General features: G+C 64.8%; 39 protein-coding genes (2 of these 39 only partly in view). 21 read left to right on the top strand and 18 right to left on the bottom strand.

Going from position 1 to position 57,671, the window contains the following annotated elements; genetic code table 11:
• Together mfd and QQM37_RS08960 are read left to right on the top strand one after the other, a co-directional pair.
• Positions 1–3,221, top strand: partial view of a transcription-repair coupling factor gene (mfd, locus tag QQM37_RS08965; RefSeq protein WP_285726658.1) — the 3' portion only. 436 nt of this gene lie to the left of the window's left edge; 3,221 of the gene's 3,657 nt are visible here — the last part of the coding sequence; its start codon lies off the left edge, out of view; the stop codon is at positions 3,219–3,221.
• Positions 3,222–3,256: 35 nt separating this feature from the next.
• The gene (locus QQM37_RS08960; protein ID WP_285726656.1) at positions 3,257–4,522 is read left to right on the top strand and encodes an MFS transporter; all 1,266 of its coding nucleotides are present in this window, start codon (positions 3,257–3,259) and stop codon (positions 4,520–4,522) included.
• A 12-nt stretch (positions 4,523–4,534) separates the two neighbouring features.
• Here the strand turns inward: QQM37_RS08960 and QQM37_RS08955 are convergent, their stop codons facing one another.
• From QQM37_RS08955 to QQM37_RS08940, 4 genes are all read right to left on the bottom strand, one after another.
• The gene (locus QQM37_RS08955) at positions 4,535–4,789 is read right to left on the bottom strand and encodes a hypothetical protein (protein ID WP_285726654.1); all 255 of its coding nucleotides are present in this window, start codon (positions 4,787–4,789) and stop codon (positions 4,535–4,537) included.
• A 55-nt stretch (positions 4,790–4,844) separates the two neighbouring features.
• Positions 4,845–5,555: a deoxyribose-phosphate aldolase gene (deoC, locus tag QQM37_RS08950; RefSeq protein ID WP_285726652.1), complete on the bottom strand. Its 711-nt coding sequence runs from the start codon at positions 5,553–5,555 to the stop codon at positions 4,845–4,847.
• A 61-nt stretch (positions 5,556–5,616) separates the two neighbouring features.
• A complete protein-coding gene (locus QQM37_RS08945; protein WP_285726650.1) occupies positions 5,617–7,446 on the bottom strand; it encodes a phospho-sugar mutase in 1,830 nt (609 codons plus the stop codon).
• 137 nt (positions 7,447–7,583) lie between these two features.
• On the bottom strand, positions 7,584–8,393 hold the full coding sequence (locus tag QQM37_RS08940) for a purine-nucleoside phosphorylase (protein ID WP_285726757.1): 810 nt from the start codon (positions 8,391–8,393) through the stop codon (positions 7,584–7,586).
• Positions 8,394–8,512: 119 nt separating this feature from the next.
• Between QQM37_RS08940 and QQM37_RS08935 the strand changes: the two genes are divergently transcribed.
• Both QQM37_RS08935 and QQM37_RS08930 read left to right on the top strand, forming a co-directional pair.
• Positions 8,513–9,934, top strand: a complete 1,422-nt coding sequence (locus QQM37_RS08935; RefSeq protein WP_285726648.1) for an NAD(P)H-quinone dehydrogenase — start codon at positions 8,513–8,515, stop codon at positions 9,932–9,934.
• 166 nt (positions 9,935–10,100) lie between these two features.
• The gene (locus QQM37_RS08930) at positions 10,101–11,498 is read left to right on the top strand and encodes an MFS transporter (protein WP_285726646.1); all 1,398 of its coding nucleotides are present in this window, start codon (positions 10,101–10,103) and stop codon (positions 11,496–11,498) included.
• 94 nt (positions 11,499–11,592) lie between these two features.
• On the opposite strand, the gene QQM37_RS08925 is transcribed toward QQM37_RS08930, so the two are convergent.
• The 14 genes from QQM37_RS08925 to QQM37_RS08860 form a co-directional block, all read right to left on the bottom strand.
• Complete coding sequence (locus QQM37_RS08925) at positions 11,593–13,395, bottom strand: acetyl/propionyl/methylcrotonyl-CoA carboxylase subunit alpha (protein ID WP_285726755.1); 1,803 nt, start codon at positions 13,393–13,395, stop codon at positions 11,593–11,595.
• A gap of 112 nt (positions 13,396–13,507) precedes the next feature.
• Positions 13,508–13,921, bottom strand: a complete 414-nt coding sequence (locus QQM37_RS08920) for a DUF779 domain-containing protein (RefSeq protein WP_285726644.1) — start codon at positions 13,919–13,921, stop codon at positions 13,508–13,510.
• A gap of 108 nt (positions 13,922–14,029) precedes the next feature.
• Positions 14,030–15,553: an acetaldehyde dehydrogenase ExaC gene (gene exaC / locus QQM37_RS08915; protein ID WP_285726642.1), complete on the bottom strand. Its 1,524-nt coding sequence runs from the start codon at positions 15,551–15,553 to the stop codon at positions 14,030–14,032.
• Between the two features lie 185 nt (positions 15,554–15,738).
• Positions 15,739–17,076, bottom strand: coding sequence for a GAF domain-containing protein (locus tag QQM37_RS08910; protein WP_285726641.1), 1,338 nt, complete (start codon positions 17,074–17,076; stop codon positions 15,739–15,741).
• Positions 17,077–17,164: 88 nt separating this feature from the next.
• The gene (locus tag QQM37_RS08905; protein ID WP_285726639.1) at positions 17,165–17,794 is read right to left on the bottom strand and encodes a Maf family protein; all 630 of its coding nucleotides are present in this window, start codon (positions 17,792–17,794) and stop codon (positions 17,165–17,167) included.
• Positions 17,791–18,219, bottom strand: coding sequence for a YbjQ family protein (locus tag QQM37_RS08900; protein WP_285726637.1), 429 nt, complete (start codon positions 18,217–18,219; stop codon positions 17,791–17,793). Before QQM37_RS08900 ends, QQM37_RS08905 begins: the two co-directional genes overlap by 4 nt.
• Before the next feature lie 196 nt (positions 18,220–18,415).
• Positions 18,416–19,870, bottom strand: coding sequence for a dicarboxylate/amino acid:cation symporter (locus QQM37_RS08895; RefSeq protein ID WP_285726635.1), 1,455 nt, complete (start codon positions 19,868–19,870; stop codon positions 18,416–18,418).
• Positions 19,871–19,978: 108 nt separating this feature from the next.
• Positions 19,979–21,673: a DUF885 domain-containing protein gene (locus tag QQM37_RS08890; protein WP_285726634.1), complete on the bottom strand. Its 1,695-nt coding sequence runs from the start codon at positions 21,671–21,673 to the stop codon at positions 19,979–19,981.
• A 124-nt stretch (positions 21,674–21,797) separates the two neighbouring features.
• On the bottom strand, positions 21,798–22,262 hold the full coding sequence (locus QQM37_RS08885) for a hypothetical protein (protein WP_285726632.1): 465 nt from the start codon (positions 22,260–22,262) through the stop codon (positions 21,798–21,800).
• A 7-nt stretch (positions 22,263–22,269) separates the two neighbouring features.
• Positions 22,270–23,499 (bottom strand): ABC transporter permease, encoded by a 1,230-nt coding sequence (locus tag QQM37_RS08880; protein WP_285726630.1) that lies wholly within the window; start codon positions 23,497–23,499, stop codon positions 22,270–22,272.
• A complete protein-coding gene (locus QQM37_RS08875) occupies positions 23,496–24,275 on the bottom strand; it encodes an ABC transporter ATP-binding protein (protein WP_285726628.1) in 780 nt (259 codons plus the stop codon). Before QQM37_RS08875 ends, QQM37_RS08880 begins: the two co-directional genes overlap by 4 nt.
• Positions 24,250–25,752, bottom strand: coding sequence for an efflux RND transporter periplasmic adaptor subunit (locus QQM37_RS08870; protein WP_285726626.1), 1,503 nt, complete (start codon positions 25,750–25,752; stop codon positions 24,250–24,252). The genes QQM37_RS08875 and QQM37_RS08870 overlap by 26 nt, the downstream gene beginning before the upstream one ends.
• Before the next feature lie 138 nt (positions 25,753–25,890).
• On the bottom strand, positions 25,891–26,175 hold the full coding sequence (locus QQM37_RS08865) for an acyl-CoA carboxylase subunit epsilon (RefSeq protein ID WP_285726624.1): 285 nt from the start codon (positions 26,173–26,175) through the stop codon (positions 25,891–25,893).
• Between the two features lie 53 nt (positions 26,176–26,228).
• Positions 26,229–27,812 (bottom strand): acyl-CoA carboxylase subunit beta, encoded by a 1,584-nt coding sequence (locus tag QQM37_RS08860; protein WP_285726622.1) that lies wholly within the window; start codon positions 27,810–27,812, stop codon positions 26,229–26,231.
• Between the two features lie 241 nt (positions 27,813–28,053).
• On the opposite strand from QQM37_RS08860, the gene QQM37_RS08855 reads away from it, so the two are divergent.
• The 17 genes from QQM37_RS08855 to QQM37_RS08775 form a co-directional block, all read left to right on the top strand.
• A complete protein-coding gene (locus tag QQM37_RS08855) occupies positions 28,054–28,944 on the top strand; it encodes a biotin--[acetyl-CoA-carboxylase] ligase (RefSeq protein ID WP_285726620.1) in 891 nt (296 codons plus the stop codon).
• A complete protein-coding gene (locus QQM37_RS08850; protein ID WP_285726618.1) occupies positions 28,922–29,533 on the top strand; it encodes a PH domain-containing protein in 612 nt (203 codons plus the stop codon). Before QQM37_RS08855 ends, QQM37_RS08850 begins: the two co-directional genes overlap by 23 nt.
• Positions 29,520–30,632 carry an adenylate/guanylate cyclase domain-containing protein gene (locus QQM37_RS08845; RefSeq protein WP_285726616.1) on the top strand — a complete coding sequence of 371 codons (1,113 nt, stop codon included), beginning with the start codon at positions 29,520–29,522 and terminating at the stop codon, positions 30,630–30,632. The genes QQM37_RS08850 and QQM37_RS08845 overlap by 14 nt, the downstream gene beginning before the upstream one ends.
• 230 nt (positions 30,633–30,862) lie before the next feature.
• Complete coding sequence (locus QQM37_RS08840) at positions 30,863–36,967, top strand: Ig-like domain-containing protein (RefSeq protein ID WP_285726614.1); 6,105 nt, start codon at positions 30,863–30,865, stop codon at positions 36,965–36,967.
• 52 nt (positions 36,968–37,019) lie between these two features.
• On the top strand, positions 37,020–37,985 hold the full coding sequence (locus tag QQM37_RS08835; RefSeq protein WP_285726612.1) for an AAA family ATPase: 966 nt from the start codon (positions 37,020–37,022) through the stop codon (positions 37,983–37,985).
• Positions 37,986–37,992: 7 nt separating this feature from the next.
• On the top strand, positions 37,993–39,324 hold the full coding sequence (locus QQM37_RS08830; protein ID WP_285726610.1) for a DUF58 domain-containing protein: 1,332 nt from the start codon (positions 37,993–37,995) through the stop codon (positions 39,322–39,324).
• Complete coding sequence (locus QQM37_RS08825; protein WP_285726607.1) at positions 39,321–41,774, top strand: transglutaminase-like domain-containing protein; 2,454 nt, start codon at positions 39,321–39,323, stop codon at positions 41,772–41,774. Before QQM37_RS08830 ends, QQM37_RS08825 begins: the two co-directional genes overlap by 4 nt.
• Positions 41,771–43,441, top strand: a complete 1,671-nt coding sequence (locus tag QQM37_RS08820; protein WP_285726606.1) for an RDD family protein — start codon at positions 41,771–41,773, stop codon at positions 43,439–43,441. The genes QQM37_RS08825 and QQM37_RS08820 overlap by 4 nt, the downstream gene beginning before the upstream one ends.
• Complete coding sequence (locus QQM37_RS08815; protein WP_420030144.1) at positions 43,438–44,556, top strand: PP2C family protein-serine/threonine phosphatase; 1,119 nt, start codon at positions 43,438–43,440, stop codon at positions 44,554–44,556. The genes QQM37_RS08820 and QQM37_RS08815 overlap by 4 nt, the downstream gene beginning before the upstream one ends.
• The gene (locus tag QQM37_RS08810) at positions 44,534–46,114 is read left to right on the top strand and encodes an FHA domain-containing protein (protein WP_285726604.1); all 1,581 of its coding nucleotides are present in this window, start codon (positions 44,534–44,536) and stop codon (positions 46,112–46,114) included. The genes QQM37_RS08815 and QQM37_RS08810 overlap by 23 nt, the downstream gene beginning before the upstream one ends.
• Positions 46,111–47,913: a serine/threonine-protein kinase gene (locus QQM37_RS08805; RefSeq protein WP_285726602.1), complete on the top strand. Its 1,803-nt coding sequence runs from the start codon at positions 46,111–46,113 to the stop codon at positions 47,911–47,913. The genes QQM37_RS08810 and QQM37_RS08805 overlap by 4 nt, the downstream gene beginning before the upstream one ends.
• Before the next feature lie 51 nt (positions 47,914–47,964).
• Positions 47,965–48,669, top strand: a complete 705-nt coding sequence (locus QQM37_RS08800) for an FHA domain-containing protein (RefSeq protein ID WP_285726600.1) — start codon at positions 47,965–47,967, stop codon at positions 48,667–48,669.
• A gap of 11 nt (positions 48,670–48,680) precedes the next feature.
• Complete coding sequence (locus tag QQM37_RS08795; protein WP_285726598.1) at positions 48,681–53,123, top strand: FtsK/SpoIIIE domain-containing protein; 4,443 nt, start codon at positions 48,681–48,683, stop codon at positions 53,121–53,123.
• A gap of 161 nt (positions 53,124–53,284) precedes the next feature.
• A complete protein-coding gene (locus QQM37_RS08790) occupies positions 53,285–53,557 on the top strand; it encodes a hypothetical protein (protein ID WP_285726596.1) in 273 nt (90 codons plus the stop codon).
• Between the two features lie 180 nt (positions 53,558–53,737).
• Complete coding sequence (ligA, locus tag QQM37_RS08785; protein WP_285726594.1) at positions 53,738–56,059, top strand: NAD-dependent DNA ligase LigA; 2,322 nt, start codon at positions 53,738–53,740, stop codon at positions 56,057–56,059.
• On the top strand, positions 56,052–56,900 hold the full coding sequence (locus QQM37_RS08780) for an inositol monophosphatase family protein (RefSeq protein ID WP_285726593.1): 849 nt from the start codon (positions 56,052–56,054) through the stop codon (positions 56,898–56,900). The genes ligA and QQM37_RS08780 overlap by 8 nt, the downstream gene beginning before the upstream one ends.
• On the top strand, positions 56,897–57,671 hold the 5' portion of the coding sequence (locus QQM37_RS08775) for an AAA family ATPase (RefSeq protein ID WP_285726590.1). The gene runs 398 nt beyond the window's last position; the window shows 775 of its 1,173 coding nt (coding positions 1–775); its start codon is at positions 56,897–56,899; its stop codon lies beyond the right edge, outside the window. The genes QQM37_RS08780 and QQM37_RS08775 overlap by 4 nt, the downstream gene beginning before the upstream one ends.

The raw sequence follows: 57,671 nt of genomic DNA, 5'->3' as shown, positions 1-57,671 counted from the left end.
TCGCGCCGGTGCGCGCCGTGGTTCAGCCCGTGGTCGCAGGCCTGGGCGACGTGGAGCCGGTGGAACTGAGGGTGGGGGACATTGCGCCGTTCGACGAGGTGGTCCGCCGGCTCGCAGCGGCCGCCTATGCGCGTGTGGACATGGTCACGCATCGAGGCGAATTCGCGGTCCGCGGCGGGATTATCGATGTTTTCCCGCCGACCGATGACCACCCGGTGCGCATTGAATTCTTCGGCGATGAGGTTGAATCCATGCGTTGGTTTGCCGTGGCGGACCAGCGCACCATCACCTCGGTCAGCGGCACGGTGACCCACCCCAGCCAACTCTTTGCCCCACCCTGCCGCGAGTTGCTGATCACCCCTGAGGTGCAGTCGCGGGCCGCCCGGCTCAAGGACTCCTTCCCGGCCGCGGCGGGGATGCTGGAGAAGATCGCCGGTGGCATTGCGGTGGAAGGCATGGAATCGCTGACCCCCGTGCTGGTCGAATCTGTGGTCCCGGTGGTGGCCGAGTTCCCGCCCGGCTCGATCGCCATCGTGCTGGAGCCGGAGCGCGTCCGTGGGCGTGCCCACGACCTTGAGGCGACCAATGAGGAGTTCCTGGAGGCGGCCTGGTCCACAGCGTCCGATGGCGGCGTGGCCCCTCTGGATGTCTCGCAGACTCTGGACGTCTCCCGGGCCTTGGCCTCAGCGAACTTTGCCTCGCTGGCTGAAAGCCGGACCTCCGCACTGCGTTCCGGGCTCAGCTGGTGGTCGATCTCCGCACTGGGCCTCCATAGCGATATGGGCCAGGAAACGGAACCGGAGCTGGATGTTCTGGCGATCCCGGCCCGGGAGCCACGCGGCTATCAGGGCAATGTGGCGGAGATGCTGGAGTTCGTCGGAAGCCGGGTGGCCGATCAGTGGCGCATCGTGGTGGTGACTGATGGCCCCGGCCCCGCGCAGCGTCTCGCTGAGCTGTTCCATGATGCGGATATTCCGGCGGCGCGGGTCGATTCGCTGGATGAGCCGGCGCAACCGGGCATCATCGAGGTGACCACCGCTGCCGCCGGGCACGGATTCGTGCTGGACGGGCTGAAACTGGGCCTGCTCACCGAAGCCGATCTGCTGGGCAGGGCCACCGCCGCCGGCACCAAAGATATGCGCAAGATGCCGTCCAAACGGCGCAATGCGGTGGACCCGCTGCAGCTGCGCGCCGGCGACTTTGTGGTGCACGAGCAGCACGGCATCGGCCGGTTCGTGGAGCTGATCCAGCGCAAAGTGGTGGGAACGGATGGCAACCGTGAGTACCTGGTGCTGGAATACGCGCCCGCAAAGCGTGGCGCCCCTGGGGATAAACTCTTCGTCCCGACCGATCAGCTGGATCAGATCACCGCTTACGTCGGTGGCGATGCTCCGGTGCTGAGCAAGATGGGTGGCTCCGACTGGGCGGCGACGAAGACCAAGGCACGCAAGGCGGTCAAGGAGATCGCGGGCGAACTGATTCGTCTCTACTCCGCCCGGATGGCCTCCAAGGGTCATGCGTTTGCGGCGGACACTCCCTGGCAGCGCGAACTGGAAGAGGCGTTTCCCTATGTCGAAACACCGGATCAGCTGACCACCATCAATGAAGTCAAGGCGGATATGGAGCGGGAGATCCCGATGGATCGCCTGGTCTCGGGTGATGTCGGCTACGGCAAGACCGAGATCGCCGTCCGGGCCGCCTTCAAGGCGGTGCAGGATGGCAAACAGGTCGCGGTCCTGGTGCCGACCACTCTGCTCGCCCAACAGCACTACGAGACGTTCACCGAGCGGTTCTCTGGCTTCCCGGTGCGGGTCAGGCCGCTATCCCGCTTCCAGGGGACCAAGGAATCCAAGGAAACCGCAGAGGGGGTGCGGAACGGCACGGTGGACGTGGTCATCGGCACCCACCGGTTGTTGTCCAAGGAATTCGGGTTCAAGGACCTGGGCCTGGTGATCGTGGATGAGGAACAGCGCTTCGGTGTGGAGCACAAAGAGCAGCTGAAAAAGATGCGCACCAATGTGGATGTGCTGGCGATGAGCGCCACCCCGATCCCACGTACCCTGGAGATGTCGCTCACCGGCATCCGGGAGACTTCCACCCTGGCCACTCCGCCGGAGGAACGCCACCCGGTGCTCACCTACGTCGGTCCCTATACCGATAAGCAGACCTCGGCCGCCATCCGACGCGAACTGATGCGCGAGGGTCAGGTGTTCTTCGTGCACAACCGGGTGTCCTCGATCGAGCGGATCGCCGCCCATGTGCAGCAGCTGGTGCCGGAGGCCCGCATTGCGGTGGCGCACGGGCAGATGAGCGAAGCCCGGCTGGAACAGATCATTGTGGACTTCTGGGAGAAGCGTTTCGATGTGCTGGTCTGCACCACCATCATTGAGACCGGCCTGGATATCTCCAACGCCAATACGCTGATTGTCGATGGCGCTGATAAGTATGGCCTCTCCCAGTTGCACCAGCTGCGTGGCCGGGTGGGCCGTGGCAGGGAACGGGCCTACGCCTACTTCCTGTACCCCGCGGAGAAGCCGCTGGGTGAGGTGGCGCTGGAGCGGCTCAAGGCGGTCGCCGCGCACAACGAGCTCGGGGCTGGCATGCAGCTGGCCATGAAGGACCTGGAAATCCGGGGTGCCGGAAACCTGCTCGGTGGCGAGCAGTCCGGACATATCGCCGGGGTGGGCTTTGATCTCTACATTCGCCTGGTCGGCGAGGCGGTGGCCGACTTCCGGGGTGAGGCCGAGGAGAAGGTCGCCGATATGAAGATCGAGCTGCCGGTCAACGCGCATCTGCCCCACGACTATGTGCCGGGGGAGCGGCTGCGCCTGGAGGCTTACCGCAAGCTGGCTGCCGCGCTGACTCCGCAGGCGATCGATGAGGTGCTGGAAGAGCTCATCGACCGCTATGGTGAGCCGCCGGCGCCGGTGCAGAACCTGGTCGCGGTGGCTCGGTTCCGCGTTGCGGCCCGCGAAGTGGGTCTGAGCGATGTCGCGGTGCAGGGGAACTTTGTGAAGTTCGCTCCGGCAGATCTGCCCGAATCACGGCAGATGCGTCTGCAACGGATGTACCCCGGATCCCAGATCAAACCTGCGTTGAGCGCGATTCTGATTCCGAAACCGAAAACAGCCCGGGTGGGGGGTCGTGATCTGGTGGACACTCAGATTCTCGAGTGGGCCCAGCAGGTGCTGATCGCGATCTTCAGCGATTCCCCGGTGTAGCGATAACTCCATGAGAAGCGGTTATCATCGATCAAGTGTCTACTCTCGGTGAATTGATCGCTCCGCGCCGCATGGGCATGAACTTCCGGTGGCTCATTGCGGCGTCCTGGACCGGCAATATTGGTGACGGTGTGGCCCTGGCTGCCGCACCGCTGCTCATTGCTTCGATGACATCATCGCCCCTGCTGGTCTCCGCGGGTGCCATGATGCAATACCTGCCCTGGCTGCTCTTCGGCCTGCATGCCGGTGCGGTGGCGGACCGCTTTGACCGCCGTCATCTGGTCATGCTTGGCAACTCCCTGCGCGGCCTGGTCGTCCTGGCACTGTGCGTCTTCCTGCTTACCGGGCAGGCAACCATCGTGGTGGTCCTTGTGGCGACCTTGCTCTATGGCGTGGCTGAGGTCTTCGTGAACTCGGCCAACAACACCCTGCTCCCCATGCTGGTGCGTTCGGAGAATCTGGGCATCGGCAATGCCCGGCTGCAATTCGGGTACCTCGTCGCCAACCAGCTGGGCGGGCCGCCGCTGGGTGCCCTCCTCTTCGCCATCGGCGCCTTCTGGCCGTTCCTGGTTCAGGTGCTTTGTGTGCTCCTGGCGGTGGTGCTCATTTCGCGGATCTCCGCCACGCCACTGCCACCGCGCAGTATCGACGAGAATCATCCCCGCGCTGCCGTGCACACGGATATTGCCGAGGGAATCCGCTGGCTGCTGCGCAATCCTCCGGTGCGCACCCTGGTGATCATCATCCTCTCCTTCAACGTCACCTGGGCGGCACCGTGGAGCATTCTGGTCCTTTATGCCACCGAGCACCTGCACATGGGGCCGGTGGGCTATGCAGCGCTCACGACGGCGTCGGCCCTGGGCGGGATGGCCGCGACCTTCTCCTTCGGCTGGCTGGAGAAACGGGTCGCCTTCGCCGTGTTGATGCGAGTATGCCTCTCGCTGGAAGTCCTGATGCATCTGTCGATGGCGTTGGTGACCACCGGTTGGGTGGCGCTGGCCATCATGGTGGTCTTTGGCGCGTACGCCTTCATCTGGGGCACCATCTCCACCACCGTGCGTCAGCGCCTGGTTCCCCTGGACCTGCAAGGGCGAATCGGCTCGGTGAACATGGTGGGCGTGTTCGGCGGCATGGTGATCGGACAGGCGCTGGGCGGCCTCATTGCACAGACCTGGGGGCTCACGGCCCCCTGGTGGTTTGCCTTCGTGGGGTCCGGGCTGACACTCCTGCTGATCTGGCGCCCGATCCGGAACATAGCAGCAGCGCCCTCCGTTCTGGGGGAGGGCGCTGCTAAACCTTAGTGCAGTCTGAGGTTAGAAGTTGCCGTTGGGCTTGCGGTGGTCCGTCTTCACCATGGCCTTGGCTCCCGAATCGCTGCGGCCCATCAGAGTCTGCGGGATCCAGAAGGCCAGGAAGATCAGGCCCAGACCCAGCGCAAACGGCCAGACCTGGTTCAGGCTGCCCCAGGTGAAGCAGAAGATCCCCGCCAGGAACAGGATCATGAAGATCGCAAAAATGAAAGCGCTCTGGACCGTGCTGTTCTCATGCTGCGGCTGGTTCGATGCCATGGGGTGATCCTCCGGTATTCGTGGCGTCAATTCTGGACCTCAGTCTATCCGGTGCTCAGTAGCTGCTGGTGCCCTGGCCGCCGGTCACAATGGCAATACCGGAGCTGGCACCGATCCGGCTGGCACCGGCCGCGATCATCGCCTCGGCATCCTCACGCGTGCGGACTCCGCCGGAGGCCTTGACGCCCAGGTCAGGGCCCACCGTGGCCCGCATCAGGGCGACGTCTGCCGTGGTCGCGCCGGGCCCGTTGAAACCGGTGGAGGTCTTGACGTAGTCCGCGCCGGATTCCACGGCGGCTTTGCAGGCCAGCACCTTCTGCTCATCAGTCAGCAGAGCGGTCTCGATGATGACCTTGAGAATGGCCCCACCGGTATGAGCAGCCTCCGCCACTGCTGAAATATCCGAGACCAGCGCCTCATAGTCGTTGGCCCGAGCCGCTGCGATATTGATCACCATATCGATCTCATCGGCACCGTCCAGGGTGGCTCCGCGGGTCTCATAGACCTTCACATCGCTGGGCGTTGCGCCGAGCGGGAAGCCCACCACGGAGCAGGTCAGAACCGGGGAGTCCCGTAGCGCATTGTGTACCGTCTTGACCCACACCGGGTTGACGCAGACGGAGGCGAATCCATACTGGATGGCTTCCGCGCAGACGGCCAGGACGTCCTGCTCCGAGGCCTCCGGTTTGAGGAGGGTGTGGTCGATGTAGCCCGCCAGAGACGCCGGAGTCGCAGAGGCTGCGGCAGGATCGTGAGTGTCGGTCATGAGGTTCCTTCTGGCTGGTCGGTGGTTCGTGAGGGTTGTTCGCTGGGGGAAGCAGGTTCGGTCAGAGTCCAAGGGCCTCACGCACATCGGCCAGGACGGCGTTGAGTACTGTCCGGGCCTTGCGGCGAGCTTCGGGAAGTGCGGCGGCGGAATCCACCGGAACGATGGCTTCGAGGTAACACTTGAGCTTGGGCTCGGTGCCGCTGGGGCGCACGATGACGCGCACATCCTCGCGATTGATGTACAGCATGCCGTCGGTCGGTGGCAGACCGTGGGAGCCCAGCGAGAGATCCTGCACGGTGTCCACCGGGGAACCCGCCAGACTGACCGGCGGATGGTCCCGGACCCGGTCCATCATGGCCTGAAGCAGTTCAATATCGGCCACCCGGATGCTGAGCTGATCGGTCACATGCAGTCCGTGCACCACGGCCAGCTCATCGAGTCGGTCAAAGAGGGTCTTTCCCTCTGCTTTCAGGGCTGCGGCGAGCTCCGCCAGCAGCAGTGCGGCAGAGATCCCGTCCTTGTCCCGGACCAGGGCAGGGGCCACGCAGTAGCCCAGTGCCTCCTCATACCCGAAGCTGAGCCCGGGAACGCGGGCAATCCACTTGAAACCGGTCAGGGTCTGTTCATGCCGGAATCCTTCGGCAGCGGCGATCTTACCCAGCAGCCGGGAGGAGACGATGGAATTGGCGAATACGCCGTGGCCGGTGGCTGCGTCGATGGGAGCGGGGCTCGCTTCGGCAGGTTCTTCGACCTCCGGTGCCAGGCGGTCTGCCAGATGCGAGCCGAGCAGGGCTCCGACCTCGTCTCCGCGCAACATCCGCCACTGGGCGGTGACCGGGTCCTGAGCAGCGATCGCCAGCCGGTCGGCATCGGGGTCATTGGCGATCACGAGATCTGCGCCTTCTACCTGTGCCTGGTCCAGAGCCAGGTCGAGGGCGCCGGGTTCTTCAGGATTGGGGAAGATCACCGTGGGAAAATTGGGGTCCGGAAGCTCCTGAGCGGCTACCTGACTGACGGAGTCGAAACCACCGGCGCGCAGCACAGCCTCAGCGGTGGCACCACCCACCCCGTGCATCGCGGTCAGCACGATCTTCAGATCCCGGTGTGGGAACCGCTCCGCTTCCAGCAACTCGACCAGACCCGTCCGGTAGGCGGCAATCACCTCGGCAGGTACGGGGTTCCACCCTTCGGTGGCCAGCGGGATGGTGTTGACGGGGCCGACGGCATCGATCAGCGCGGCGATCTGGGCGTCATAAGGCGGCACAATCTGTGCCCCGCGGCCGGACTGGTCATTCTCACCCAGCGCACGACCGCCCAGATACACCTTGTAGCCGTTGTCCTGGGCTGGATTGTGGCTGGCAGTCACCATCACACCGCCATCGCAGCCCAGAGCACGGACGGCGAAGGCCAGCAGAGGTGTGGGCAGCGCCGACGGCATCAGAAAGGTCTCCAGGCCAGACGCCACAAAGATTGCGGCACTTTCCCGGGCGAAGGCTTCGGAGTTGTGCCGGGCGTCGTAACCGACGACGATGCGCGCTCTGGCGTCTCCGGCCTGGCTGGAAAGGGCCTGGCTGCTTGAGTGCTGGGCGATCGACTGGTGCAGGAAGCGAGCAAAACCTGCGGCGGCGCGGCGCACCACCACCCGGTTCATCCGATTGGGTCCTGGCCCCAGAGCCGCTCTCAACCCGGCGGTGCCGAACTGAAGGGAACCGGCAAAGGCATCCTGGACTTCCTGGCGTGCCCGCTCGATCAGTTCCCGGTCCTCGGGAGTGTCGGGCAGAGCGGCCGCTTCCAACAGCCCAGCCAACTCGGCCGCCGTAGCGGGGTCAGGATCGGCTGCGGCCCAGGCCTGCGCACGCTCAAGGGTCAGGGGATCGAGAGAACTCATGCGTTCCAACCTATCGTCTCTGCGCCGGTGCTGAAGGGATGTACTGAAGGAATTACTGAAGGAATAAGGGATAAACACGGTCCGGAAGGATTCGTGGGAATAGCTCATCAGGGCGCCGCCGGGGCAGCGCCCGCGGATCAGAGTTTGCTGATGATGTCCGCCAGCAGGCGGGAGATGCGCGGCCCGGCTGCGGCACCTGCTTCCAGGACTTCCTGGTGGCTCAGTGGGGTCGGGGAGATCCCAGCGGCCAGGTTGGTCACCAGGGAGATGCCGAAAACCTCCATCCCGGCGTGGCGGCCTGCAATGGCTTCCAACGCGGTGGACATACCCACCAGATCGGCACCGATCCGCTTGGCGTACTGTACCTCGGCAGGAGTCTCGTAGTGCGGGCCGGTGAACTGGGCGTAGACACCCTCCGCGAGAGAGGGGTCGACCGTCCGGGCGATATCCCGCAGCCGTGAGGAATAGAGATCCGTCAGGTCTACGAAGGTGGCGCCTTCCAACGGAGATGCCGCGGTGAGGTTGATGTGATCGCTGATCAGCACGGGGGTCCCCGGGGTCCAGCCCGGGTTGAGGCCACCGCAGCCGTTGGTCAGGACCAGGGTCCGGGCTCCGGCGGCAGCCGCCGTTCGCACGCCGTGCACCACGGCGCGGACGCCCTTGCCTTCGTAGAAGTGAGTGCGGGCGCCCAGCACCAGCGCTCGCTTGCCTTCGCTGGTCAGAATGGAGCGGATGGTCCCGACATGTCCCTGCACAGCGGGAGCGGAGAAACCGGGGAGCTCGGTGGCCTGCAGGGTGGCGGTGGTTTCACCGATCAGATCAGCCGCCTCACCCCATCCGGAGCCCAGCACGAGTGCCACATCGTGGCGTTCGACGCCGGTCCGCTCGGCGATGAGTGCGGCAGCCTCCTGCGCCAGTGCGAAAGGGTTTGCGGAAGGATCGGCCACAGGCGAGGATCCGGGGGCTGCGGTCCCTGCAGCATCGAAAGTAGTCACCCGCACAATCTACCCGCTGAACGCCCGCTTGGCTTGGTCTGCCGGATGGGCGAGAATGGAACACTGTGACTATGCAGAGCCAGTTCAGCCAGCCTTCCCTTGCGATTCTGGGCGGGGGACCGGGCGGATATGAGGCAGCCATGGTCGCTGCCTCTCTGGGGGCTGCGGTCACCCTGATTGAGCAGAAGGGGCTCGGCGGGTCGGCGGTGCTGACCGACGTCGTCCCCTCGAAAACGCTCATCGCCACCGCCGACGTGATGAACCGCTTTGAATCGGCCACTGACCTGGGGGTGCGGTTCGATGTGGACGGCGGGGACTGCCGACCGGTCATGCGGGCCGACCTCGAGGCGGTCAATGCCCGCCTGATGCATCTGGCTCACGAACAGTCCGAGGACATCAAGCGTGGGCTGGTGAAGGCCGGAGTGCGCCTGATCGAGGGCACCGGCACTCTGGTGGATCAGCACACCATCTCTGTCCAGACAAAGGACGGTGTGGAAAATGTCCGGGCTGAGGCAATCCTGCTGGCCGTGGGCGCTCACCCGCGGGAACTGCCGACGGCGCGTCCGGACGGCGAGCGGATCTTCAACTGGACGCAGATCTATCATCTGACGGAAGTTCCCGAGGAACTGATCGTGGTGGGTTCCGGGGTCACCGGCGCTGAATTTGCCTCCGCGTATAACGGTCTTGGCTCCAAGGTCACCTTGATTTCCTCCCGTGATCAGGTGCTGCCCGGCGAAGACTCTGATGCCGCCGAGGTGCTTGAGCATGTCTTTGAACGACGCGGCATGACGGTGTTGTCCCGTTCCCGGGCCGAATCGGTGGAGCGGATCACCGATGAGCGTGGCGAAGGGGTGCTGGTTACCCTCTCCGACGGGCGTCAGGTGCGCGGCAGCCATTGTCTGGTCTGCGTCGGCTCGATTCCGAACACGGCCGGAATCGGCCTCGAAGAGGCCGGTGTTGCGCTGACCGAATCCGGTCATATCCGGGTCGATGGCGTCTCCCGGACCAGCGTGCCGACCATCTATGCGGCGGGGGACTGCACCGGCGTGCTGGCTCTGGCCTCGGTGGCAGCGATGCAGGGACGCATCGCCGTGGCGCACCTGCTGGGCGACGGTCTGCGTCCGCTCAAGCTCAAAGTGGTGTCCTCCAATATTTTCACTTCCCCGGAGATTGCCTCGGTGGGTGTTTCTGAAGCGGATCTGGAGTCGGGGCGGTACCAGGGTGACGTGATCAAACTTCCCCTGCAGACCAACGCCCGCGCCAAAATGCGTAACAGCACCGATGGCTTCGTCAAGATCATCGCCCGTAAGGGCTCCGGCACGGTGATCGGCGGAGTCGTCGTCGGTGCCAATGCCTCCGAGCTGATCTTCCCGATTGCGCTCGCGGTGACTCAGAAGATGAATGTGGACGATGTTTCCTCTACCTTCACGGTGTACCCCTCGCTTTCCGGATCGATCGCGGAGGCGGCCCGTCGGTTGCACGTGCATCAGTAGCGGTTCAAGAGTCATCCATATGTTGGACACTCCGTCCGTAGCGTGGACAGAGTGGGCGGCTCGAGGGCTACGATGTCAGGACCACTAAGACCTTGCGGTCACGCGGTCCCGGGGGCTTGGTGCCTCGGCGGCGGGAGCACGGATGCCGCAGCGAGGAGAACCTCTTATGTCCACCGTCAACGCGGAGACACCCCCAGTGAATACCCGTGGCCGGGTCATCGTCGCGAGCCTGATCGGCACCTCGATCGAGTTTTACGACTTTTATGTCTACGCCACGGCCGCAGTTCTGGTTTTTCCCAAGCTCTTCTTCCCTTCAGCGGATGACGTCACCCAGCTGTTGAGCTCCTTCGCCGTTTTCGGCGTGGCCTTCGTGGCGCGTCCACTCGGCTCGATCCTCTTCGGCCACTTCGGTGACCGGATCGGACGCAAGGGCACGCTGATCGCCTCGCTGCTCACCATGGGCATCGCGACCTTCCTGATCGGCTGCCTGCCTACTGCTCAGGTTCCGGGGTGGACCTTCCTGGCACCGGCACTGCTGGTGGTGCTGCGTTTTGCCCAGGGTCTTGCCCTCGGCGGGGAATGGAGCGGTGCGGCACTGCTGGCCACTGAAAACGCGCCGAAGAACAAGCGCGCCATCTACGGCACCTTCCCTCAGCTGGGAGCGCCCATCGGCTTCATCATCGCCAATACGCTGTTCCTGGTCATGAACCTGACATTGAGCGCCGAGGCCTTCAGCTCCTGGGGCTGGCGCATTCCGTTCCTGGCCAGCGCTGTGATGGTCGTCATCGGCCTGTACGTCCGGCTCAAGCTGGTGGAAACCCCCGCTTTCCAGAAGGTGGTGGAGCAGGGCCAGGTCTCCCGTCTTCCCCTGGCCCGGGTCTTCAAAACCAGCTGGCTGCAGCTCATCCTGGGTACCTTCATCATGCTGGCCACTTACGTGCTCTTCTATCTGATGACCACCTTCACCCTGACCTTCGGCACCACCGTATCCAGCCTGGACGCAGCGAAAGCAGCGGCGACGAAGGCCGGCAAGCCGATGACGCAAGGCGCTATCGATGCCTTCGTCCCGGGCCTGGGCTACAGTCGCAACGACTTCCTGCTGATGCTCATCGTCGGCGTTGTCTTCTTCGGCATCTTCACTCTGGTCGCCGGTCCGCTGGCTGAACGCTACGGGCGTCGTAAGTCGCTCATCGTGATCACTCTGGGCATTCTGATCTTCGGGCTGGTCTTTGCCCCGCTGGCCACCGGCGGCTTTGTCGGGGTGATGTTGTGGCTGATCATCGGCTTCACGCTGATGGGCCTGACCTTCGGGCCGATGGGCGCCTTCCTGCCGGAGCTCTTCCCCACGAATGTGCGCTACACGGGATCCGCTGTGGCCTATAACGTCTCCAGCATCCTGGGCGCTGCGGTGGCACCGTTTATCGCGGTGGCACTGTGGCAGGCGGCCAAGGGCAGCACCTGGCTGGTGGGCATCTACCTGAGCTCCATGGCAGTGCTCACGCTGATCTCGCTGTTCCTGTCCAAGGAGACCAAGGACACGGACCTCGTGGAGCAGTCCGTCTGATCGCTTGCCTCTGATTAATCATCGAGTGCCGCGTCATGTGCCGAATTCCCGGGAATTCGGCACATGACGCGGCACTCGATGGTTCTGCTGGGGACTAGTCCTCGATCGTGGCGATGACGGCACCTGCGGACACGGTGTCACCGGCGACGGCGTTCAGCCCGCGGACGGTGCCAGAGCGGTGCGCGGTGAGCGGCTGCTCCATCTTCATGGCCTCCAGCACCACCATCAGATCGCCCTCGGCCACGGTGTCGCCGTCGGCAACGGCCACCTTGACGATGGTTCCCTGCATGGGTGAGGTCAGTGCTTCGCTGTCCGCGGCTGCCGAGGAGGCGCCACCGCGGCTGCTCCGCCCGGGTTTTTTCGCCTTGGCTTTGGCGGTTCCGGTACGCACAGCACCCAGGGCGGCGGGGAGCACCACCTCCAGCCGCTTACCACCCACCTCCACGGTGACCCGCTGACGCTCCGCGCCCTCGTCGTCCGCCTCGGCGATGCCGGACGGGGCGAAGGCCGGCAGATCGTTGACAAACTCGGTTTCGATCCAGCGGGTGTGCACCCGGAACGGCTCACCGTCGACGGGCGCGAAGTCGGCATCTGCGACGACGGCGCGGTGGAAGGGCAGCACTGTTGGCATCCCGAGGATGTCCATCTCGGCCAGAGCGCGGCGCGAGCGTTCCAGCGCCTGCTGACGGCTGGAGCCCGTCACGATGAGCTTGGCCAGCATGGAATCGAAGTTGCCACCGATCACCTCGCCGGATTCGATGCCGGAATCCACCCGGACCCCGGGGCCGGTGGGCAGCTTGAGGGTCTCCACCGTGCCCGGGGCCGGCATGAAATTGCGGCCAGGGTCTTCACCGTTGATCCGGAACTCGAAGGAGTGCCCACGAACCTGGGGGTCGTCGTAGCCGAGGGCTTCACCACGTGCCAGCCGGAACTGCTCGCGCACCAGGTCTAAGCCGGTGACCTCCTCGGAGACCGGATGCTCCACCTGCAGGCGGGTGTTGACCTCCAGGAAGGAGATGACCCCGTCCTGGCCGACCAGGAACTCACAGGTGCCAGCTCCCTGGTACCCGGCCTCACGCAGAATCGCTTTGGACGCCTCGTAGAGGCGGGCATTCTGCTCGGCGCTCAGGAACGGGGCCGGAGCTTCTTCGACCAGCTTCTGATTGCGGCGCTGCAGGGAGCAGTCTCGGGTGGAGACCACGACGACGTTGCCCTGGGCGTCCGCCAGGCACTGGGTCTCCACATGCCGTGGGGAATCCAGGAACCGCTCCACGAAGCACTCGCCGCGTCCGAACGCTGCGGTGGCCTCGCGGACAGCGGATTCGTAGGCTTCCGCGATATCCGCCTCATCGCGAACCACCTTGATGCCACGTCCGCCACCGCCATAAGCCGCCTTGATAGCAAGCGGCAGGCCATGAGCCTGGGCGAAATCGATGACTTCCTGCGTGCTGCTGACCGGGTCCTTAGTTCCGGGAACCAGCGGGGCGCCGACCTTTTCAGCAATATGGCGGGCCTGGACCTTATCGCCCAGAGTGGCGATGGCAGCAGGGGAGGGGCCGATCCAGGTCAGACCGGCATCAATGACCTTCTGGGCGAACTCGGCATTCTCGGAGAGGAATCCGTAGCCCGGGTGCACCGCATCAGCGCCGGAACGGGCAGCCGCATCCAGGATCTTGTCCATTACCAGATACGACTCGGCGGCCGTGTTTCCGCCCAGAGCCCAGGCCTCATCGGCGAGCCGCACATGCAGGGCCTCCCGGTCCGGATCTGCATAGACCGCAACTGAGGCGATTCCTTCGTCCCGGGCAGCCCGGATCACCCGTACCGCGATCTCGCCCCGATTGGCGATCAGAACTTTGGTAATGGGGTGCTTGGCCTGGGATTCAGTCACGGGCATAGTCATGGGCACACAGACTCCTTCTTTCCTCACGGAGCCTAGCGCTTTGTGGAGGTTCTCGCTGAGAAGCCGGGCCTAATCCGCGCAAAATGCGTCAGATTTTGTAGAGATGCTACAAAATCTGCCCGAAGCCCTCCACCAGCCGGGATCGAATCAGGAATCTCACGCCCTCGGGTGCCTCCAGTGAGAAGCCGGAGCCACGCCCGGGGACAACATCCACCGTGAGATGGGTGTGGCTCCAGTAGTTGAACTGTTCAGCAGACATCCAGAAATCCAGCGGTGGGTCACCGGGCACTATCTCGAACCGGCCCAACAGTACATCTGCCGCTGAGGTCACGAACTCCCCGGCGGGGAAACACATCGGGGAGGACCCGTCACAACAGCCGCCAGACTGGTGGAACATCAGCGTCCCGTGCCGTGCCCACAAGCTGCGGATGAGCTCCAGCGCCGCGGGGGTCAGAGCCACCCGGGAGGCGGTCTCGCCATCAATCGTCACCTCTGCGTGACAGGCTTGTTCCATATCCATGGGGATCTCTCCGAGAAGGGGTCTGGCCGCGGCCCGTTGGGGGAGGGCCGCGGCCAGACCAGGGGATGCCGGCACAGGGGGGTATGCCGGCACAGCGGTGGCAACCGTTTAGAAGAAGCCGAGCTTGTTCTGGTCATAACTGACCAGCAGGTTCTTGGTCTGTTGGTAGTGATCGAGCATCATGGCGTGATTTTCGCGCCCGATGCCGGAGGACTTGTACCCGCCGAAGGCCGCCCCAGCGGGGTAGGCATGGTAGTTGTTCACCCAGACCCGGCCAGCCTGGAGGTCGCGACCCGCCCGGTACGCGGTGTTTCCATCCCGGCTCCACACCCCGGCACCGAGGCCGTAGAGCGTGTCATTGGCGATTCTCAGGGCGTCATCGTAATCACTGAACCGGGTCACGGAGACCACCGGGCCGAAGATCTCCTCCTGGAAAATCCGCATTGAGTTCTGGCCTTCGAAGATGGTGGGTGCCACGTAGAACCCGCCGGACAGGTCACCGCCGAGGTCCACCCGCTCGCCGCCGGTGAGTAGCCGCGCGCCCTCCTGCTGGCCAATGTCGATGTAGGAGAGGATCTTCTCCAGCTGATCATTCGAGGCCTGGGCGCCCACCTGGGTGTCGGTGTCCAGGGGGTTGCCCTGGATGATTGCCGTGGTGCGGGGCAGCGCATCGGCCAGGAAGGAATCATAGATCGACTCCTGGATCAGAGCACGGGAGGGGCAGGTGCAGACCTCACCCTGGTTGAAGGCATACAGCGTGAAGCCCTCCAACGCCTTGTCGTAGAACGCATCCTGAGTCTGGGCAACATCTTCGAAGAAGATATTGGGGCTCTTGCCGCCCAGCTCCAGGGTGACCGGAATCAGGTTGTTCGCGGCGTACTGGCTGATCAGCCGACCCGTAGTGGTCTCACCCGTGAAGGCGATCTTGCGGATCCGCGGGCTGGACGCCAGTGGTTTCCCGGCCTCCACCCCGAAGCCATTGACGATATTGAGCACGCCCGGAGGCAGAAGGTCGCCGATCAGCTCTGCCAGGAGCAGAATCGAGGCAGGGGTCTGCTCCGCGGGTTTGAGCACCACGGCATTGCCTGCCGCGAGTGCCGGGGCAAGTTTCCAGGCGGCCATCAGAAGGGGGAAATTCCAGGGGATGATCTGGCCGACGACGCCGAGCGGCTCGTGATAGTGGTAGGCCGTGGTGTTCTCGTCCAGCTGGCTCAGATGCCCCTCCTGGGCACGCACCGCCGCGGCAAAATACCGGAAGTGGTCGGCAGCGAGCGGCATATCCGCGTTGAGCGTCTCTCGGATCGGTTTGCCGTTGTCCCAGGTCTCGGCGACGGCGAGCAGTTCCAGATTGGCCTCAATGACGTCGGCGATGGCGTTCAGCGCCGCCGCCCGCTCAGCGACCGAGGTCTTGCCCCAGGCTGGCGCGGCGCGATGGGCGGCATCGAGCGCTAACTCGATGTCCTCCGCAGTGCTGCGTGCGATCTCGGTGAAGGCCCGCCCGGTCACCGGGGTGACATTCTCAAAGTACTGGCCCTGAACCGGTGGGATCCATTCCCCGCCGATCCAGTTCTCATACCGGTTCTTGAAGGTGACTTTCGCTCCGGGCTGACCCGGCTGTGCATACACAGTCACGACGATTCTCCTCGACTCTGACAGACCGGGCGGTGCCGCTCCATGAATTTCCATGGGTGCTGCACTGTGCACCGAATCAGGGACTACTTTGTCCCTGACCCCACGCTAGGACCGCTGACGTTGCAGTGAGGTTGCATGCCCGTCCACGGGCCGTCCGGCGCTGCCGGCCTGATCAGGTGCTGAGTTCAGCTGCTGAGCTCTGCGTCGAGAAGCTCCAGGCGGGCGACAACGGAGGCCCGGCGCGGGGAGCGGGCGGGTAACAGGCCCAGCAGAAGGCGCCAGGCCGCAGTGTCCCGGGCGACTTCCGGAAGCTCCAGATACCTGGTGAGCACCTCGGCGCTGGCCTCATTGAGCATCGCCTCCCGCAATTGTGCGCTGAGCTGATTGCGCAACTCGATGAGAGCGGGGGACTGGGAATGCGGAACAGCCTGTCCGCGGTAGATGCCCAGCGCCAGGCGATGGGCGCCCCGGTCCAGGTAACTGCGCACCTGCTCGGCGTCCAGTACCAGGGCGCCGGGTAGGCGATAGGGCCTGGAGCCGGGAACCATGCCGCCGGCCGCCTCAAGAATCCTGCGCAGGCGCAGCATCTCAGCCCGTACGGTGGCCAGTGCGGCCTGCTCAGGATAGATCGCAGCCGCCAGCTCCGCCGCGCTGAGGCCCTGAGGATGCATGGCAAGAAGAGCCAGCAGTTCGGTGTGGCGCTCGCTGAGAATGTGTGAGGTTCCCTGAAGGTTGAGTATGCCCTGATCGCGACCCAGGATGTGCAGACTGTCCCGGTACAGCTGAGAACCCTGTGCGCGTGGAGCTTTACTCGCCGAGCCACGGCGCGATCGTGGCTTCGACTGAATCTGCTGACGCAGCCGCTGCAGGCTCAGATGCGTCTGTGCAGCTTCCACGGTGGCCTCCACGAGGGAGAGCGTGTGGTTCTGCACCGCCTGCACGTCACCGGTGAGGTCGACGACGCCGAGTACGGTCCCGGAATCTGGATCGGTGATCGGCACTGCGGTGCAGCTCCACGGATGTACCGCAGGGTTGAAATGTTCGGCCCCGGCGATCTGGATCGGCCGGTTCAGGGCCAGGGCCGTTCCGGGGGCACTCGTGCCCATGGCAGCCTCCGACCAGTCGGCTCCTTCGGCGAAGCCGATGGCTTCAGCACGATCGAGCATCGCTGACTCGCCATTGACCCAGAGCAGCCTTCCATGTTCATCCCCGATGACGACCAGCAGGCCACTCTCGACGCCCGGCCGCACCAGCAGCTGATTGATCACCGGGAGCATCAGAGCCAGCGGATGGGAGTTGCGGTACTCCTCGAGTTCCTCGGCGCTCCACATCGACACGGGCTCGGCACGGCCGGTTGGCCCCAGATGCTGCAGGGATCGTAACCAGGACTCCCTGACCATGGGGCGCAGCAGTCGCTCGCCGAGAGATCCGCCGCTGAGCTCTTCACGCGCTTTGAGCGCATGATGCTGGAGCTCCCTGCTGGTCAGATCCGCCGGGAGGGTAGGCCCGGTTCCGGGACACATTACGGCTCCTTTGCTGCGCGGAATAGCCCAGTCTAAGCCCGGATAGCCCAGTCTAAGCCCGGGCGACTGCCTCAGGCCCAGACATTGCTCAGGCCCAGAGCTCGGTGATCGCGAGGCCCCGCTGGTTCAACAGGCTGCGGAGTGTGGACAGGGACAGCCCGATCACGGTGTTCGGGTCGCCTTCCACGGAGGAGATGAAGGCCGCGCCGCGGCCGTCGAGGGTGAAGGACCCGGCCACCTCCAGGGGCTCGCCGGTGGCGATATATGCATCGATATCCGCCTCGGACAGAGGATCAAAATGCACCGTAGCGGAGGCGACTGTTCCACATCCCGGCCGGTCCTCACCCGGCGCCACGGTGTCACGGGCATCGACCAGCCAGTGGCCGGTGTGCAGGACGCCCGACCGGCCGCTCATCGCCTGCAACCGGGCACGCGCCCGCTCCGGGGTATGGGGTTTGCCGTGGATGGCACCATCGAACTCAAAAACGGAGTCACAGCCGAGCACTAGCGCACCGGCTGCCTCGGGCAGGGCCGCCACTGCCTCGGCCTTAGCCCGGGCGAGCAACAGAGCCGTCGCTGCGGCATCGGCCTCCGGATGGGCAGCAGCGAGAGCGTCCTCATCGACCGAGGACACCCTCACCGTGAACGACAGGCCTGCATGGCGCAGAAGCTGGGCCCGGGCTGGTGAGGCCGAGGCGAGGATGAGCGAGGGGCTCACCAGGCTTGCTGGACGTTGGCCGGCATCTGCGGGGTGGGCGTCTGCGGAGCCTGCGGGTTCTGCGAGAGGTACGCCGACTGGCCGGTGGCGCCCGGCTGGCCTTCGGGGATCGGGATGACGTAGGCGGCCGTGCCGTAGGCGCAGACCTCCGTCCAGGTCTGTCCCATTTCCGAGGTATCCATACGCATGGCGATGATCGCATTGGCGCCCTTCTGCTGCGCCTCCACCACCATACGGTTCATCACTTCGTGACGGCTTTCGTACAGGGCCTTGGTCATCTCGGGCAACTCACCGCCACCGATGGCGCGGAAGCTGGCCGTGAAGTTGGCACCGATGTTCCGGGCTCGGACAGTCAGGCCCATCACCTCGCCGAAGATGGCGTCGATCCGGTACCCCGGAATGTCATTGGTCGTGACGATGATCATGGTTACTCCTCAAAAGGCCTGAGCCTGAAAGGCCTGCGGTTCAAGGCCTGGGCACTGGATGGTTCCGTGGCAAGAGTATCCCAGCACCTTCCAGGACACCACCAGAACTCCTGTGATGAAGCGATGACAAAAAGCCCGCCCCATATGGTGCGTGGGGCGGGCTTTGACTGTGCTGGTGGTGACTGATTCCTGAGGCTCAGGCGTTGACAGGAACCTTGCGTGCAGCGTCGGTTTCAGTCTCATCGTCAGTCTCAGCCGAGCCAGAGGCAGGCGCGGCAGGCGCCTCTGCGGTATCGGCTGCCGTTTCTTCAGCGAACGGATCGCCATTGCGCGGAGCGTTGTACAGCGCAAGATCGAGGATTCCGGCGCGCTTGGACACCAGGGTGGGTACCAGGGCCTGCCCTGCCACGTTGACGGCTGTGCGGCCCATATCGATGATTGGGTCGATGGCCAGCAGCAGGCCGACACCCGCCAGCGGCAGGCCCAGCGTGGAGAGCGTCAGCGTGAGCATGACGACCGCGCCGGTGGTGCCTGCGGTGGCGGCGGAGCCCAGGACCGAGACCAGGACGATCAGCAGGTACTGGCCGAAGTCGAGGTGGATGCCGAAGAACTGGGCCACGAAGATCGCGGCGACGGCGGGGTAGATCGCGGCGCAGCCGTCCATTTTGGTGGTGGCGCCCAGCGGCACGGCAAAGGAGGCGTAGGCCCGCGGAACGCCCAGGTTCCGCTCCGTGACGCGCTGGGTCAGCGGCAGGGTGCCCACCGAGGAACGGGAGACGAAGCCCATCTGAACCGCCGGCCAGACGCCGGAGAAGTACTGCTTAATGCTCAGACCATGCGTGCGGACCAGGACCGGGTAGACCACGAAGAGCACAATGGCCAGGCCCACGTAGATGGCCAGGACGAACTTGGCCAGGGATCCCATGGTGTCCCAGCCGTAGCTCACCGCTGCGTTGCCGATCAGGCCGATGGTGCCAATCGGAGCGATACGGATGATCCACCAGAGAACCTTCTGGATCACGGCCAGTGCGGAGGAAGTGAAGGTGAGGAAGGGCTCAGCCTTGGCGCCAACCTTGAGTGCGGCGATGCCGATCGCAATGGCGATGACCAGGATCTGCAGGACATTGAAGCTGACCGAAGTGCTGACTGCGCCGCCGGTGCCAGGGGTCGAGCTGGCGCCCAGACCCAGGAAGTTGTGGGGGATCAGTCCGGTCAGGAAGGCCCACCAGTCACCGGTCTTTCCGGTGTAATCCGCAGGTGTCTTCTGGTCGGTTCCGGTGCCCGGCTGGAAGATCAGACCCAGTCCGATGCCGATCAGCACGGCGATGAAGGCCGTGATAGCGAACCAGAGCAGGGTGTTCCAGGCGAGCTTGGCCGCATTGGAGACCTGGCGCAGATTCGCGATGGAGCTCACCACCGCGGTGAAGATGAGCGGCACGACGGCGGCCTGCAGCAGATAAACGTAGCTGCTGCCGATGGTCGAGAGGGTGGTGCTCAGGCCGTTCGGGTTCTTGGCGGTGGCACCGAGGCTCTTGGCCAGCAGGCCCAGGGCCAGGCCGACCACCAAAGCGGCGATGATCTGGAACCCGAAGGATCGGGCCCAGGCGGGTACAGGGGATGCGGAGCGAGTCACGCCAGCAGAAGAAGTCACCCCAAAACTTTAGTTTCTCAGAGAAACCATATCTAGCTCAGGTTGCGGAGTGTGACTTTTCCTGCTGGCGTGACTCGCTCTGATCCTGTTGAGCGATGACGACCGGGCTCAGCCCAGCAGCGTCTCCTTTAGTACATCCAGCGGAAGGCCGCCGAGCTTCAATGCCTCGGTGTGGAAAGCCCGCAGATCGAAAGCCTCGCCATCGCGGGCTGCACGGGCATCCCGCAACTGCTCCCAGATGCGCTGGCCCACCTTGTAGGACGGTGCCTGGCCCGGCCAGCCCAGGTAACGGGTGAACTCGAAGTTCAGCTGGCCCTCCGAGATATCCAGATTCTTCTTCAGGAACTCGTAGCCCGAGTCCGAGGTCCACGTCCCGCTGCCCCAACGCTCCGGCATCTCGAGTTCCAGGTGGACGCCGATATCGAAGACCACGCGGGCCGCACGCATCCGCTGGCCGTTGAGCATGCCCATCTTGTCGCCGGGATCAGACAGATACCCCAGGTCATCCATCAGTCGCTCCGCGTAAAGCGCCCACCCCTCGCCGTGGCCGGAGACCCAGCAGAGGTTGCGGCGCCACATGTTCAGAGTGGCGGCCTGCGCGACGGCCGTGGCGACCTGCAGGTGATGCCCGGGGACACCTTCGTGATACACCGTGGATGTCTCGGCCCAGGTGGTGAAGGAGTCCTCACCTTCCGGTACCGACCACCACATCCGGCCTGGGCGGGAGAAGTCGTCGCTGGGACCGGTGTAATAGATGCCGCCTTCCTGGGTGGGGGCGATCATGCATTCGAGGGTGCGCATGGCGCCTTCGATGTCGAAATGCGAGCCGGCGAGGTTCTGCACGGCCTGGTCGGAGAGGCCCTGCATCCAGGTCTGCAGGGCCTCGGTTCCCTTCAACTGGCGGGCCGGGTCAGCATTGAGAATCTCTTTGGCTTCCTCGATGCTCGCGCCGGGGCGAATCTGCTCGGCCACGGCCTCCTGCTCGGCGATAATCCGGTCGAGTTCGGCGATGCCCCACTGATAGGTATCTTCCAGGTCCACGGCCGCACCGAGGAAGTCACGGGAGGCGAGGGTGTAGCGTGCCCGACCGACGGCATCTTTCTCTGGCGCCTTGGGCAGGAGGTGCTGGGTGAGGAAGATCGAGAGCCCGTGGTAGGCGAGCTTGGCGGCGTCTGCACCGCTGCGCAGCTCCGCCAGGGCATCCTCATCCAGGCCGGTGCCGCCATCGAACGCTGCACCCTGCTCCACGAGCGAGTCGAAGAAGCCGCCGTTCTCGGCGTATTTTGCGCTCTGCTCCGCGACGATGGCGACCTGGCGGCGTGCGGCGACCTTGCCGTCCTGTTCGGCAGCGGTCAGTGAACGGATGTATCCGGCCAGCGCGGTCGGCAGGTTGTGCAGTCGGCCAGCAATGTTAGCCCAGTCATCTGCGGTGGCCGTCGGCATCAGGTCGAAGATCGCGCGGATTCCCTGCGCGGGGGAGGCGATATTGTTCAGGTTCGCCTCATCCCAGCCGCTGTCGTAAGTCTCCACGAGCAGGCCCAGGCGCTCGCGCATGGCAGCCAGAGTAACTCGGTCGACGTCGTCCACCGGCTCAGCCTGGCCCAGCCGAGTCAGCGTGTCACGGTGCAGCTCGGCCAGGGCGGCATTGCCTGCGGGCGAGTAGTCGCGGTAGTCGCGTTCGAAGCCAGCGATACCCAGCTGGGTTGCAGCCTCGGGGTAGAGAGCGAACAGCGAGGTGCAGTAGTCCTCGGCAATCGCATCGATGGCGGAAGGGGTTCTGGTGGTTTGAGTGTTCTCAGTCACGCCCTCGAGCCTACGTGCTGATGACCTCGGAGCGCGAGACCACCCCCGATCCTCTGCCCTTCACCTCCCCAACCTCTCCCCGCTACTGCTAGCCAGTTGGGAGGCCAGAGGAAGGCGTAGGGGGCTAGGGCGTACCGCCACCTGCTCCAGCTCCGCCGCCTGCGCCACCAGCTCCACCCTGACCACCGCGCCCGCCCCGGCCTGGGCCGCGCGTCGAGGTCGAGGTGGAGTCGCTGCTCGGATCAGAGGTGCTGTTCGAGGTGGAGCGGTTGGTGCCCTGGAACTGGCTGAAACCACCCTGGCCGCCCCGGTTGCTGTTTGCGTCCACCGCTTTCTGGATGGCAGCGCCACCCAGGCTCCCGGCGAGCACCAGGCATACACAGATCAGGATCTTGGAGAACCTGCCCAGCCGGTAGCGCGGTGCCGGCACAAAGGGTTCGGCATCCTCCGGATCCTCGGCATCGTCAACGTCATCGGCTGGGTCCAGATCCGTCGAGTCCAGATCTTCCGGGGCCTCCAGACCCGCAGCGGGAATCGGTAGCGCCTCCGTCTCGGCGGGTTCAGATTCAGCATCAGAGTGGTGGTTCATGGGGTCCTCATTCATAGCGAAGTGCGTCAATCGGGCGGAGCTTGGCCGCCTTGTTCGCAGGATAGATACCAAAGATCAGGCCGATGCCGGCAGAGACGGCCACGCTGAGCCAGACCGTCCACCACTGGACCTGTGGTTGGACGCCCAGAATTGGGAAGGACGAGGCGATGAAGCCCAGAGCGATTCCCACCAGGCCACCGAGGATCGAGATGATCAGCGACTCGATGAGAAACTGGGTGACGATATTGCCGCGGGTGGCACCGATGGCCTTGCGGATGCCGATTTCCCGGGTGCGCTCGGTGACGGTGACCAGCATGATGTTCATGACGCCGATGCCACCCACCAGGAGACTGATCCCAGCCACCGCGCTCAGCAGTCCGGTGAGAGTCTGTGTGGTGGACGTCGCCGTCGTGAGTACCTGTGCCTGATTGCGCACCTGGTAGTCACGGTTGGCGCTGGTCACGTGATGCCGCGCATCGAGGATCTGCTGGATCTCATTCTGCGCCTGGGTCATCACCTCCGGGCTGGCGGCTTGCACCGAAATCGAGGACAGCGACTGGGTGTAGCCGGTGAACTTGTCCTTGGCTGTGGTCAGCGGAACCATGGCGACGTCATCGGGGTCGTTAAGTCCGCTGCTTCCCTTGGCCGCCAGCACACCGACCACGGTGAAATTCTGGCCATTGAGCGAAACCGACTGACCGACCAGGCTGGCCGGGTTGGTGGCCAGATCGATCGCGACACTGTTCCCCAGCACCACCACCGAGCTGTTGGCATCGCCGTCATTGAGCAGGCGCCCGGCGGCGGCCGTGAAGTCGGTGATGCCGAAGTAGGACGCGGTGGTGCCCAGGGTGCTGGCAACGGAATGTGAGGATGACCCCAGGCTCGCCGTGATCGACTGGGCCGAGACCACGGGAGCAGCCTGAGCGACATCCGGTGCGAGCACCGGGTCGAGGAGTGCCTGTTCGTCCTCGAGGGTCAGATTGGTGGAACTGGACCGGGTGCCGGTGGCACTGCCGCCGGTTGACCTGCCGCCGGTCGCGGTCGCCCGGTTGACCGTGAGCACGTTGGTGCCCAGCTTGCTGATCTGGTCCTTGATCGCATTCGAGCTTCCCGCCCCGACCGCCAGCAAGGTGATGACCGCACTGATACCGATCACGATGCCCAGGGTGGTCAGCGCTGAGCGCATCTTGTTGGCCACGATGCCGGAGAGGGCAAAGCGGATCGCCGCCCCGATCATCGTGCACTCCCTGAATCGGAGATGATCCGCCCGTCCTGCATACGCACCATGCGTTGGGCGCGGGCTGCCACTTCGGGCTCGTGCGTGATCATCACGATCGTCCGGCCGCGTGCGTGCAAACCCGCGAAAAGGTTCAGAATGTCCTCCGAAGCGTGGGTGTCCAGGGCGCCTGTCGGCTCATCGGCCAGCAGAAGCACCGGTTCGGTGACGAGTGCCCGTGCAATGGCGACGCGTTGTTGCTGACCACCGGAGAGCTGCGAGGGCAGATGCCCGGCCCGTGAGGAGAGCCCGACGGCGTCCAGTGCTGCCAGGGCGCGTTCGTGACGTTCCTTGCGGGGTACTCCGCGGTAGGCCAGCGGCAGCGCGACATTGTCCACCGCCTTGGTCCGGGGGATCAGGTTGAAGTTCTGAAAGACAAAGCCGATTTTCCGATTGCGAATCTGTGCCAGCTGGTGCTCGTCGAGCTCACCGGTGGCGATAGAATCCAGCAGATAGCTGCCGGAGGTGGGTGCGTCGAGGCATCCGATGATGTTCATCATGGTGGACTTGCCGGAGCCGGAAGCGCCGACGATGGCGACGAACTCGCCCCGGTTGATCCGCAGGTCCACACCGTCCAGCGCGCGCACCTCGGCTTCTCCCTGGCCGTAAATCTTGTGGACGGCATCGAGCGCAATGACGGTACGTACCGGTGCCGCCGCCCGCCGGGGGCGCAAGGAGCGGCTACGCACCGTTGAACTGTTGCCCAGCGCGCTACTTACCTGTGCTGCTGTTGCCACCGGCACCTCCCCGGTTCCCGGAGCCGGCACCGCCAGTGCCGCCAGCTCCACCGGTCCCGCCAGTGCCACCGAAGAGGCCGCCACGGGTGTTCTGAGTGCTGGTATCGGTACTGGTGGTCACGCTGGGCAGTACCACCTGGTCGCCCTCGGAGAGGCCGGTCAGCACTTCGGTGCGACCGTTGGCGGTGATGCCCGTGGTGATAGTGACGTTCTGCTGAGTGCCGTTGCGATCCACCGTGACGCTCTGCTTGGAGCCGGTAGCGGTGATGGCGAGTGTGGGGACTACTAAGGCATTGTCGGCGGAAGCGGTCTGGACGGAGACATTGACGCTCTGGCCCAGCTTCACGGTGGACGGCGGGTTGGCGATGCTGGCGGTGACGTTGTAGGTCACCACACCGTTGGTGGTGACCGCGGTGGCAGCGATGGCCGTCACGGTTCCGGTGACCGGTGCCGCGGTGGCGGCTGCCTTTAGTGCCGGGAAATCAAAGCTGGCGCTCTGCCCGGTCTTGATCGCGGAAACGTCCGATTCAGTGAAGGGAGCGACCACCTGCAGATGGCCGGTGTCGGACAGCGTGACCAGGCCGGGCGTGGTGCTGGCTGCCGAAGAGCTGCTGCTGGAACCGGAATTCGCGGTGGCATTCGTCCCGACCACCGCCGTGATCGCGGTGACTGTGCCGTCGGAGGGCGCCTTGGCGGTGCATTGAGCCAGATTGGCCTGTGCCGTCTGGAGCGCCACCTGGGCGCTCCCAACCGAGCCTGAGGTCGGGTTGGCCTGTGAATTCACGGCCGAATTGAGGCTCACCTGGGCGCCGTCCACCTGCTGCTGGTCCTTGAGCGACTGAGTCTGCTGCTGGTTCTGTGCCTGGGTGAGAGCCTGCTGATCCTTGGCCACCTGCCCCTGGGCGGCTGTCACGGCACCGGCAGCCTGGCTGCTGTTCGGCGAGGCCGATGCCGTGGCCTGTGCCTGAGCCAGCGCCGCCTGATCGGCGGTGAGCTGGTTCTGCGCATTGGCGATGGCGGCCGCAGCCTGTTGTGCATCCAGGCCCTGGGTCTGCTGTGCGTTTCTCAGCTGCGACTGAGCCTGTGCCACGGCGTTGGAGGCCTGCGCAGCCTGCTGGCCTGACTGCGAGGTGGCCGAATCCAGCTGCGCCTGCGCCGAGCTTACCGCGTTCTGCGCATTGGTCGGATCGATGTCGAACAGTTCCTGGCCGGCGGTGACCTGCTGGCCGATGGTGACCTTGATGGCGGTCACCGCCCCGGTGCAGTTCCCGCCGGTGACGCCGGTGGTGCTCATGGAGGAGACGCTGCCGGTGGCCGTGGCGATCTGCTGCAGCGATGCCCGGGAGACAGCCACGGTGCGGGAGCCGGTGGAGCTCGTGGGGTGGGCACTGGCGGTGGTGACGGCATAGAGCCCGCCCACGAGGGCCACCGCCACCAGCCCGAGCGCTGAGTTGACGACAATTGTTCGACGGTTCACGTCCGGAAGACTATGGTCAACCGCTGTGCAGGTGCTGTATCCCAGCCCGCGACAGGCTAGTTGTTACGCGGCCTGGAAAATCCAGCGCAGATGGCGAGCCAGATCGCGACGAAAGGCCACAGCAGAAGCGCGTGAAATCTACAGTCGAACGGATCGACGCCAGGCACCGGGACCCGGTGTCGGAGCGAGCTTCAGCCGGGCGCGGCGGGCCCACTCCCGGCCGGTCCCTGTCGATTGCTGTTCGGGTCCCTGCTCGGTCAGGGCAGCAAGCAGCACGACCGTCACGGCAGCCAGTTCCTCAGGGCTCGGATCCCCGCGGGCGACATCAAAAATCGGCGCCTCACCCTGCGAGTCGAGGGATGGGCCCACGCGACCGAGGGCCCCGGAACGAGCCTGCGAGTTCTGGGAGGTCGTGGGGATCATAGGGTGGGGCCCCTGACCGAGGGCCCCACGGCGAGCTTGCGAGTCGAGGGAGGTCATAGGGGAATGTTCCCGTGCTTCTTGGCCGGGAGGGCCGCGCGTTTGTCCCGCAGCGCCCGCAGACCGCGGATCAGCTGGAGTCGGGTTTCCGAGGGGGCGATGACGGCATCGACGTAGCCCAGCTGGGCCGCCTGATACGGGTTGAGCAGTTCCTCTTCGTACTGCTGGATCACCTCGGCCCGGCGGGCTTCGACGTCCGCGCCCTCGGCTGCCGCTGCGGCGAGTTCACGGCGGTACAGGATGTTGACGGCACCCTGGGCGCCCATCACGCCGATCTGGGCCGTGGGCCAGGCGAAGTTCAGATCGGCCCCGAGCTTCTTCGATCCCATGACGATGTAGGCACCGCCATAGGCCTTACGGGTGATGACGGTGAGCTTGGGCACGGTGGCCTCGGCGTAGGCATAAAGCAGCTTGGCGCCGCGGCGGATGATGCCCTGGAACTCCTGGTCCTTGCCGGGCAGGAAGCCGGGCACGTCCACCAGAGTGATGATGGGGATGTTGAAGGCGTCGCAGTGGCGGACAAAGCGGGCGGCCTTCTCTGACGCAGAGATGTCCAGAGTTCCGGCGAACTGCATGGGCTGGTTGGCCACGATGCCGACGCTGTGGCCTTCGACCCGACCGTAGCCGATGATCACATTGGGTGCGTAGAGTGCCTGCATCTCGAGGAAATGGCCGTCATCGACAATTCCTTCGATCAGGGTCCGCATGTCGTAGGGCTGGTTGGCTGAATCGGGGATCAGTGTGTCCAGCGCCAGATCGGCGTCGTCGATCTCCAACTCCTGGTCGTGCTCGGTGAGCGGAGCCTCGGAGAGGTTATTGGAGGGCAGAAAATCCAGGAGTTCGCGGACGAACTCCAGGGCGTCCGTCTCATCGGCTGCGAGATAGGTGGAGGTGCCGGTGGTGGCGTTGTGCTGCCGCGCCCCGCCGAGGGTCTCCATATCCACGTCCTCGCCGGTCACGGTCTTGATCACGTCGGGGCCGGTGATGAACATGTGGCTCGTCTTGTCCACCATGACCACGTAGTCGGTGAGCGCGGGGGAGTAGGCGGCGCCACCGGCGGAGGGGCCCATGATGACGGAGATCTGCGGCACGACTCCGGAGGCATGGACGTTGTTGCGGAAGATGTCGGCAAACATGGCCAGGGACGCGACGCCTTCCTGAATGCGCGCGCCGCCACCGTCCAGAATCCCGACCACCGGGCAGCCGTTCCGCAGGGCGAACTCCTGGACCTTGACGATCTTTTCACCGTTGACCTGGCTCAGGGAGCCGCCGTAGACCGAGAAGTCCTGGCTGTAGACGGCCACCAGGCGCCCATCGACAGTGCCGTAGCCGGAGACCAGACCGTCACCCAGCGGCTTCTTCTTCTCCATCCCGAACGCCGTGGAGCGGTGCACCGCGAGGGCATCGAATTCCACAAAGGAGTCCTCATCCAGCAGCAGGGCGATCCGCTCCCGGGCGGTGTTCTTGCCCCGGGCATGCTGTTTCTCGATGGCCTCCGGACCCGAGGGCTGGGCAGCCTGTGCGAGTCGATCGTGGAAGTCTGCGATCTTTCCCGCGGTGGTGGTCAGGTCGTGGCTCATACGTCAGGCTCCGGATCATCAAAGTTTCAGACAAGGTGTCGGCTGGAAACTGTCATTTTTAGCTGTTTCCTCTAAATCTCCTGCCAGTCTAACCAGCTCCGGGAGGGCTGCCAGTGTAGACACTCTACAAAAAGCGGCAGATCTCATGGTGTCGATCAGCCCCGGCTTCCGCAACCCGACACCGCGGCGACGATACCGGGCAGCCGTGAGCCGGAACCCGGCCTTCGCTAGGATTGGCGCTATGGAAACCCCCCGGGACGACGCCGATGCCGATGCTCGGCGAGCCCTTGACCTCGGGCGCTTACGGGGGGCACTGCTGGAACCAGCAGGACCGTTGCAACGCCTCGAGGGAGTGGTGGCAACGGGATCGACCAATGACGATCTGGCGGCACTAGGCCCCGGATGGCCTGCTCCGAACCTGCTCACTGCCGAGGAGCAACTCAGCGGCAAGGGCCGTCTGGGCCGTAGCTGGAGCGCGCCCCTCGGATCCTCGCTGGCTGCCAGCCTTTTCCTGCGCCCCTCAGGAATCCCGGATGCTGCTCTCGGCTGGCTCAGTCTGCTGAGCGCCGTCGCACTCTGCCGCGCCCTTGAGGAGTTCGATGTGGGTGCGCGGATCAAATGGCCCAACGACGTCGTGGTGCCACAGCAGGACGGTGCAGCCCTGAAGATTGCCGGTATCCTGCTACGGCTGGTATCGCCCGGGCCCACCGCCCAGGTCATCATCGGCACGGGCATCAACGTCTCCCAGTCGGCCGAGGAACTTCCAGTGCCCACCGCGACCTCGGTGCTGCTCGCCGGCGGGCGGGTGGATCGGGAATCGCTGCTCATCGCCTATGTTCGACGGGTCTGTGCCCTGGTGGCGGATTTCGAGGCCCGCTGCGGGAACATTCTGGCGCCGGGGCCGCTCGGGGAACCTGTGCTTCATGCAGTGGTCGCGTCCTTGCTCCACACCCTGGGCCAGCAGGTCCGTGCCGAACTTCCCGGCGGCCGCCTGATCTATGGCACCGCAAGCGGTCTTGATGCCCAGGGGGCACTGCTGTTGATCGACGCCCAGGGTGTAGAGCACACGGTCTCTGCGGCCGATGTCGTTCACCTGCGCAGAAGCCCCGGTGCGACGGGCAGTTATGCATAGGGCGTTGCTTCCGGGCGAACAGGTTCTGGTCCGGACCAGCCCGCAGGCACGTTCCCTGTTCTGGCCGGCCATCTGGACCATCGTGATCTTCACCGTGGCTGGCGCACTTCTCGCCTGGACGGTGCGGGGGCGCTGGGATCCGAGCTGGCAGCAGTACCGTGGGCCGCTGAGTCTCGCCATCCTGGTGCTGGCCGGCATCGTCCTGCTGGCGTACCCCGTCCGTCGTTACCTGCGCTGGCGCGGAACTCTCTACGTTCTCACCTCGCGGCGACTCCTGATCCGGAGGGGAATGCTCCGCCGTCAGGAGCATGATGTTCCCCTGGCCTCGCTCAGTAATGTCACAGTGCATCAGGGCGTGCTCGGGCGCCTGCTGCGTTCGGGAACGGTAACCTTGTATGCGGGTCTTGATTCCTCAGTGGTGCTCCCGGATGTGCCCGAGATCAAGACCTTCCGGCACTTGATTTTGACCGCCATGGAAGCCCTTCCGCATTCAGCCTGGTTGGATTCCGTGGCGGCTGCCTCCGGCGAGGCACAACCCGGGATACGAATGCTGAACTGGAAGGGGACCGGTGTCGATGACGGGCGATGAGCTGGAAATTGCCGCTCCGACGCTGGGCGAGCTCATCCCGGACGACGAGGCAGTATCCGCTTCCGTCCGCCAGGCAGTGCGGTCCCTGGAAAGTCAGCTTCTGGGCGGGGAGCGAACTCTGCACCGGCGCGAGGTTGCTGCTGGTGCGGGAGTGTCGTTGCTCTCCGCCCGCAAACTGTGGCGTGCCTTGGGCTTCCCCAACATCGGCGATGACGACCGCGCCTTCACCGAAGCGGATCAGGAGGCTCTGACCCGGATCATTGACCTGGTGCGCAACGGCAAGCTGACCGAGGAAGCCGCCATTTCGCTGACCCGCGCGGTCGGACAGATGACCGATCGGATTGTCGTCTGGCAGGTCGAGGCCATGGTGGAGGAATTGGTGGCCCAACGAGGTGTCAGCGATGCGCAGGCCCGTGAGGAGCTGGTCACAGCTCTACCCGAGCTGATCGATCCGCTCCAGGAGATGCTGGTCTATGCCTGGCGGCGGCAGATGGCTGCCGGCGTGCAGCGGATGGCCGTGCGTGCGGGATCCGGTCTGCTGGCCAGCGAGGCGGGTCGTGAAGGGGATGAAGATGACGCCCCGCTGCCCTTGGCCCGCGCCGTCGGCTTTGCTGACCTGGTCAGTTACACTTCGCTCTCCCGTCGGATGAATGAAAAGACCCTGGCGCAACTGGTGCAGCGGTTTGAGAACCGCTGCGCAGAGATCATCTCGGTGGGCGGCGGGCGGCTGATCAAAACGGTGGGGGACGAGGTTCTCTATACGGCGGAGACGCCGGTGGCGGGGGCTGAGATTTCGCTGGCCCTGGCGGAAGCCTTCACGGCGGATGAGATCCTGCCCCAGGCGCGGGTGTCCATGGTGTGGGGAAGGATTCTGTCCCGGCTGGGCGACATTTACGGACCGACGGTCAATCTGGCGGCACGGTTGACCGCGCTCGCCGATCCGGGAGCGGTGCTGGTCGATGAATTGACCGCCAGCGCACTTGCCGGAGATGTGCGGTACATCTTTGAACCGCAGCCGGAGCAGGAAATTCGTGGGTTTGGCCCGGTCCGCCCCGTGCAGTTGTTCCGAGGGCAGGGCCTGGGGCTCGTCGTCGACTGAACCGCCCGCGAGTTGCGTTCAGGGGACTTCCCTCTCAGGCTGCCATGGGGAGGAGTCCCCATTGCATCCCCGGTGGACGGAATGGCACACTGGACAAGGCTAAATCCATCGGGTGGGATTAGGGCTGTCCGGGGAAGATTCCTCGCCGCCATGACCTCATGGTCACCCTGCCGATACGCACGAACCACACATTGACTGCTCCTCAACCAGGAGCCCGGGGGCACCGAACTATGGCACTGACTGGCATTACGAGACGACTGAAGAGCAAATCTCGCTATCTTGCCGGCGGCGTGGTGACCCTTCTGGCGGGTGCGCTGGTGGCCGCAGCCGTCATCTACCCCGGTTTCAAGACGACGGACGTGAATCTCAACGACGGTTCTGTCTGGGTTACCAACCGCTCAAAGAGCCTGGTGGGCCACCTCAACGTGCAGTCCAGAATCCTTGACGGCGGATTCTCCGCAACGACCAGCGGCTTTGATGTGCTCCAGCAGGCGAGTCAGGTCTTCATGGACAACGATGCCGGCTCGGTGCTCTCCCCGGTGGACGTCCCCGCAATGGTCCTGCAGCCTGAGGCGAAACTGGGCGGAGGCAAGCAGGCGGAGCTGGGCACCAACATTCTGGCTCTCTCCGATGCGCGCCAGTCCAAGGTGTGGGTCCTCACGGCTAATACGGCAAGCTCCTTCGACGAGAAGAACAGCAAGGCCGCGCTCGAAGGGCTTGCCAACCCGGCGGTCGTGGTGGGCCTCGATGACACGGTGTACGTGGTCAGCGGGGTGACCGGTGAGCTGACCACGCTGACCACCGATGCCAATGGCGCAGTGTCCGCCAGGAAGACCGAGAAGCTCTCCGGCCTGAGCACCGAATCCAAGGTGCAGATCACCGTGGTGGGCAATAAACCAGTGGTGCTGGATGAAGGCAGCGGCAAGGTGTATCTGCCCGGCGGCAAGACCGTCCAGCTCGATGCGGCGAGCACCAAGGGTGCGCAACTGCAGCAGCACAGTGCGGACGGCGATCATGTGGCCATCGGCACCGGCAAAGGCCTGATCTGGCAGCCGCTGGACGGTTCGGGCCAGGAATACTTCGATCCGCATGCTTCCGGTACCCCGGCAGCCCCGATTCAGCAGCAGGGCTGCGTGCACATGGCCTGGTCCGGGGCCAATAAATATGTCCGCTACTGCAAGGGCCAGGACAACTCGGTGCAGGATGTACCGACGGCCTCAGCGGGTGCGGTGCTGGTGTTGCGGCAGAACCGCGACGCCGTGGTGCTCAATGACGTGAACAGCGGCATCGTCTGGCTGGTCAACCAGAACATGGTGATCGTCAATAACTGGCAGGATCTGCAGACCCAGACGAAGAATAGCCCCGATTCGCAGAAGGACTCGGCCGATCCGAACTTCGTGAACACTCTTCCGGACCGGACCAAGCCCAACCGCCCACCGAATGCGGTGCCCGATGACTTCGGCGTCCGCGCCGGCAGGACCACCCTGTTGCCTGTCCTGTTCAATGACTCGGACCCGGACGGCGATGTGCTCACCGTCCGGCCCCCGTCCAGCCAGCCCAAAATCGGCACGGTGGAGACCGTCTACGGCGGCACCGGGCTTCAGATCACCATCCCGGCCAACACCTCGATCACCAGTGACACCTTCACGTACACCGCCATGGACGGCCGTGGCGGTGAAGCCACCGCCACGGTCACCCTGCATGTCATCCCGGAAGGCCAGAACAGCCCGCCGGCTATGCTGCGTGACACCACTCTGGTGATCGAGCAGGGCCAGACGCTGACTCAGAATCTGCTCACCGACTGGCGCGACCCCGATGGCGACGATATCTTCCTCACCAATGCGGTCTCTGACGACAAATCAGCGCAGATCACCACCACGCCGGCCGGGGATCTGACCTACCGCGACCAGAGCACCACGCCTGGTATCAAGACCATGACCATCTCGGTCTCCGATGGCAGCGCCCCGGTCCAGAAGCAGATCAAGATCAACGTGAAGGCACCGGCGAGTTCACCGCCCATAGCCAATGCCGACTTCGTGCGAGCCGTGGTGGGCCAGCCGGTGACGGTTGCGCCGCTGAAAAACGATATCGACCCCTCTGGGAAGGGTCTGCGTCTGGCCAGCGTGGAGCAGAACCCCGCCATCGACCGCTCCGATATCGCGGAGGACAACACCTTCACCGTGACCCCGAAGAACCCCGGTCCGGTGTACCTGACCTATCAGGTGAGTAACGGCCCGCAGAGTGCCATGGGCCTGATCCGGGTCGATGTGGTGGAACCGGACACCAAGAGCCCGCCGATCGCGGTCAAGGACCTGGCCTTGCTGCCCAGCGGCGGCAGCGTGCTGGTGGACGTTCTGGGGAACGATACCGACCCGGCGGGCGGCGTCCTGGTGGTCCGTTCGGCCACTGCGCCCTCAGGTGCCCCGATCTCGGTCTCCGTGCTGGATCACGGCGTCGTGAAGCTGACCGACACCCAGGGGCTTCGGGGCGCCATCGACGTCACCTACACCGTGGCGAATGCGTTCGGCACTTCCACGGGTCACATTTCGGTGATTCCGCTGCTGCCCTCATCCACCCTGCTGCCGCCGATCGTCAATCCGGACGAGGCCACGGTGCGCGCCAACGATGTGGTGGACATCCCGGTCCTGGCCAATGACATCGATCCCAATGGACAGCCGCTCAAATCGCCGGCAGTGGTGCCGAACCCGGGACTTCCGGCCGATGCGGGGACCTTGTTCGCGGATCAGGATCAGTTGCGTTTCCTGGCGGGCAATGTTCCCGGAACGTACACGGGTATCTACTCGGTGACCAATGCGGCCGGGCAGAAGGCCTCGGCCAACATCACGATTCACGTGCTGCCTGCGGATCCTGCCCATAACCAGGCGCCGACACCCAAGGCCCTGGTGGGTCATGTGATCGCCGGTTCCAGCACCAATATCCAGGTGCCGCTGAGCGGGATCGACCCGGACGGTGACTCGGTGCAGCTGGTCGGCATCGACAAGGCGCCAACTCTCGGCACAGCACTGATCTCCAGTAACTTCATCCAGTACACGGCGGCCTCCAGCTCTTCGGGTACTGATACCTTCACCTACCGGGTGCGGGATCGCTTCGGCGCTGAAGGAACGGCCAGCGTCCGGGTGGGTGTGGCAGGCCTGCAACTGGTTAACCACCCTCCGGTAGGCAACGACGATGTCGTGTCGATGCGGCCCGGCCGCAAGGTGGCGCTGGATGTGCTGCTCAATGACTCCGACCCCGACGGCGACAGCCTGCATGTGGTCAAGGATGGTTTCAACGGCCCCTCCGAGATGGCTCCCGAGGTCGATGCCCAGGGCCGCGTGGTGCTCACCTCACCCACCAAGCCGGGTGTCTACACCATGGGATACACCTTGAGCGATGGCAAAGCCACGGCTCAGGCGAACATCCGGATGACGGTCACTGCCGATGCTCCGCTCAAGGCACCTATCGCCCGTGACGACCATGTCACGGAACAGGAAACCCTGGGTAAGACCGCAGTGGATGTTCCGATTCTCAAAAACGATGAGGATCCTGACGGCACCACGGACGATCTGAAGATCGCCATCCGCGACGGGCACCCAACCGCCAGCATCACCGGCGACCGCACGATGCACGTCACCCTGACCGACGCACCGCAGATGATCCCCTACACGGTGACGGATGTGGACGGCCTGCAGGGCACCGCCATCGTCTGGGTGCCGGGCCTGACGCAGATGCACCCTGTGCTGCAGAAGACGGATCCGCTGCAGGTCGTGGCCGGCCAGAGCGTCACCCTGGACCTCAACGAGTACGTCAAGGTGCGCTCCGGGCGTTCTCCCCGGTTGACCCAGGCAGACCGGATTTCGCTGATCGGTGCGCCGTCGGACAACTCCGCCAGCGGCAACGGAACCAGCATTGTCTACAATGCCAACCCGGACTTCTTCGGCAAGGGCTCCATCACCTTCGAGGTCACTGATGGCACCAGCCCGACCGACCCGGAGGGCCTGAAATCCACGCTGACCGTCATGGTTGACGTCAAACCGGACCCCTCGCGGAACCGCTCGCCGCAGATGGCCGGATCCAGCCTCCAGGTGCCCAAGGGCAAGGAAGCGACGCTGGATCTCTCCACCCTGGCTCAGGACCCGGAGAACGATCCGCTCAAATTCTCGCTCGATGGCGATATGCCCAAAGACTTCGACGTGAGCCTGGACGGATCGACGCTCAAGGTCAAGGTCAAGGGCGACGTCCAGGCCGGTGCCAATGGCTCGGTGGGGGTCAAGGTCAACGATGGCCACAACCCGGACGTCAAGGCCGCCATCACGGTGGTGGCAGAGGCCACCGATAAGCCGCTGCCCGTGGCGAATGATGATGTGGTGCCCGACGCCCTGGCAGGGCGCACTGTGACCGTTGATGTGCTCTCCAATGATGTGAACCCGTTCCCGGAGACGCCGCTCAAGCTGGTCGACGTCACGGTGGAGGCGGGTGGTTCCGCGATCACGGCCGCCATCAATGGTGATCGTGTGGACGTGAAGTCGGATGAAAACTTCAAGGGTGCCGCCGTGGTTCGTTACACCGTCCAGGATGCGACGGGGGATGTAACCCGCCGGGCAACCGCGCGGATCCAGATGAACATCAAGGGAAAGCCCGATGCGCCGAACACCCCACGGGTGGTCGAAGTGAAGGATCATTCGGTGCTGCTGAACTGGGCACCCTCCTCGGACAACGGCTCACCGATCACCGGGTACAAGGTCAGTTACGCCGGTGGCAGCCAACAGTGCCCCGCGAACACCTGCCAGATCACCGGTCTGACCAACGGAACCGCCTACACCTTTACCGTGGTGGCCACCAATGCCGTCGGTGATTCTCCGGCATCGCCCGCCTCTGCTCCGGCCACGCCTAACCGGGCCCCGGATGCGCCCCCGGCGCCGGGAGCGAAGTTCGGTGACCAGCAGATCACGGTCACCTGGAGCACCCCGAGCGGTGACTACACCCCGGTGACCAAGTTCGATGTCGAGATCTCTCCGGCCCCGGCGGGTCAGAACCCGCAGCGCAGCGGCGTGAGCGGGAACAGCCTGGTCTGGACCGGACTGAGCAATGGCACGGCGTACACCTTCCGGGTGCGCGCGCTGAACACCGCGCCAGATCCGTCCGCCTGGAGCCCCTACTCGGTGGCGGAGACGCCTGCGGGTGTTCCGGCCCAGCCGACGGCGCCCACCGCCAATAACACCAGTGCGGTGGCCGGTAAGAACACCGTGGCGGTGAACTGGACCGCGCCCAATGGCAACGGCGATAACCAGCTCAAGTACACGCTGTACGTTCTGCAGGGTGGTAGCTCTGTGCAAACCATCGGTCCGCTCACCGCGACCAATGCCACGGTGGAACTGCCGAACTCGACGACGCCGTATCAGTTTGCGGTGAAGGCGACCAACAAGGCGGGCGATTCGCCGACCAGCGCACCGTCCGCGCCGATGCGTTCGGTCAGCAAGCCCGGGCAGATGGCTCCACCCAACATCGCGCCAGCGAATATCGGTGGTGCTGGGCGCCAGATCGCGGTGACCTGGCAGCCGCTGAGCGGTACGGCTCTGAACGGCTCCAGTCCCAACGAAATGAGCTACTGGGTCAGTGTCAACGGTGGAAACCCGGTCCAGGTGACCACGAGCCCGGCCAACGTCTCCGCAGTCAACGGTCAGGCCACCACGGCGACGATCTACGCCAAGTCGTCGGCCTATGGCTCCGCAGGTGATGCCTCCGGCCCCTCCAACCAGGTGACTCCGTACGGTCAGCCTGGAACTCCTGCGGTCAGCGGCAGCCAGGGCGGTGCGGGAGATCCTTGCGCCTACTTCAGCTGGACTGCACCCGGAAACGCAGACATTGCGAAGACGGAATTCAGCAGTAATGGTGGAGCCAGCTGGCAGTCGACCGGGGCCACCAGCAACACCAAGGTGTGTGGAACCTACAACCAGTCGCACACCGTCCTGGTGCGCAATACCAATTCGATCGGAACGCAAACGGCTCCGCCTGCTTCGGCAACAGCGAACGGTGGTGGACCGCCCCCGCCCCAGTACACGACCATCAACAACCCCGGCCCCAAGTGGAATGGCAATACCTGCAGCGAGCCCGATGGCGGTGGTGCTTGGAACGCCTCCAACACCACTTGCCAGGGAGTGTCGGGCGGAGCCAATCCACCGTGGCCCTGGTTCCCCGCCGGCGGAACTGCCCATGCCGACAAGTGCGGCAGCCCATGGGGTACCAGCGGCTGGTATCACATTCCGGACGGTACCCTTGCCGGACGGTGGGTGACGTCCCGAGACGTGTCATCTAATGGGCCGCTCTATTGCTGATCCAGGCACACTCTCAACCTCATACCCCTACACAGAAGCGAGAACACACGTCATGACCATGTCCGTCGAACAAGCCGGTTGGTTTGCTGCCACCTTTGAGAAATTGGTGGGCAACGTGGGCCAGGCCGTCCTGGGCAAGACCCAGGTGGTCCGCCTGACCTTCACGGCGCTGTTGGCCGAGGGGCATGTGTTGTTTGAGGACGCGCCGGGGACCGGTAAGACCATGCTGGCCAGGGCACTCTCCGCCACGGTGCAGGGCACCAACTCCCGTATCCAGTTCACACCGGACCTGCTGCCCTCTGACGTGACCGGTGTGACGATCTACGATCAGCGCAGCCAGAAGTTCGAGTTCCACAAGGGGCCGATCTTCGCCACGATCGTGCTGGCAGATGAGATCAACCGCGCCTCGCCGAAGACCCAGTCAGCGCTGCTGGAGGTCATGGAAGAATCCCGGGTCACCGTGGATGGCGTGACCTATGAAGCGGGCAAGCCGTTCATGGTGCTGGCCACCCAGAACCCGATCGAGCAAGCGGGCACCTACCGCCTGCCCGAGGCACAATTGGACCGCTTCCTGATCAAAACCTCCATCGGTTACCCGGACCACGCCTCCACGGTTCAGCTGCTGGCAGGCGCCACCCAGCGTGACCGGACCTCCACCCTGCAGCCGATCATCACCACCTCGGCAGTGGCGGATATGACCGATCTTGCCGCCACCAACCACGTGGACAATGCGGTACTGGATTACATCTCCCGGCTCTGCGAGGAGACGCGCAACGCGGCGGAGACCCGCCTGGGTGTCAGCGTCCGTGGTGCCCTCGCCATGGTGCGTGCCGCCAAGGTCTGGGCTGCAGCACAGGGCCGCAACTACGTTCTGCCGGACGATGTGAAAGAGCTCGCTCCCGTCGTCTGGACCCATCGACTGGTGATGGATCCTGAAGCCGAGTTTGCCGGTGCCACCCCCGAGGTGGTGCTGCGACGGGTGCTCGCCGACGTCGCTGCCCCGCAGCAACGCAGCTAGGCCTGCCGTGGCATCTGGCTCGCTCCTGGGTTCCGTCCGCGCAACCCTGCGTCAACCTTTCAGCCGGAACGGTTCCCCGACCCGGTTGCACCCCGTCTCATTGTGGGTGGAGCTCCGTCGCGTCCTGGTCCTGCTGATCGGGCCACTGCTCAGGACGGTTGGCGGTTGGTTGCGCAGGGTTCTGGGTCCGGTGTTCGGGCCGGTCTCAGCGCTCGGCTGGGTGGTGCTCGCCGTCGTCGTCCTGCTCTGGGTGCTCGGAGCGGTATTCCACTGGCAGGAGGCACTGGCCGCAGCCCTGGTGGGCACCCTCGTGCTCGTGGTCGCCGTGGCCTTCATCCTGGGCCGTTCCGCCTACGGGGTGACCCTGGATCTCGCGCTGACCCGCGTCGCGGTGGGGGACCAGGCCGTGGGCAGCGTCACGGTGACCAACACCTCGGCCCGGCCACTGCTGCCAGCCACCCTGGAACTCCCGGTGGGGGAGAACCTCGCCGCTTTCCACCTGCCGCGGCTCAGACCGGCGCAATTGCATGAGGATCTTTTTGCCATTCCGACCGCCCGCCGTGCCGTCATCGTGGTCGGCCCGGTGCGCTCGGTACGTGCCGATCCCTTCCATGTGCTGCGTCGCCAGGTCAAATGGACGGACGCCACCGACCTCTACGTGCACCCGCGCACCGTGCCACTGGCTGGCTCCGCCGCCGGCTTCCTTAAGGACTTGGAGGGTCTGCCGAGTTCGGAGCTGTCCAATGCGGATGTTTCCTTCCACGCGCTGCGCGACTATGTTGCCGGAGACGACCGCAGGCATATCCATTGGAAGACCACCGCCCGCACCAACACTTTGATGGTGCGTCAGTTCGAGGAAACCCGGCGGGCGCACATCGCCATCGCGCTGAGCATCAACACCAGCGAATACGCCCACGATGACGAACTGGAACTGGCCATCTCGGTGGCAGGTTCGATCGCGATCCAGGCCAAACGCGAGCAACGGGAGCTGAGCCTGCACGACCAGCGCGGACCACTGCACGATTCCTCCGCCCGGCGCGTGCTTGATGATCTGACCAGGATTGTCGGTGCGGCCAACCTGCCGAATTCGGTGGACCTGGTCCGCACAGTGGCCGACGCCGTTCCCGGTGCTTCCGTGGTGTTTATTGTCGTCGGAACCCATGTCACGGCGGCTCAGCTGCGCGCAGCCTCCGCCGCCATCGCGCCCGGCATCCGCTGCTTCGCGATCCGCTGCAGCCTGGGGGAGCAGCCGCGACGGAACAACATTGCGGATCTCACGGTGCTGACCGTGGGCGATCTCAACGATTTAGGATCCATTTTGCGCAAGGCCATCGCATGAGCGCCACCACCACTCGTTCTCAGGCCCGGGCTGCTCAGGCATGGGGTTCCCAGGCGCGTCCCTGGCAGATCGCGCTCGATGCCGGCGTGCTGTTCCTCCTGTTGGCCCTGGGGGTACTCGGCTTCGCGCCGACGTTCGGTGGCGATCCGGCCTACCTGCTCGCCGGGCTGGGCGGGGCGGCCCTCGGGCTGGCACTGGCCTACGTTGGGGCACGATGGCGGCTGGGCGTCATCGTGCTCACCGCGAGTTTCGTGCTGGTCTACCTGCTCTTCGGTAGCGCCCTTGCCGCACCGCGGGAGGCTTTCCTTGCGGTGCTGCCCACCGGTTCCTCGCTGAAGGGCCTGCTGCTGGGCGTGGTGTTCGGCTGGAAGCAGCTGCTCACGGTCGCCGCCCCGGTAGGAACCTCGGTGGACATGCTGGTGGTCCCGTATCTGGCCGCGTTGATTGCCGGAGTGTTCGCCGGAACTCTGGCCTGGCGGCTCCGCTCCGCCACCTGGGCCATGATCCCTGTGCTGGCGTTCTTCCTGGTCAGCATTATTTTCGGCACCTCGGTGGGCTACTTCCCGGTGCTGCGAGGCACCGTTCTGGCCCTGGTGGCTCTCGCCTGGCTGGCCTTCCGTCGGGAACTGGCCCGGCGTCGATCCTCGGTGGCGTTGCTGAGCAATCAGGCGGGAGCGGACCAACTGGTCAACCGCTCCACGCAGAACAGCCGGTTGCTGGCTGGTGCGCTGGTGGTCGTGCTGGTCGGCGCGGGCTCCTTCGCAGGAATCTCGCTGTTCGCTCCGGCGGATGGTCGCTCGGTGCTCCGCGACGTCGTGGTGCCGCCGTTGGATCCGAAGGATCTGCCTTCTCCGCTGACCTCCTTCCGCAAAGATCTGGGCACGGACGAGAAGACCGTGCTCTTCGATGTCGCTGGCCTCCCGCGGGATGGGCGCGTGCGTCTGGCCGCGATGGACAGCTACGACGGCATCGTCTTCAACGTCGATCCGAACAGCTCCGGTGCCTTTGCCCCGGTGGGTGATCCGCGCGCGCTGGACAGTGCTGCGCTCAACGGTCAGAGCAGCCTGCTCACCTTCACCATTCAGAAGTACAACGGGGTGTATCTGCCGAGCGCCCGGGTGGCGCGCAGCATTCAGTACACTCCGGCGAACGGCAACGTCGGCACGCTGTATCTCAACCGGGAATCGGATACGGCGGTGAAGCTGGATGGTTTTGCCCAGGGCGATAAATACCAGGTGGCGGTGGCCTTCCCGCCCACCGTGGACCCGAAACAGCTGGCCACCGCCAGCCTGGCGGAGACGGGCCTGCCCAAGCTGGACAACGTGCCGCAGATCATCGCCACCAAGGCGAACACGATCGTCGGCAATGCCACCACTCCCTATGACAAGATCAAGGCTCTGACCGACTACTTCCGGACCGCCGGCAAGTACACCACGGGTATTCCGCCCCAGGTGGTCAGCCTTCCGGGACACGGCGCCGGGCGCATCTCCAGCTTCCTCACCGCCAAGGAGCTGGGGGGCAATGACGAACAGTACGCGGTGACGCTGGCCCTGATGGCCCGACAGATCGGCATTCCGGCGCGCGTCGTGATGGGTTTCTACCCGGATTCCAAGAGTCCGCTCAACGGAGCCTCGAGCGCGCCGATCACGGGCGGCGACGTTCATGCCTGGGTGGAGGTCAATTTCCAGGGCTTCGGCTGGGTGCCCTTCGATCCCACCCCGGACAAGGACCACGTGCCCAGTCCGCCGGAGCCGCAGAATGCCTCCTCGCCCAAGCCGCAGGTGCTCCAGCCGCCCCCCCCGCCGCAGGAGCGTGCGGACCTGCCGCCGGATTCCACACCGGATCCGCTGGATGACAACAAAAAGGGCAAGGACTTCTGGGCCGTGCTCTGGCAGATCCTGGGCACCGTGGGGCTGGCGCTGATTCCGGTCGCCACTGTGCTGCTGCCCTTCCTGCTGATTGTTTTCTTCAAACGGCGACGCCGGACGCAGCGTTCCCAGACGGGCGATCCTGCCAGCCGGGTGGGTGGTGGCTGGAACGAGATGCTGTCCCTGGCGATCGACCTGGGCGTCCCCGTCAACCAGCGGGCCACCCGCAAGGAGTCCGCGCAGACGCTGCAGGAGGCGTTCCCGGTGCCGGGGGCCACCACGACGGCGCTTGCCAGCAGGGCCGATGCCGCCATCTTCGGTGCGGGCCAGCCTTCCGAAGCCGAGGTGGCAGCCTTCTGGCAGGAGGTGGACAGCTCGCTGCAGGCGATCACCTCCTCGCTGGGGCGCTGGCCTCGGTTCCGGGCCCGGTACTCGCCGCGATCGTTGCTACGGGAGGCTTCAGCAGCCCTGAGCCGCCGTGCTGCGGCCCGGTTGTCCCCGGAGGGGAGCAGGAAGCATGATGGTCCGCAAGGGAAAACCCCACAGAGGAACACCAGAAGCAGGCGGAAGGAACGACGATGAGCCCGGTGGCCACGTGCAGGAACTGCGGGGCGCAACTCGTGGCCGGAGCCTCCTTCTGTACCCTCTGCGGCGCTGCCGTGTACAACAGGGCGGTACGCCAGGCCTCCGGCAGCGACAATACTGGTCAGAACGGCAGCGGTCAGCGCAGCGACGGTCAGCGGGGTGCGGACTCCGATGATCAGTCGGGGCGTCAGCTTCAACTTCCCGGCATCGTGCCGGTGACACCCTTTCAGCGGGCACCGCTGGTAGCGCCACGGGCCGATCCGACCGGGGTGGACCTCGATCTGCCTGATCTGGTGACGGCATCGGCGGGAAGACGCCTGGTGGCCAAGCTCGTCGACTACGTTCTGCCCACGCTGTTGTGCACGGCTGGGTTGATCGTCGGAATGCTCACCATCGTGCGGACCAGAGTGGACTGGCAGGTGGTGGAGATCAACCCGCTGGGCCTGTACCTCTGGGGCGGTGGTGCGGCCCTGCTGAGTCTGTTGTACTGGGTGGCGCTCTGGTTCTGGGAGGCGAAAACGGGAAACACCCTGGGGAACGCCATGGTGGGCATCCGCACCACCTCGGTCCAGGGCCTCGCACCCGGTCTGCTGGCCATTCTGGTGCGCAACCTGCTGATCGCCATCGCCTTCGGGATTGCTGTGATCGGCGGAGTGGTGGTGATGATCTCCAATCTCTGGGATCGCAACGACCGCAAACAGGGTTGGCATGACAAGGCCGCCCACACCCTTGTCTTCACTGTGAAGACCGGTCGTAACCCGGTGACCACTGGTGGGGTGATCCCGGCGACGCGCCAGGCTGATGCGCCCCTGCCGACCATGATGCCGGTGAATTCTCCGGTTGCCGGTGCGGCGCCCCAGACTCCACCGCGGGCGGCGCAACAGCAAGCCGGGCCGCAGCCGCCAGTATCCCGACCGCCAGCGCAGTATCAGGTCTCCCACTATCAGCCCGCTGTAGCACTGTCTCCGATGGCGCCATCCTCGGGAGCTGAGCCGCAGCCGCCCTACACCCACCCTGCAGCGCGACCCCAGGTGCTTTCGATTCCGCCGACTCCCACCCCGCAGAGTGGCCAGCAGCAGGCCCCCGCACCGGTGAGCCGGACGGCCGCGAACAGAGCGTCATCGGCCCCGGAACAGCACCAGCCTCCCGGCGTGCAGAATCACTTCGTCCAGCCAGCTCCGCCCCCTCCGGTGGCCAGTTTTGCGCCCCCGGTATCAGCTGCGCCAGGGTTCATGGACGCTGAGCTGGAGAAAACCCAGGTGCGGGCGCGGCCCGGCGCAGGGGGGCACGCTGTTCAGCCTGAACCGCCAGCACCTGCTGCTCCGGCCCAGCCTCCGGTCTACCGATTGAGCTTCGATGACGGCCGAATCATGGATATTCGTGGCACGGTGCTGATCGGACGCAATCCGGCTGGCTACGATGGAGAAATGATTGACCAGCTGATCGATGTGCAGGACCAGAGCAGATCGATCTCCAAGACCCATCTGCACCTGGTGGCGAGTCCTGACGGAGTGTGGGTGACCGATCGTGGTTCGACGAATGGCAGTGCCCTTGTGACATCAGAAGGCCAGAAGACCAGACTTCATTCCGGGGAACCGTTGCTTGCCCGCCCCGGGGTGGTGGTGCGCTTTGGCGACCGCACCCTGACAGTGGGCCGCCCGTGAACGACTTTCCGGCCGACGTCGATGCAACACCCTCGTCCGTACCCCCGCACCCCAGCTCGCCCCCCACGACGACCGGGCAGACCGCAAGAGCGGATGGCAAGGCGGCGCGGCAGATCCGTCTGGCCGTAGGAGCACTCAGTGATCGGGGTCTGCGTCGCGAACTCAACGAGGACTCCTTCGTGGCACTCGATCCGCTCTTTGCCGTTGCCGATGGCATGGGTGGGCATGAGGCCGGGGAAGTAGCGTCAAGCGTATGCATCCAGGCACTGTCCACCGCGGAGGGGCTGGCTCCCGGTTCCCGGTCCGCTCATGCAATCGACGTCCAGACGGCACTGGCTGCTGCCGACGCCAGGATTCGGGAACTGACGGATTCCCGGGCGGGCACTACGGCCACCGGCGTGGTGCTGGTGGAAGAGGGTGGCATGTTGTGCTGGCTCATTTTCAACGTGGGTGATTCGAGAACGTATCGCCTGCATCAGGGGCATCTGCAGCAGGTCAGCGTGGACCATTCGGAGGTCCAGGAATTGGTGGACGCGGGGTACATCACGGAGCAGCAGGCGCTGGTTCATCCGCGGCGGCATGTGGTCACCCGGGCACTGGGCACGGGCGATGATGCCGAGGCCGACTACTGGTTGATCCCGGCGGAGAACGGGGATCGCTATCTGGTCTGCTCCGACGGGCTGACCGGGGAGCTCTCGGATTCCCATATCTTCCGGATTCTCTCCACGCTCGGTGAGCCGCAGGCCGCGGTGGATGCGCTGGTCCAGGCGGCATTGCGATCCGGGGGGCGAGATAATGTGACCGCGATTGTGGTCGATCTTGTGGACTCGGTGAACACCTCTGAAGAAGCTCTGCTGCGGACCACCGCACCCCGACCCGATGCAGACACCGATACGTTGCCGCGGCTCGATCCGCGTCCAGATTTGGCGGGGGAGGATGTCACGGAAGCGATTGCTTCCGACGAAAATCCTCCATCAGGAGAAAGCCGCGATATTCTGGACCTCGCGAGTGAGCTGTTGGGAAGTGAAGTTCCTGCTTTCGATCAGCTTCACACAGCACCGCCTGAGCACGCCGATGCAGAAGAGGACCGTCATGAGCCAGATCGCCTACCGTAGCGGATCCTGGCTCGGCATCGTCCGCGGTACCACCGTCGTCATCCTCAGCCAGAACACCCTTCCGGCAGCCATGGCGGAGCTCTGGGACTTCCTCCAGGACGCACCCCCGGTTCATGAGGTACTCAATCGGGTGACTGCCAGCTTCGGCACCGAACTGACCGGCATGCCGCCTTTTGGCCTGATCTCCTGGGCGGATCAGGGGCGCGTGGTGCTCCGGGGGGATATGACGCTACGTGCGGCCGATGGCGATGCCCCGCTGGTCTCCGGGCGGGACGTCACCACCTGGAGCGAACGGGCTTTGTCGCTGGACACACCGTGGATTCTGGAACTGGCTGAACCCCGTGGCGGCTCGATCGATATGCCGTTGGGTGAGGGCGTGGTCCTGCTGTCCCGCCTTTCATTGCAATGGGCACCCGCCGCGGTGGAATCCGCCGCGCCGGATCTGAGCCGCACGCTCAGTAGCCAGGACCTGCCTGAGGCGGAGGAGCCGTTGCTGCCCGCCGCGGAGCCTGTTCCTGCGGAGCCTGTTCCTGCTGAGCCGGAGCGGCCGGAACACACACCAGCAGTGCAGGCACCCCCGGCGCCCGAAGCTGAGCCTGACGATCTGTTCCCGGCGGAAGTCCTCGAGGCCACAGGAAGCTATGACCATCTGTGGGACCGCACGGTCTCACGGTCCATTGAGGATGCGGCCATCCGTTCGGTGGAAGGCGTGGAGCCTGCGCGGGGCGCCGAGGTTCCGCCCGCTCCGATGGTGGCCCCGGCTACCAGCGCGCCGCAGACACCACCTCCGGTGCAGCACCCCGCTGTCGTACCGGCATCGCCGCCGATGCCGACGCTCCCGACTCCTTCTCCTCTTCCGTCATCGTCTGCCCCTTCGCCTTCGGGACTGATCGATTCGGTGCCCTGGCGGACCCCGGAGGCACCGGACCGCGCTGTTGTCGATCCCGCTTCCGATGATCTCGGCACCGCGAACTACTCTCCGGCGGAGCAAGAGGCGGTGGACCACGACGGACACACGGTGGCCCGCAGCGAACTTCCGCTGGGTTCTGCGTCGGCATCGAACGCCCCCTCGGCTCCGCGCGTGGAGCAGCAGCCGGGCGTACCGATGGTCCTGGCCAGGCTCTGCGCCTCCGGCCATCCCAACCCGCCCAGCTCACCGCGTTGCACTGTCTGCGGGCTTCCGGTGATGGGGGAGGCCGTCATGGCACCACGTCCCTCTCTGGGCCAGGTGAGACTCTCCACCGGTGAGGTCTTCGCCCTGGACCGCTCGATCATCGTGGGCCGGCAGCCCTCCGTCTCCCGGGTACAGGGCCACGGCGTTCCGCGTCTGGTCCAGGTGCTCAGCGAGGCCGGGGATATCTCCCGGTCTCATGTGGAGATCCGGATCGAGGGATGGGAAGTGACCTTGGTGGATCTCAAAGCGACCAATGGTACCGTCTTGGTGCGCCAGGGTCAGGCTCCGCGGCGGCTGGGCCAGGGAGAACAGGCGCTGTTACTGGATGGCGATATCGCGGAGCTGGGTGAGAACCTTTCAATGCGCTTCGAGGGCCTTCCGTGAGCAGTAAAAGACAGCACTCCGCACCACCGGACATTCCCGGCTACCGCTATCTTTCGCTGCTGGGTTCCGGTGGATTCTCCGATGTTTTCCTGTATGAGCAGGACAGGCCACGCCGTAAGGTGGCGGTCAAGGTACTCTTTGCCGATCTGAAGACGGAGTCTGCCCGTCGACGATTCGAGTCCGAGGCCAATCTGATGGCCCAGCTCTCGACGCATCCTTATATCGTGACCATCTATGAGGCGGAGGTCACCGAGAGTGGGCACTCCTATCTCGCCATGGAGTACTGCTCGAGGCCTAGCCTCGATGTGCGTTACCGACGTGCCAAATTCAGCGTCGATGAGGTGCTCGCGATCGGCATTCAGGTCTCCTCCGCGGTGGAAACCGCCCATCGGGCTGGTATAGCACACCGGGACATCAAGCCCGCCAACATTCTGGTCACCGATTACAACAGGCCCGCTCTGACGGACTTCGGCATTTCCGGCACGATGGACGCCGGGCCGGACGAAGACGCCGGAATGTCGATCCCCTGGTCGCCGCCGGAATCTTTCACCGGCGGGGGCAGCGATGGCGTCCGGGTGGATGTCTGGGCGCTCGGTGCGACGCTCTATACCCTGCTGGCAGGTCGTTCGCCCTTTGTGATGCCGGGCTCGGACAACTCTCAGCGGGCCTTGATCTCCCGGATCAGTAACTCCCCGTTACCCGCGTTGGGCCGGGCTGATGTACCGGAATCCCTGGAACTCGTCCTGGCCACCGCGATGTCCAAATCGCCCCTTTCCCGGTATGCCTCCGCACAGGACTTTGCGCGGGCGCTGCGCCGGGTGCAGAACGAGATGGGTTTCTCGCTGACACCTTTTGAGGTCCAGGATGACGTCCTGAGCGAGGATACTCCGGGGAGTCCTTCAGCAGGATCCTCCAGCGATGACGAGACCAGGGTGCGCAGCATCCTCTCGATCGACCCCGAGCATCAGACGGGGCGGAACACCGGCTCGTCGGGTCAGTTCGGGATGACGGGACGGTCGGAGCAGACCACCGACCCGTTCTCCACCCATCAGCGCACCGATCATTACACGATCCCCGGCCAGACCACGGGTCGTGGCCCAGAGGCTTATCAGGGGGCAGCGCCCGGAACGGGCACCTCACCTGCTCCGATGGGTGCTCCCAGCATCTCCAACGTCCCGGGTCTCAACGCGGCCAGGGCACAGGGGCTGACGACGGCGCCACAGGGTTGGACGCCTCACTACGCTCAGCCGGGAGCGATGGACCCTCTGGACGACACGGTCACCCGCGGTTCGATGCCGCAGGCGGCACAGGCCGAGGCACAGGGGCAGAACGGTGCCCAGCAGCCCCGTCGTGGACCCGGAAAACTGATTGCCGTCATCGCCTCGGCCCTGGTGCTGGTGATCGTTGTGGTGGTCATCGTGGTCATCGCCGCCCAGGGGGGTGCCAGCTCGCATTCCTCGCAGTCCACTGGCGCTCAGACGCCGCCACCGGCAGCACTGATTCCTGGAACGGTCCCGAAGGTCACCGACCTCAAACCTGCCACCAAAGCTGACGGATCGCCGAACATCGGCCAGTCCGGTACGGTGTGGACCTGGACGAACCCCGATCCGAAGGACGGGGACCGCTATCAATGGGCTTCTGCCAGTGCTCTGGGAACCGGAGACTATACGGTCATCAATACCACCACGATCTTCGTGCAGAACAATGCCCAGGGTCAGTCATGTGTTTCCGTGAAGCTGGTGCGCAAGGATGGCAGCGCAAGCGATGAGAACCGCCAGTGCGCCCCGGTGCAGAAGTAGTAGTGCCGTACGGAATGATTCATCGGAGGACTGAAGAAGCGAGGAGGGAACATGGCCGGACTGAGCATTGAGTTCTGTGGTGAATGGTATGAACCCGACGAGGACCGTGTTTTCAGCATCGGCCGCGAGGGTGATCTGGAAATTGATGACAACCCTTATCTTCACCGGCAGTTTCTGCAGATCGCCCATTATGACGGCATCTGGTGGCTGACGAATGCCGGGACCATGCTTTCGGCCACCGTGGCGGACGCGGCCGGCGGCATGCAGGCCTGGCTGGCACCGGGAGCCCGGATTCCGTTGGTCTTCGGCCAGACCAACATCGTGTTCACCGCAGGCCCCACCACCTATGAGCTCTCCGCCAGCCTGGAGACGCCGGCGTTCAAATTTCAGAGCAACGATGCCGGGCCGGTGGGCTCCACGACGATCGGACCGGTGATTTTCACCGACTCGCAGAAGGCGCTCATTGTAGCCCTCGCCGAGCCGATGCTGCGACGTGATGGCACCGGTTTCGCGTCCATCCCCACCTCCGCTCAGGCGGCGCAACGACTTGGCTGGGCTCTGACCAAGTTCAACCGCAAGCTGGACAATGTCTGCGACAAACTCGACCGAGTGGGCGTCGTCGGGCTCCGGGGCGGCGGCGGGAAACTGGCCACCAACCGCCGGACGCGGCTGGTTGAACATGCTGTGACCTCGCATCTGGTCACAGCAGACGATCTGCCCCTGCTGGAAAGCATCAAAAACATCGACGAGGACTGAGGCCCCCTGGTATGAGAATTAGGCTCACTCTGCGCCGTGACCCTGAGCCGGCCAAAGATCTTGCGGTCACGGTCGACGGTCTGGCCACGGTAGGGGACATTGCAGCAGAACTGTTTTCTGCTGATCCCGCCCGCCGCGGCGCCAGCCAGCCTGAGGCACTGTCACTGAGGGTCGATGACGCCCCGATGGCCGGTGGCGGTATCACCGGGCAGATCCTGGACCCGGCCACCAACCTGCTCGAATCCGGTCTGCGCCCGGGCTCCACCATCTCCCTGGCACAGGTCAGCGAGCAGTTTGCGCTGCCCGGGCAGAACCGTGGGCCTGCGGCGGCGACGCTTCGCGTGGTCGCGGGGCCCGACGTCGGCCGTGAATTCTCACTGCCGGTGGGGACCAGCTACATCGGCCGTGATCGTCATGCGGAGGTCCGGCTGACCGACCCCCTGACATCTAAGCGGCATGCCCGGATCACCGTGGGGGATTCCATCGAGATCGCGGATGCCAACTCGGCCAACGGCCTGCTCATGGAGGGCATGGCCATCGGCCGTGCCGTTCTGGGACCCAATGATGAGATCACCCTGGGCGACACCGTGATTTCCGTTGTCTCGCTGGGAACCTCGCACAGTATGAGCGGCAATGGCCCGCTGGTGGATTTCAACCGCTCACCGCGCGTTGTCCCACAGTTCTCTCCCACCGATCAGAACATTCCGGAGGGGCCTCAGCGGGTTCAACCACAGCGATTTCCCTATCTGATCCTGATTTCGCCGCTCATGATGGGCGGCATGATGTTCGCCTTCACCGGCAATCCGATGAGCGCAATCTTCATGGCCATGATGCCGCTCATGATGGTGGCTAGCTATGTTGACCAGCGGATGAGTCAGAAGCGACACCTCAAGCAGGCCACCGAGCAGTTCCACGCCTCGCTCGAGGTGTTCCAGGAACAGATGGGTCAGCTGCAGCAGCGGGAGCGCGCGGTGCGCATTGCGGAGAATCCCTCGGTGGCCGAGACGGTGGACGCCATCTATAAACTCGGCCCGCTGCTGTGGACGCATCGCCCTGAGCACCCCGGATTCCTCCAGCTGCGCTGCGGGCTGGGCCGGATGCCCTCCCGGATCCCGGTGAAGGAGCCGGCCAGAAACAACACGGTGGCGGACGTCCAGCGACTGATCGCGAAAACCTACGCAGAATATCTGTACATTGACGCGGTCCCGGTGACCTCGGCACTGCGGCTCAGCGGCGCTTTTGGTCTGGCAGGCCAGCGCGATGTGCTCGACGATGTGGCCCGTGGCGTCGTGTTGCAGGCGGTTGGTCTGCATTCGCCCGCGGAACTGGTGCTGACCGCGCTGACCAGCGCGGAGTCCCGTGGCCGGTGGAGCTGGCTGCAGTGGCTTCCTCACGTGGGTTCGCCGCATTCGCCGCTGGCGGGTGACCACCTCGCGGCCGGGCCCGGGGCCGGCGGCATCCTGCTCTCCAAACTGGAGGACCTTCTGGTGGAACGCGGGGGATCGCTTAATGCCAACAGCGCAGCCCTGCGTGGACCGCTGGATCGGGAGAAGCTGAAGGTTCCGGACCCCGTGGTGCCGACCGTACTGGTCATCGTCGAAGATGATGCCAAGGTTGACCGTGGCCGGCTGGCCCGTCTGGCGGAGTATGGCGCTGACTTCGGTATTCATGTTCTGTGGCTGGCTGCCTCCGTGGCAGCGCTGCCCGCCAGCTGCCGTGATTTCATGCAGGTGGACGGCATGAGCGGTGCGACCACCGGGCAGGTGAGGCTGGGGGAGCTGACCTATCCGGTGAGCTGCGAGAGCCTGGATCTGGGCCTGGCCACGCAGCTGGCCAGGATGCTCTCACCCGTCGTGGACGTATCAAAGCCTGTCGATGACGATTCGGACCTCCCGCAGGCCGTCTCCTGGGCGACGCTCGCTGGTCTGGAGATGGTGGAGAGCACGGCTCTGATTACTGATCGCTGGAAGGAAAACAACTCTGTTGCCTCCAGCGCGGTGCCTAACCGCAAGCATCAGGGATCGCTCCGGGCGTTGGTGGGCTCCAAGGGCATCGAACCGATGTATCTGGACCTGAAGACAGAAGGCCCCCACGCGCTGGTCGGTGGCACCACCGGCGCCGGTAAATCCGAGTTTCTGCAGTCCTGGGTCCTTGGCATGGCGACGGCGTACAGCCCAGATCGACTGACGTTCCTGTTTGTGGACTACAAGGGCGGGGCTGCCTTCGCAGACTGTGTGAAGCTTCCGCACACGGTGGGCCTAGTCACCGATCTCTCACCCCACCTGGTCCGGCGCGCGCTGACCTCTCTGCGGGCGGAGCTGCACTATCGCGAGCACCTGCTCAACCGGAAGAAGGCCAAGGACCTGCTCGCCATGGAGCGCGAGGCGGATCCGGAGACGCCACCCTCCCTGGTGATCGTGGTGGACGAATTCGCCGCGCTCGCCAAGGAGGTCCCGGAGTTTGTGGACGGCGTGGTCGATGTGGCAGCCCGTGGACGTTCACTGGGTCTGCACCTGATTCTGGCGACCCAGCGACCCGCCGGTGTGATCCGGGACAATCTGCGCGCCAATACGAACATGCGTATTGCGCTCAGGATGGCGGATGTTGACGACTCCCGGGACATCCTGGGGGACCCGATGGCGGCGTATTTCAGCCCGTCGATTCCCGGCCGTGGTGCGGCCAAGACCGGCCCGGGCCGGATTCAGGGCTTCCAAACCGGCTACGCGGGTGGCTGGACCACCCGGGTGCCGCAACGCCCGCGGATCGACATTGTCGAGATGGACTTCGGCTCCGGGCCCCAGTGGGAGCAGGAGGTTCAGCAGGCGCCTGCCGAGGTCGATGCCGGGCCGAACGACATTGCACGCGTGGTGACCAATGTGTCTCTGGCGTCCATGGAACTGGAGATCGGTGCGCCGCGGAAGCCGTGGCTCGAAGAACTGCCCACCACCTACGATTTCTCCCGGTTGCCGAACCCGCGCACCGATGAGCGTCTGTTGATGGGCGTGATGGATGATCCGGCGCACCAGGCCCAGCCCACCGTGTTCTACGAGCCGGACCGGGATGGCAATATGGCCATCGTGGGGGCTTCCGGGGCCGGAAAATCGGCGGCTCTGCGCACCATTGCGATTGCCGCCGCCATCACGCCGCGTGGCGGTCCGGTGCAGGTGTATGGCATCGATGCCGGGTCCAACGGTCTGCAGATGCTGGAGCAGCTGCCCCATGTGGGTGACATTGTGCCCGGCGATGATCAGGAGCGGGTGGGGCGGCTGTTGCGCTACCTGCGCGACATCGTCGATCAGCGCACCGAGAGTTTCTCTCGTTTCAAAGCCGGAAACATCGCCGAATACCGGCGGTTGGCCAATCGTCCGGAGGAGCCGCGGATCATTCTGCTGATCGATGGCCTGGGCGCGTTCCGTGAGGCGTATGAGTTCAAGCCCGGAATGACCCAGTTTGAAACCCTGCAGCAGATCGCGACGGACGGCCGGCCCCTGGGCGTTCACGTGGTGGTGGCTGGAGACAGCCCCAAGTCCCTGCCGCCGTCGCTGGCCGCATCGATCCAGCGCCGACTGGTGCTCCGGATGGCCTCGACCGATGACTACCTGAGCATGGGGGTGCCGCGCGATGTGCTGAGCCCGGCGTCCCCGCCCGGGCGAGGCCTTCTGGAGAAGCAGGAGATCCAGCTCGCGGTCTTCGGAGGAAATGCCAACCTGGCTCTCCAGGCGCGGCAGGTGGAGAAACTGGCGGAATCCATGCGTCGGCAAGGCGTGCCTGAGGCACCCGGCATTCTGGCGCTGCCGGAGAATATCGATCTTGACGTCCTCCCGACGGGCCAGCCTGGCTCCGTGGTGATCGGTGTGGATGATTTCAACCTGGAACCGGCTCAGGTGGTCACCTCCGGTGCGCTGATGGTCACCGGTCCGCCAGGATCAGGACGCACGACGACGCTCGTCACCCTGGCCGAGGCGCTCAGGAAGTCATCCCCGGGAACCCGGCGCGTCTATCTCGGCGCCAGGAAGTCCGCCATCGCCTCGCTGGGCGTGTGGGACGAAGCCTATGCCACGCCTGCCCTGGTGGGGCCGGAGCTGGCGCGGCTGACCCTGCTGACCGAGGAACCCGCAGATCGGGTGGCCTTCTTTATCGAAGGTGTCACTGAATTCACGGATTCACCGGCGGAAATGGACCTGGTCGCCTTGATCAAGGCGGCCGTCAAGGCAGGGCAGTGGGTGGTCGGTGAGGCCGAGACGTCTACCTGGTCGGCCGCCTGGAATCTGGCAGGTCTGTTCAAGTCGGGCCGCCGTGGCGTTCTGCTCAATCCCGGTGATATTGAGGGAGATACCCTGATGAACACCCCCTTGGGCCGTATCCGTGGCAACCGGTTCATTCCTGGCCGGGGTTACGTGGTGGGCCGTGGGAAGGCCTTCAAAGTGCAGGTCGCCAATACTCTGGACAGATGAGAAACTGGGTTTTGGCCCCGCAGGGGGCGGTTCATGGGGAGTTCTCCCCATCGACACTCCATGGATTTATCTCATAGATTATGTGTAGTCGCCCGATCGGAGAAGCCGAGTGGGTATGGCCTCCGGGAAGCACCCGGACGCCGCAGTGAAAGGTGATTTTCATGAGCGATGCATTTCTCGGTAACAATCCTCAGGACATGCAGGATCTGGTCAACAAGATCAACCAGGCCGTCACCGACATCCAGAACGCAGTGACGGGTCTGGATGCCAAGGCCACCTCCGTCCAGTGGAACGGCCCGGATGCCAACAACTTCAAGCACACCGAGTGGCCGGCTCACAAGGCCAAGCTGAACAACATCGTCCAGGATCTGCAGACGGTCAGCCAGACGGTGTCCAAGCAGCGCGAGCAGCAGATCACCACCTCGGCCAACTAAGTTCTCGCTGGCCCAGACTTCACCTTTCGGTGAGGTTCAGGGGGCGAATCAGGTTCCTGCGCGAGTCACGCAGCCTGGTTCGCCCCCTGTGGCGTTTAAGAGCACTCCCGGGTGACACAGGTGGCCGGGAGTCCGGGAAAATACGGGAATCTTGTCGGTGGAATGGGGCAAGATGGAACCGTGAGCACACCTCCTTCTTCCACAGATTCTTCGCCGGGGTCTTCTTCGGAGTCCATTGGGGCTATGGAGTCGGCGCTGTCTCAGGACTATCAGGACTACCAGACACTGATGGAGGAGGTCCGCAGGCACCGTGCGGCTTACTACAACCAGGACGCGCCGCTGATCTCTGATGCTGAATTTGACGAGCTCTACCGCAGGCTGGAGGCGCTGGAGGCGCTGCATCCTGAGTGGCTGAGCAATGATTCACCCACTCAGGAAGTCGGTGGCGCGGTATCGACAGCCTTTGCTTCGGTGCGGCATCAGAGCCAGATGTACAGTCTGGAAGACGTCTTTTCCCTGGAAGAGCTGGACGCCTGGCTCCTGAAGGCACAGGCCAACGCTGCGAAATTTGCCCCCGACCGCCCGCTGCGCTGGCTGACCGAACTGAAGATCGACGGCCTCGCCGTGAACCTGCTGTACCGCGATGGCGTTCTGGTCCGGGCGGCGACCCGGGGCGATGGTGTGACCGGGGAGGACGTCACCCACAATGTGCTGACCATTGCGGAGATACCGCGCGTTCTGACAGGTACCGATCTCCCGGCGGAGGTGGAGGTTCGCGGTGAGATTTTCATCGCCTCGCAGGATTTTGAGCAGCTCAACCGGGAGAACATCGAGGCCGGTCGGGCACCTTTTGCCAACCCCCGCAATGCGGCGGCGGGCTCGCTGCGTCAGAAAGACCCGGCCGAAACGGCCAAGCGCAAGCTGAGCATGCTGGTGCATGGGCTTGGTGCGCAGCATGAATTTGCCGCGCAGAGCCAGTCCGAGGCCTATGAACTGCTGGCCTCCTGGGGCCTGCCGACCAGCCCCTATGTGGAGGTGTTGGGGAACGCCGAAGAAATCCTGACCTTCATTGCGCGCTATGGCGAGCGTCGTCATGATCTGCTGCATGAAATTGACGGCATTGTGGTGAAAATCGATGACTTCGCCACTCAGGCTGCGCTCGGCTTTACATCGCGGGTTCCGCGCTGGGCCGTCGCCTATAAATATCCGCCGGAGGAGGTCAACACCCGGTTACTGGATATTCAGGTGGACGTCGGGCGAACGGGCCGGGTCACCCCGTTCGGCGTGATGGAGCCGGTGCTGGTGGCCGGGTCCACCGTCCGCCGGGCCACCCTGCACAATCAGGAGGTGGTCAAGGCCAAGGGCGTGCTGATCGGTGACGTGGTAGTTCTCCGCAAGGCCGGGGATGTGATTCCGGAGATCGTAGGCCCGGTGGTGGCACTCCGCGAAGGTCGGGAGGTGGAATTGCGCGAATTCGTGATGCCGTCGCGGTGCCCCTCCTGCGGCACCCTGCTGGCCCCTGGCAAGGAAGGCGACGTGGATCTGCGCTGCCCGAATGCGCGTTCCTGCCCGGCTCAGCTACGGCAACGGGTTGCTCATCTGGCGGGCCGCGGAGCGTTCGATGTCGAGGCGCTGGGCGACGAGGGTGCGCTTGCGCTGACCGCTGGGCCCGGGCCGGATCCTGCCACCGTGGGCGGGGAACCGCTGGCCGAGGGTGAAGGGGTCCTGCTGGATGAGGCACGGATTTTTGATCTGGCGGACGAGGTGACCGGTGCCGACCTCCGTGCCCGGCTGGCCGAGGTCCAGGTGTGGCGGGAGAACCGCAGCAAAGACCCGGTGACCGGAAAACTGGTCAAGAACGGCACGTGGAGTCTGGTCCCGTACTTCTGGAGCAAGGGGACGCCCAGGAAACCTTCGGAACCCAGCGCAAACACCAGAAAACTGTTCCTGGAACTGGAAAAAGCCAAGGCTCAGCCGTTGTGGCGCGTCCTGGTGGCGTTGTCGATCCGGCATGTCGGCCCCACCGCATCGCGGGCGCTGGCCACGGCCTTCGGCTCGATGGATGCCATCCGGGCTGCCTCCGAGGAAGAGCTCGCCCAGGTGGACGGAGTGGGCTCAACCATCGCGGTCGCGGTCAAGGAATGGTTTGCCGAGGATTGGCATCAGGAGATTGTGGCTTGCTGGGCCGCAGCAGGGGTGCGGATGGCTGATGAGCGGGATGCCAGCATGCCACGCACCCTGGAAGGCCTCACCGTGGTGGTGACCGGCTCGCTGAGCCGGTTCAGCCGGGATTCCGCCAAAGAGGCGATCATCAGCCGTGGCGGCAAGGCTGCTGGATCGGTGTCCAAGAACACCGACTTTGTGGTGGCTGGTGAGAACGCCGGCACTAAGCTGGACAAGGCCGCTCAGCTGGGAATTCCCGTGCTGGATGAGGACGGCTTCGAGACACTACTGGCCACTGGACCATTGCGAGGACCACTTGACGGATCATCCGATGACTGAACAGTCCCAGTCCCCGGCAGAGCTGCTCGGCAATTTACTCGACCTGGCGCTGAAGGCCGCTGCCGCGGGTGCCGAGGTATTGGCCGGGCGGGATCCCGAAGTCTTTTCCGCCAGCATGAAGAGCGGTGCCGCCGACTGGGTCACCGAATTCGATCTGGCAGCCGAGCGGGCCGTTCGCGAGACGATTCATCAGGCGCGCCCCTCAGACGCGATCACCGGCGAGGAACTCGCCCCCAGCACGTCCGCCGATGCTTCCGGTTACCGCTGGTCGGTGGATCCGCTGGACGGCACCATGAACTTCATCCGCAATATTGCCTACTATGGGACCTCCGTGGCGGTGGCCGGGCCGGACGGGCAGTGGCTGGCCGGTGTGGTGGCGGCACCCGCGCTGGGCAGAACCTACTTTGCCAGCCGAGGCGGCGGAGCCTGGATTCAGGAACGCGCCGCGGATGGATCACTGCGGGTCCGTGCGCTGGACGGCCCGCGGCAACAACGCACCGGGAAGCTGCTTGCCACCGGTATCACCTACGAACCGGCCATCCAGCGTCGTCTGATCGCCGAGCTGGAGGGCCGGATGCAGGACTTTGGCGATTTCCGCCGCCTGGGTTCCGCGGCACTGGAGCTATGCGCGGTGGCTGATGGCGGCATCGACGGCTACCTGGAATACGGGCTGTACGAACATGACTTTGCAGCCGGTGCGCTGATCGCTGAGGAGGCCGGCGCCTGGGTTCACCGCCCGGTGCTGAGCTCCGCGCTGGAGGGACTGCCACCGCGGGAGGACGTCCTGGCCGCCTGGACGGCAGCCTCGGTTCCCGCTCTGGCTGGCGTGTATACGCCGTGATCACCGCCATCGCCGTCCATGGGTTCCGCTCGATTCGCGAGCTGGTCCTTGACCTGCACGGTCTGGATGTGGTGACCGGGGCGAATGGCAGCGGTAAATCCAATCTGTACCGGGCGCTGCGGCTGCTCGCCGAGTGTTCGGACGGCTCGATCATCGGCTCGCTGGCACATCAGGGCGGCCTGTCCTCGGTGTTGTGGGCTGGTCCGGAGAAGCTCAGTTCCTCAATGCGCCGCGGTGAGGCTCCGGTGCAGGGGACGATGCGCAGGGAATCGATCAGTCTACGGCTCGGCTTTGCCTCGGACGACTTCGGGTATCTTCTGGATCTGGGTCTGCCGCAGCCCGCGGGTAAATCCCTACCAACCATGTTCTGCCGGGATCCTCAGATCAAACGGGAACAGGTTTTTGTCGGAGCGGCGGCACGTGGTGGAGCCGTTCTGGTGGACCGTCAGGGGGCGCTGGCCCGCGCCCGGGATGGCGGCGACTGGCTGGAGTTGAGCCGGAATCTGCTTCCCTCGGAGTCGATGCTTCACGAAGTGGCAGACGGACTGAGGGCACCCGAGCTGTACCGGGTGCGTCAGATGATGCGCTCCTGGCGGTTTTACGATGGCTTCCGCACCGATGAACTCGCGGCAGCCCGCTGGCCTCAGGTGGGCACCCGCAGCCCTGTTCTGAACCACGACGGCGCCAACCTCGCCGCCGCCTGGCAGACTGCGGTGGAGGCTGGCTCGGGTGCTGCGTTGGAGGCCGCCATCGACCGTGCCTTCCCGGGGT

Source organism: Psychromicrobium xiongbiense (genome assembly GCF_030271165.1).
Lineage (GTDB): Bacteria > Actinomycetota > Actinomycetes > Actinomycetales > Micrococcaceae > Renibacterium > Renibacterium xiongbiense.
The sequence above is the reverse complement of the archived record's forward strand: the minus strand, read 5'-3'. Positions and strand labels throughout refer to the sequence as shown.

Excerpts from the sequence above, each read along its gene's own strand:
- QQM37_RS08955 (WP_285726654.1), bottom strand. The coding sequence starts at position 4,789 with ATGGCATCGAACCAGCCGCAGCATGAGAACAGCACGGTCCAGAGCGCT.
- deoC (WP_285726652.1), bottom strand. The coding sequence starts at position 5,555 with ATGACCGACACTCACGATCCTGCCGCAGCCTCTGCGACTCCGGCGTCT.
- QQM37_RS08945 (WP_285726650.1), bottom strand. The coding sequence starts at position 7,446 with ATGAGTTCTCTCGATCCCCTGACCCTTGAGCGTGCGCAGGCCTGGGCC.
- QQM37_RS08935 (WP_285726648.1), top strand. The coding sequence starts at position 8,513 with ATGCAGAGCCAGTTCAGCCAGCCTTCCCTTGCGATTCTGGGCGGGGGA.
- QQM37_RS08930 (WP_285726646.1), top strand. The coding sequence starts at position 10,101 with ATGTCCACCGTCAACGCGGAGACACCCCCAGTGAATACCCGTGGCCGG.
- QQM37_RS08925 (WP_285726755.1), bottom strand. The coding sequence starts at position 13,395 with ATGCCCGTGACTGAATCCCAGGCCAAGCACCCCATTACCAAAGTTCTG.
- QQM37_RS08920 (WP_285726644.1), bottom strand. The coding sequence starts at position 13,921 with ATGGATATGGAACAAGCCTGTCACGCAGAGGTGACGATTGATGGCGAG.
- QQM37_RS08910 (WP_285726641.1), bottom strand. The coding sequence starts at position 17,076 with ATGTGTCCCGGAACCGGGCCTACCCTCCCGGCGGATCTGACCAGCAGG.
- QQM37_RS08900 (WP_285726637.1), bottom strand. The coding sequence starts at position 18,219 with ATGATCATCGTCACGACCAATGACATTCCGGGGTACCGGATCGACGCC.
- QQM37_RS08885 (WP_285726632.1), bottom strand. The coding sequence starts at position 22,262 with ATGAACCACCACTCTGATGCTGAATCTGAACCCGCCGAGACGGAGGCG.
- QQM37_RS08880 (WP_285726630.1), bottom strand. The coding sequence starts at position 23,499 with ATGATCGGGGCGGCGATCCGCTTTGCCCTCTCCGGCATCGTGGCCAAC.
- QQM37_RS08865 (WP_285726624.1), bottom strand. The coding sequence starts at position 26,175 with ATGATCCCCACGACCTCCCAGAACTCGCAGGCTCGTTCCGGGGCCCTC.
- QQM37_RS08860 (WP_285726622.1), bottom strand. The coding sequence starts at position 27,812 with ATGAGCCACGACCTGACCACCACCGCGGGAAAGATCGCAGACTTCCAC.
- QQM37_RS08855 (WP_285726620.1), top strand. The coding sequence starts at position 28,054 with ATGGAAACCCCCCGGGACGACGCCGATGCCGATGCTCGGCGAGCCCTT.
- QQM37_RS08845 (WP_285726616.1), top strand. The coding sequence starts at position 29,520 with ATGACGGGCGATGAGCTGGAAATTGCCGCTCCGACGCTGGGCGAGCTC.
- QQM37_RS08840 (WP_285726614.1), top strand. The coding sequence starts at position 30,863 with ATGGCACTGACTGGCATTACGAGACGACTGAAGAGCAAATCTCGCTAT.
- QQM37_RS08835 (WP_285726612.1), top strand. The coding sequence starts at position 37,020 with ATGACCATGTCCGTCGAACAAGCCGGTTGGTTTGCTGCCACCTTTGAG.
- QQM37_RS08825 (WP_285726607.1), top strand. The coding sequence starts at position 39,321 with ATGAGCGCCACCACCACTCGTTCTCAGGCCCGGGCTGCTCAGGCATGG.
- QQM37_RS08820 (WP_285726606.1), top strand. The coding sequence starts at position 41,771 with ATGAGCCCGGTGGCCACGTGCAGGAACTGCGGGGCGCAACTCGTGGCC.
- QQM37_RS08810 (WP_285726604.1), top strand. The coding sequence starts at position 44,534 with ATGAGCCAGATCGCCTACCGTAGCGGATCCTGGCTCGGCATCGTCCGC.
- QQM37_RS08800 (WP_285726600.1), top strand. The coding sequence starts at position 47,965 with ATGGCCGGACTGAGCATTGAGTTCTGTGGTGAATGGTATGAACCCGAC.
- QQM37_RS08795 (WP_285726598.1), top strand. The coding sequence starts at position 48,681 with ATGAGAATTAGGCTCACTCTGCGCCGTGACCCTGAGCCGGCCAAAGAT.
- QQM37_RS08790 (WP_285726596.1), top strand. The coding sequence starts at position 53,285 with ATGAGCGATGCATTTCTCGGTAACAATCCTCAGGACATGCAGGATCTG.
- QQM37_RS08780 (WP_285726593.1), top strand. The coding sequence starts at position 56,052 with ATGACTGAACAGTCCCAGTCCCCGGCAGAGCTGCTCGGCAATTTACTC.